The organism is Streptomyces sp. S.PNR 29, assembly GCF_030386795.1.
Classification (GTDB): Bacteria; Actinomycetota; Actinomycetes; order Streptomycetales; family Streptomycetaceae; genus Streptomyces.
On the sequence record NZ_JANUQM010000019.1, the window covers coordinates 57,672 to 114,644 of the forward strand.

Below are 56,973 nucleotides of genomic sequence, written 5' to 3' on the forward strand. Positions count from 1 at the left end.
TGTCGAACTCCCAGGACGACAGCGCGCAGGCCCGTAACAACCGGCGGGCGTCGAGCCGGATGCCGGGGCGCAGGACGGCCCCCTGACTGTCCGACACCCCCAGCCCGATGGCCCGGCCCTGACCGAAGGGCCCCCGCTCGTACGGGAAGAATCCGACCTGGGAGCCGTCCTCCTGCAACACCGCCACTCTGGCACCCGGCCTGACCTGCCCGACGGCCGTGGTGAACACGGGATCCAGAAAGGGATTCGCCGGCGCTCCGGACTCCGTCCGGATCTCCCTCCACATCTTGTGGTCGCCCGAGGTCAGTTCGTCGGGCCGCACAACGAGAACGCGCTTGTCGGGCATGATGCCTCCTGTGTCGTCGACCTTGCGGACACACGAAGGCCTGCTCATCACCGCGTATCGGCACCAGGCAGTACTCAGGCCGCACGGCGCAGGCCCTGGTCGGTACCGCCGTCACTCAGCAGCGCAACGTCTGCAGTCCGGCGGCGCCCCGCGCGGAACCACCCGCTCCCGGACCCGGCGCCGTTGCGGCCGGGCGGCCCGCCGTACCGCGCGGACCCACCGCGGACGCCCGCACTGCCGCGCCGCCCATCGCATGGCTCGTCCCGGCAGCCCCTGACGTCCTGGCCGACCGTGTCGGGAGACGGCGGAGCGAGGCGTCCTCCTCGCCGGGACAGGACGGCCCGGCGCTTTCGGACTCGACGCTCCGCGCCTCGCCGCGCACGCCCGTGTCCGCTGCCACGGCGGCCCTGACCGGTGTGCCGCCGTCCTGTGCGGACGCCGGGGCGAAGAGGTGCAGGAACAGCACCGAGGACAGCAGAACCAGCGCCGCTGCCCATCGACACCGCACCATCGGACTCCTGACCTGCGTCCCGGCGGGGGTTCGGCGTTCCCGTTCGCTGTGACCCGTTCGCCGGACGGGGCCGGCACCGGACGGTTCCCCCCTGACGCCCGGCTGTGCCTTCCAGTAGGCCGAGCGCCCATCGCCCCGTCAAGCCCTCGGGGCGCCAATCGGCGCACGCACACTCCGGTCACGCTTCGGTCCGTACCGAAACGAGCCGCCGCTAGCGTTCCTCCATGACCGACCCCACGCACGACAGTCCCGCCGACGCAGTGGCGGACCTGTCATGACCGCCTTCGCCGACCTCCACCACACCGGCGAGCCCCTGCTGCTGCCCAACGCCTGGGACCACGCCTCGGCGCTCGTCCTCGCCGCCCAGGGCTTCCGGGCGATCGGTACGACGAGCCTCGGCGTCGCGGCGGCCGCGGGGCTGCCCGACGGCGCGTCGGCGAGTCGCGAGCAGACGCTCCAGCTGGCGTTCGCCCTCGGCTCGCAGCCGTTCCTGCTGTCCGTCGACGCGGAGGGCGGCTTCAGCGACGACCCGGACGAGGTGGCCGAGTTCGCACGGGAGCTGGCGGCCGTGGGAGCCGTCGGCATCAACCTGGAGGACGGCCTGGGGCCCGCCGACCTGCACGCAGCGAAGATCGCCGCGGTCCGGTCGGCGGCCCCGGACCTCTTCGTCAACGCCCGTACCGATACCTACTGGCTCGGGGACGGCGACGGCACGATGAGCCGCCTGGACGCCTACCGACAGGCGGGCGCGCACGGCGTGTTCGTCCCCGGCCTCACCGATCCCGCCCGCATCGCCGAGCTCGTCGCCGCCCTCGACGTCCCCCTCAACATCCTCTACTCGCCCACCGGCCCCACCGTCGCCCAACTGGCCGACCTCGGCGTACACCGTGTCAGCCTCGGCTCACTGCTGTACCGCAGGGCGCTGGGCGCGGCGGCGGAGGCGGTGGCCGCCATCCGGGCGGGCCGGACACCGCCGGGGACGACGCCGACGTACGACGACGTGCAGGGGTTCAGCGGCGCCCGCTGAGGTCCAGCGCCGCGAGGAGCCGGTCGGCGAACGCCCGCGGGTGCTCGGCGGCGCCGAGGTGCCCGCCGGGGAACTCGGCGAACCCGGCGCCGGTGCGCTCGGCGAGGAACGTGGCGGTCCGGTACAGCAGTTGTCCGCGCGAGTCCGCGCCCGCCGCGAGCGTGAGGCGCGCCGCGGGGGCGTCGAGTTCCGGGACGTAGGAGGAGAAGGGGCGCAGGACGTGGGCGAGGAAGAGAGCCAGGGGAGAGGACGACTCCTCGGCGCGGGACACGGGTCGGGGTTCCTGGTCGGCCTCGGGCTCGCGTTCCTCCAGCACCGCGGCCAGCCGGGCCCCGGCGGCCCGCAGCCCCGCCGCGCGGTAGGTGTCGTACACCTCCCGGAACCTGGCCTGCTGCCGCGCCCCGTCGGGCAGCACCCCCACGACCGGCGGCTCGTGCGCGACGAGGTGCCGCACCCGCTCGGGGTGCCGGGCGAGCAGGTCGAGGGCCGCGATGCCGCCGGAGCTGAACCCGAGCACGTACGCGGACTCCTCCCCGCCGGGCACCGTGTCCAGCACCCGGCACGCCCCCTCGCTCCACTCCTGCACGCGCTGTTCCACGACGGGCAGGCCGAGCCGGCCGTGAGCGAGGCCGAGGGGGTCGTACGTCACCACGGTGAACCGCTCCGCGAGCACCTCCGTCATTCCGTCCAGCCCCATGGGGTGGCCGGCGCCGCCCGGGATCACCAGGAGGACGGGGCCGCCGCCGCGGACGTCGTAGTGCGGGTCAGTCATCGCTCTTCTCCTCGCGGGGCCAGTGTTCGAGCATCACGTGCAGGGCGTCGACCGCCTTGTCCCAGGACGCCTGTACGTCACGGGGGGCGCCGAAGCCGCCGGTGGCCTCCAGGGCGCAGTAGCCGTGGAAGGTGCTGCGCAGCAGGCGGACGGCGTCGGTGAGGTCGGGCTCGGTCAGGCCGTAGGCGCGGAGCATGCCGTAGGTGATCTCGGCGGTGCGGCGCAGGTTGGGGGAGTCGGCGATCAGGGACTGGTCGATGCGGATCTGCGTGGCCGCGTACCGGCCCGGGTGCGCTGTCGCGTACGCCCGGTAGGCGTTCGCGAAGGCGGCCAGCGCGTCCCGGCCCGCGCGGCCGGCGACCGCCGCGGCGATGTGGTCGATCATCTCGCCGCCCGCCAGCAGCGCGAGCTGCGTCCGCAGGTCCCGCAGATTCCGCACGTGCGAGTACAGGCTCGCGTCCTTCACTCCGAAGCGCCGCGCCAGCGCGGACAGGGTGACGTTGTCGAAGCCGACCTCGTCCGCGAGTTCGGCGGCGGCCTCCACGACCCGTTCCTTGGTGAGCCCGGCACGGGCCATGGCGACCACCTCTCTGCGTCTCCACCGAAACCTAGGGTATCTAGGTTAACGCCTAGGATGGCAAGGCGCAGGCGTGAGATCAGCCGATCGGCGCGTACAGCACGCCCAGCTTGTCGATCTCCTCGCCGGCCCGGCCCGTGAAGCCGACGATCTGCCAGCCCGAGGGCGCGGTGAAGGTCTTCGCGTCGGACGTCGCCGTACCGGAGGAGAGGGAACGGCCCTTGTCGGTCGTGAAGGCCGCCGAGAAGATCCTGGTGCGGCCGTCTTTCTGACCCTGCGTCAGCTGCACCGAGGTCAGATGCTCGCCCGAGGCGAGGGTCAGCGAGGTGGCCGTACCGCCGGTGCCGCCGTGGGACAGGACCGTGCCGCCCGCGTGGCTCAGCGACACCGCGTCCAGACGGGCGCCGCCGCGCAGGGTCAGGGTGCGGGGAGCGACGGTGGCCGGCAGGTCGTCCGCGTCGTTGAAGGCCGTGCCGTGCGGGCCGCCGAAGAAGTCACCGGCCCGCAGGGTGGGGTTGAGGGTGTAGGAGAAGCCGACGGTGTGCGGGAAGTGGTCGGACAGGTTGTTGCCGGCCGAGTCCAGGAAGGAGGCCCACTCGTTGTGGTAGCGGGTCGCGTTCAGGCTCAGCAGCTTGCTGCCGCGGTAGAGGATCTTGTCCACCACCTCGCAGTCGTTCGTCGGTGCCGTCGTCGGGCAGAGGAGTGGGGCACCGCCCTGGGCCGGTGGCGTTCCGCCCTTCACCTGCTGGACCCATGCGTCGGTCAGGCCGTTCTCGCTCACGAGCGTGCGGATGTTGTCGCCGGAGCGCGTGTACCGGGTGTTCGTGTCGCCCATGACGATCACCGCGTTGCCCGCGGAGTTCGCCTGGATGAAGTCGGAGAGCTGCTCGACGTTGGCCCGGCGGGCGGCGAGCGCGTCGTCCGTGTCGTCCGCGTTGGTGTGCACGTTGTAGAGGTCCACGAAGACGCCCTCGGCGAGCCGCACCCGCGCCAGCGAGAAGCCCTTCGGGGTGAGGCAGTTGGTGCCGGTGCAGTTCTTCCACTTCACCCGCTGGAAGTCCTCGAAGGGGAGGTCCGAGAGGGTGTTGAGGCCGTCCCCGAAGGGAACGCCGCCGCTGGTCGCGGTGCGGTACGGGTGGTCGTCGCCCGCGTACAGGGCCGCGTGGTAGTTGAAGTCCTCCTGCACGTTGACGATGTCGTACGCCCCGAGGCGCGGGGAGATCAGCGGGGTGTTCCGCTCCGGGTGTCCGGAACTCAGCCCCTCCGGGAGGCCGGCGACGTTGTAGGTGAGGACGTCGAAGGAGCCGGTGGTGGCGGCGGCCGCGGGTGTGGCGGTGGCGGCGGCGAGGCCGGTGACGGCCAGGGCGGTTGCCGTGAGCGTGCCGATCAGTCTTCTCATGGTGGGGGTGTCTCCGATGGGTGACCAGAAGATGAGCACTGCTCAGGTTCGATGCCAACAGGGTGGCGTGCAAGGGTTATTGGGGAAACAGTGAGCGCGGCGGTCGACCCCGCGGGCCGGTCCGGCACCGCATTGCGCGGGTCATTGAACGACGCATATGCCCATATGGCGGATATCTGAGATCGTTCGGCGTCCGGTGCGGAGCTGTGGGAACATGCGCTCCCTCGCGAGCCGCGCCAGGGGGGAGGGCGCCGTTGCGCCCCGCTCTGCGGCTTTCGTGTCGATTCAAGTGAGAACATCGGAGCGTTTGCATTGATAACCCTTGACAAGGACAGGCGTGTTCGCCGGGGGCCGGACGCACGAAGATCCCGTGCGCTGACGGTGCGCAGGGCCGCGGCCATCGCCGTGACCGCCGGCACCGTCCTCCTGGCCACGCCCGTCGCCTCGCCCGCGCAGGCAGCCACCGCGCCCACGGTCAGCGCCAAGGGCGCCTTCCTGCTGGACAACGCGACCGGCACCCGGCTGATGAGCAAGTACGCCGACACCAGACGGCCGATGGCCAGCACCACGAAGATCATGACGGCCCGCGTCGTTCTCAGCCAGACCAACCTCGACCTCGACCGCAAGGTCACCATCAGGCAGGCCTACCGCGACTACGTCGCCGCCAAGGGCGCCAGCACGGCCGACCTGAGGACGGGCGACCGTGTCACGGTCCGGCAGCTGCTGTACGCGATGATGCTGCCCTCGGGCTGCGACGCCGCGTACGCCCTCGCCGACACCTTCGGCACCGGCGACACCCGTTCGGCGCGGGTCAAGTCGTTCATCGGCAAGATGAACAAGAAGGCCGCCGATCTCGGCCTGACCAACACCCACTTCGACTCGTTCGACGGCATCTCGACGACCGGCGAGAACTACACCTCCCCGCGCGACCTGGCGAAGCTCGCACGCAGCGCGATGAAGTACTCGACGTTCCGCGGCGTGGTCAAGACGCAGAAGACGGTGCGGTACGCGACCACGAGCACCGGCGGCACCCGCACCTACACCTGGTACAACACCAACAAGCTGCTCGGCTCCTACACCGGTGCCACCGGCATCAAGACCGGCACCAGCACTCCCGCGGGACCGTGTCTCGTCTTCTCCGCCACCCGTGGTGACAAGACGGTCATCGGTGTCGTCCTGAACGCCACCGACCGCTACAACGACGCCGCGAAGATGCTGGACTACGGCTTCGGCACCAGCACCGCGTCGACCATGCAGCTGCGCTCGCTGCCCGCGGGCGCCCAGCAGGACTGACCGAGGGACAGGTCGGACCGGAACCGCGATGTGGTTCCGGCCGACCTTGCTCCCCCACGGACCACGCTACGCACCCCTGAGCCGTCCGAGTCCCCGATTCCCGCCCACGGTGTCCCCGATTCCTGCCACGGAACCGGCCGGTGCCTCGTTACCGTCGAGGGAGACGAGGTTCGGGCGCACGACGGGCGAGGGGGACGGTTCCGTGAGCGAGGGGGCTCTTCACGTACACCGGGTCGGCGTCGCCGAGTTACAGGCGGCGGCCTCCTCGATCCTCGCCCCGCTCTCCGTGACCGCTCCCGACGCGGACGCCTTCCGGGCCGACATCGACGCGGCGGAAGTGGGGCGTCTGGCCGTGGCCCGGGTCCGTGGCTCCGGGCATCTGGTGTCCCGCACCCCACGAGCGATCACCTCCTCCGACCCCGACCTGCTGAAGGTGACGCTGCACCGCTCGCAGCCCACCGTGGCCGACCAGGGCGGTCGCCGGATCCGGGCGGGCAGCGGCGACTTCGTGGTCTTCGACATGACCCGTCCGTACCGGCTCTCGGTCGCCGACGGGTGCGACGTCATGGCCGTCGGCATCCCGCGCGCGGAACTGGGCCGCCACGCCGACACCGTCGCCCGGCAGGCCGCCCGGCGGCTGCCCGCCGACACCGGGGCCCCGGCGGTGCTGTCCGCGTTCCTGCTCGGCCTCGGCCGCCACCTCGACGAACTGCCGGCGCCCGCGGACACCCATGTGGGCGACGCGCTGACCTCCCTGCTGATCGCGGCGTTCACCGAACGCGCGCCCGGCCGGATGGACACGGCCACCGAGCTGGTGGACCGCATCCGCGTCTACGCCCTGGCCAACATCTCCGACCCGTCGTTGTGCGTCAGGTCGGTCGCCGCCGCCCACGGCATCTCGGAACGTCAGCTGCACCGTCTGTTCCGCACCACCGGCATCTCGTTCTCGGCCTGGCTGCGCCACGAACGCTTCGCACGCATCCGCAGGGACCTGCTGGACCCCGCCCACGACGGCCGCACCATCGCGTCCGTGGCTGCCCGCTGGGGCATCCACGACCCGCGCCACCTGGGGCGCGGGTTCAAGGAGCAGTACGGGCAGACGGCCCGCGAGCTGCGTCAGGAGCGGAGCCCGAGCCTCTCCCGAGGCCGGCTCAGGCGTTCGGATTGAGGCCGTTGGACAGCCCGGTGTACGCCGGCTTCGCCCCGTAGCTCTCGTTGTACGGCAGCGCCGCCCCGTACCCGCTGAAGGTGCCCGGCACCCAGGAGTGCTTGTCGGTGAGGCCCCACACCGTGACGCCCGCACAGCGCGGTACGCCCAGGCAGTTCTCACTGGCCGTCTTGTAGTCGGTGGACTGCTGGGCGAGTTCCGCGGAGGAGGCCGGCAGCGGGATGCGGACGTCCAGCTCGGTGAGGGAGACCTCCAGGCCGAGGTCGGAGAAGCGCTTCAGGTTGGCCTTCATCGAGCTCGGCAGCTGACCCACGACGAAGTGGGACTGGAACCCGATGCCGTGCAACGGCACGCCCTGGGCGAGGAGTTGCTTCGCCAGGTTGTACAGGGCGTCGCTCTTCGCGTTGTCGGCCTCGATGTTGTAGTCGTTGATGTACAGCTTCGCGGACGGGTCCGCCGCGTGCGCCCAGCGCAGCGCGTCGGCGATGTGGCCGGTGCCCAGCTTGTCCTGCCACAGCGAGCCGCGCATCGAGCCGTCCTCGTTGAACGCCTCGTTGACCACGTCCCAGGCGTACACCTTGCCCTTGTAGCGGCCGACGGTGGTGTCGATGTGCTTCTTGAGGAGTGTGTTCAGCTCGGAGGCGGAGAAGGTGCCGTTCTTCAGCCAGGAGGGCAGCTGCGCGTACCAGACGAGAGTGTGCCCCCGTACGCCCTGGTTGTGCGCGGCGGCGTGGCTGACGAGACGGTCGGCCGCCGCCCAGTTGTAGCTGCCCCGGCTCGGCTCCAGCGCGTCCCACTTCATCGCGTTCTCCGCCGTGACCGAGTTGAACTCCCGGTCCAGCACGGCGGTGTACGCCGACTCGCTCTGCAACGGCCCGTCGGCGACCGCCGCGCCGATCTTCACGCCGCGCCCGTCGGCGTGGCCGCGCAGCGTGGTGGCGGCCGAGGCGTCCGGGGTGAGCTGGGGGAGTGCCACGGCCGCCGTGGCGACCAGGGCGCCTGCCGCGGCGAGCGTGAGGGGGCGGGAGACGCGGTGACGGCGATGACCGCGTGGGGTGGGGGGCACGGCTCCTCCAGTGGGGTAGCGATACGGGTGTGGTGCGACATCCTCCAGTTGCTGCCGGGCGGCGATAAGGTTGCCGCGGACCGGATCACGGGGAGGCGGCATGACGGGGCGGCGGACGGCACCGGCCGGATGACGTACGGGGCACAGCGCGAGGACGAGGCCGGCAGCGGCGCACGGGACGCCGGCGGCGGCTTACCCCGCACACGTCCGCTGTGGCGGCAACGGGACTTCGGGATCTTCTGGGCCGCGCAGACGCTCTCCGTCCTCGGTGACTCCTTCGCCCTGATCGCCCTGCCCCTGCTGGTCCTTGAGGCGACGGGCTCGGTCGCCCGCATGGGACTGCTGACCGCGGTGGGCGGGGCGGCGTCGGTCGTGGCCGCGGTGTTCGCCGGTGCCGTGGTCGACCGGGTCGACCGGCGGCGGCTCCTCATCGCCTGCGACCTCGTGCGCATGGTGCTGTACGGACTGATCCCGCTGGTGTGGCTGTTCGGCCCGCGGATCTGGCTGCTGTACGCGGTGCTGCCGCTGTGCGAGGCCGTCGGCATGTTCTTCGCCGTCGGTTACGTCACCGTCGTGCGCGGCCTGGTCCGCACCGAGCGGCTCACCGAGGCCAACGGGCGGCTGAACGCCACCGCCGCCGCGGCCGGCGTCCTCGGACCGCTGTGCGCGGGACTCGTCGCCGCCTGGTCCGGCCCGGCCGCCGCCGTCGGCGTGGACGCGGCCAGCTTCGGGGTGTCGGCCGCGTGCTTGCTCCTCATACGGTTCCGGCCCCGCGCCGGCGACGAGCGGGCAGGCCGGCGAACCGGACTCTGGCAGGACCTGCGCACCGGAGTGGCCTTCCTCCACGGGCACCCGGTGCTGCGCTCCCTGACCGCCCTGCTGTTCCTCTTCAGCTTCCTCACCCTCGGCCTGAACGACCTGGTCATCTACCACCTCAAGCACGACCTCGGCCACGACGACGGCACCGTCGGCACCGTCATGGCCGTCGGCGCGCTCGGCACGATCGCCGGCGCCCTCCTGGTGGCCCGGATCCGCCGCAGGCTCGGCTTCGGCCCGACCTGGACCGGCTCGGTCGCGGTGTGCGGGCTGGCCTTCGCCGGGCTCGGCTGGGCCCGCGACGTATCCGCTGTCGCCGCGCTGACCGCCGCCTTCCTCGCCTGTGTCGGCATGGCGGGCACCTGCTCCATGTCACTGCGGCAGGAGGTGACCCCGGAACCCCTCCTGGGCCGGGTCACCTCCGCCTTCTGGACCCTCCACTACGCGGCGGCCCCGATCGGCGCGGCGGTCCTCACCTGGGCCGCCGAGCACCGGGGCACGGCCCCGGTCGCCCTGGTCGCGGGAGCCTGTTGCGTCCTGATCGCGCTCACCGCACTGTTCACACCGATACGCCGGTCCGGCCGGGGCTGATCCCCGGTCCGGCTCCCGCCGTCCGACGCCGGATCAGCCGTTCACCCCGGCGTAGTGCCCCAGGCTCCACCGCCACAGCAGCCGCGCCGCCAGATACGCCAGCAGCCCGAGCAGCGGGGAGCCCGCCGCCAGCCAGTACGGCACGCCGGTGTCCTGGCCGTGCCCGGTCAGGACCGCCGCCGGGAAGTAGGCGACGAACGCGAGCGGAAGGCCGTACGTCAGGAAGCCGCCGACCGCCTTCGGCAGGACGTTCAGCGGGTAGCTGCCGAAGGTGCCGAGCAGCTCCTCCAGCCAGCTGCCCCAGTAGCCGGCGGCCGGGAAACGCAGGGACGCGGAGGCCACCACCGTGAACAGGGCCGCCTCCAGGAGCATGCCGCCGAGCACGGCGAGGACCAGATACGTGGCCCGGCCCGCCGTCCAGTCGAGGTGACTGCGGCTGAGCGCGCCCGCCATCAGTCCCACCGCGACCGTCAGGTCGCCGATCGCGTTGGTCGGGAAGAACGACAGCTGGATCTGGCGGTGCACCGGCATGGGACGCGTCAGATAGATGTCGATCCTGCCCTCCTGGATCTGCCGGCCCACGCCGTGCATCCGGCCCAGCAGCAGCACGAACAGCCCGTGCGCCAGCATCCGGGTCGCCGGGATCAGCAGCACGTCCGAGCTGTCCCAGCCGCCCATCCCGGTGAACCGGGCGAGCAGCACCGTCGCGAACACGAGCACCGACACCTGCCAGATCGCGCCGATCGCGATCATCAGCAGAAACTCGGCGCGGTACTCCATCTGCGCACGGAAGTTGAGCGCGGTGATGCGCCAGGCGATCCGCAGAGCCTTCAGCGACATCTCAGCCTCCCTGCGAGATCACGCGCCGGGCGGCCCGCCGCCACAGCAGCCGGGTGAACAGCGCCAGCACCACCACCCAGAAGGCCTGGACGGAGAGTTCGAAGACCGCGTCGGACAGGGGGATCCGGCCCACGTACAGCGACAGCGGCACGCTCAGCGTGGCCTGGAAGGGCAGCAAGGCGCTCATCGTGACGAACCAGTCCGGGAAGAACCACAGCGGCGCGTACACCCCGGACAGCAGGTTCTGCGCGAAGAGCAGGATCAGCATCGCGGCGGTGTTGCGGACCGTCCAGAAGCACAACTGGTCCAGGACGAGCAGGATGTAGTACAGGACCCACTGGCCCAGCAGCATGCTGAGCACGAACACCCCCGCCACGGATACCGACTTCGGCGGTTCCACCACCCCCGCGGCCAGACAGACCGCGTACCCGGCCAGCGCCCACGCCAGCCCGTACAGCTGCCCGCCGAGGGCGCGCAGGGCGTAGTAGCGCTGGGGCGGCATGGGGCGCAGGTACCAGTAGACGATGGTGCCGAAGTGCATGTGCTGCAGCACGGTGTCCCGGCCCGCGTACTGGTTGTCCAGGTCCCTCAGGCGGGACGCCAGCACGGCCAGCACGGCGTAGGTCACCGCCTGGTCGCGGTCGAGCCCGGCGGTCGTACCCGTGTCCGCGTACAGGCCGCGCCACAACGACCACACCAGCACCACCTGCACGGTCAGCCGGACCAGGACCGCGGTCATCCGGGGCGGGGTGTGCAGCTCGCCGAGAGGGGTGACACGGGCGGCGCGCCAGCCGTGGAGCACGGCCACGTCACACCCCTTCCCGCTCAGGCTCCCCATGGACGTACGCGGCCCGCATCACGTCCTCCAGGTCCGCCTCGTCGAGGGCGATGTCGGTCACCTCGTACCGCTCGACGACCGCCTTCAGCGCCTGGGAGACGGTCGGGGCCTCAGGCCCGTCCGGGCCGAACACCACCTGCGGGCCGTCGTGCCGCAGCAGCGCGATGCCCGGCGGGGGCAGGACCTCGGCGTGCGGGTCGGCGAGGGTGGCCCGCACCTGCCAGGTGGAGCCGAACGTGCGGCGGATCTCGTCGAGGGTGCCGTCGAGGACCAGCCGGCCGTGGTTGATGAGGACGACCCGCTCGGCGAGGCGCTCGACCTCGGTCATGTCGTGCGTGGTGAGCAGGACCGTACGGCCGCGCTCCTCGACCTGGTGGCGCAGGAACTCCCGCACCTGCTCCTTGACCACCACGTCCATGCCGATGGTCGGCTCGTCGAGGAAGACGACCGGCGGGTCGTGCAGCAGCGCGGCGGCGAGGTCGCTGCGCACCCGCTGGCCGAGGGAGAGGTGGCGGACCCGGGTGTCCCAGAAGGAGGACAGGTCGAGCAGGTCGTCGAACTCCTTCAGGCGGGCGGCGTGTTCGGCCTTCGGCACCTCGTAGATGTCTCTGAGGATCGCGAACGACTCCCGCACCGGCAGGTCCCACCACAGCTGGGTGCGCTGACCGAACACGGCCCCGATGTTGCGGGCGTTGCGTTCCCGGTCCTGGTACGGCACCACGCCCGCCACCCGGGCCTCGCCGGAGGTGGGGGTGAGGATGCCGGTGAGCACCTTGATGGTGGTGGACTTGCCGGCGCCGTTCGGGCCGAGCAGGGCGAGGAGTTCGCCCGCGGCGACGTCGAAGGTGATGTCGCGGACGGCCTGCTTGGCGACGCGCTCGGGGTTGACCAGGGATCTGACGGCGCCCAGGAAACCGGGGCGGCGGACGGTGGTGTGGAAGGTGCGGGACAGGCCGCGCACCTCGATGCTGCCGCTCACGTTGGGGACTCCCTTACCGGGCACGTGCAGCGCGGCCGGCCGGCTGAGGAGCCGACCGGCCGCCGAGAACGTCATGACGGTGTCAGAATGCCGATCAACCGGTCAACGGATTAATCGACCGCCGAGAAGACGAAGGAGAACTCCGCCGGCTCGGCCCGCAGGAAGTACTGCGGCAACGGGCCCGGACCGCACGACTGCGAGCCGATGCCGTGCTGCCCGTGGTCGAGGTTGACCCAGACCGTGTCGCCGGCCGCGAGGTCGGTCAGGTGCCGCGCCGCGTCCAGCTGCTCGGTCGTCCAGGGCCGGGCACTGAACCAGAACTCCGGGTCGCCCTCGATCCTCAGCCCGCCGAGCTCCACCCAGCGGACATCGGCACGGGCGCCGTTCTCCTGGGGGCGGACGTACGGCGTCTGCAGTTGCTCCACGGTCGACTCCCAGCGGCCGACCATGGACGCCGTCCTGCTGTCCGGGTACGCCTCACCGGGGCCACCGCCGAACCACGTCACCTCCTCGGCGGACGACAGCCCGAACCGGATGCCGAGCCTCGGCAGCGGCACCGTCCAGTCGCCCTCCGGCTTCACGGACACGGTCAGCCGCAGCCGTTCGCCGTCGGACGTCCAGCGGTAGACCGTGCTCAGGCCCACCTCCCGGGCCGCGGGCGCCACCCGGGTCCGAACCGTCAGCGCGTCGTCGCCCAGCTCCACGCCCTCCAGGCGGTGCCGCATGCGGTGCAGGCCCAGGGTGCGCCACAGCACCCCGTAGCGGGTGTCCGTCTGCCACTCCGCGCCGTCGTCGTTGTCGGTCGTGGCCCGCCACACGTCCAGGCGCAGCCCGGTCACGTCGACGCCGCCGATCGTCCTCAGCGCCCCGGTACGGGCGTCGAAGGCGGCCGGGCCGAGCGTGATGCCGCGCTCGCCGCGTACGGGCCGGTCGGTCGCGGGGACGATCGGCAGCGGCCGGGCGGCCACGGCGAACTGGCCCCAGGCCACCACATGGTCCTTCGGTGCCCAGGCGGTGTCGGCGGGGAGCAGCGCCCGCACCGTCCACTGGCGCTCGCCGCCGCGACCGTCCGCGGGCGGTTCCGGCAGCTTGACCTCGGCCGTCTCGCCCGGCGCCAGCGGCGGCACCGCCAGCGGGCCCGACTCGACGGTCTCGCCGTCCACCTGGCACGACCACTCGAAGGCCAGCGCGGACAGGTCGGCGAAGTCGTACTTGTTGGTGATCCGTACGGTCCCGTCGGTGCCGTCGCCCTCGATGCGGACCGGCTCGATCACCTTCTTGTACTCGACGAGCCCCGGCGACGGCTTCCGGTCCGGGAAGATCAGCCCGTCGCAGACGAAGTTCCCGTCGTGCAGTTCCTCGCCGAAGTCACCGCCGTAGGCGTAGCCCAGCTCCGGGTGCTTGATGCCGTGGTCGATCCACTCCCAGATGAAGCCGCCCTGGAGCCGGTCGTACTTCTCGAACAGCTCCTGGTAGTCGGCGAGTCCGCCGGGCCCGTTGCCCATGGCGTGCCCGTACTCGCACTGGATGAAGGGGAGTTCGCGGCGCTTGTGGGTGCCGCCGTCCAGCTCCTTGCCGATGCTCTCGACCTCGGCGTGGAAGGCGTACATCCGCGAGTAGACGTCCGTGTCGCGGCAGTCCCAGTCGCCCTCGTAGTGGACGAGGCGCGAGGAGTCCCGGTCGTGGATCCACTCGGCCATCGCCGTCAGCCCGCGTCCGGTGCCGCACTCGTTGCCGAGGGACCAGAACACGATCGACGGGTGGTTCTTGTCCCGCTCGACCATGCGGGCGGCGCGGTCGAGGAGGGCGGGGGTCCAGCGGTCGTCGTCGACGGGGTTGTCGCGCCAGGCCTGCTCGGTGAAGCCGTGGGTCTCCAGGTCGCACTCGTCGATGACCCACAGACCGTACTCGTCGCACAGGTCGAGGAAGGCGGGGTGCGGCGGGTAGTGCGAGGTGCGGACGGCGTTGATGTTGTGCCGCTTCATCAGCAGCACGTCCTCGCGCATGGTCTCCAGGTCGAGGGCACGGCCCTTCTCCGGGTGCCACTCGTGCCGGTTGACGCCCTTGAAGAGGACGGGCGTGCCGTTGACCTTGATGAGCCCGTCCTCCAGGACGACGGTCCGGAAGCCGATCCGCAGCGGCACCCGCTCGCCCTCGGTCGCCAGCACACCGTCGTACAGCCGCGGCGTCTCCGCCGACCACGGCTCGACGGCGACCGTCACCGGCTCACCGGTCGCGACGTCGATGTCCAGCTCCGGGACGGTCACCCGCCCGTCGACGTCGGAGTCGACGCGCAGGGTGCCCTCGCCGGTGGTGTGGTCGTAGGAGGCGTGCACGAAGAAGTCGCCCGCGCTGCCCGCCGGGCGGTGCAGCAGCGTCACGTCCCGGAAGATGCCGGGCAGCCACCACTGGTCCTGGTCCTCCAGGTACGACCCCGCCGACCACTGGTGGACGCGGACCGCGAGGACGTTGCCCGCCGGCTTCAGCAGGTGCCCGACCGCGAACTCGTGCGGCAGCCGGGAGCCCTTGAACTCACCGATGTCCGTGCCGTTCAGCCACACCCGGGCGCAGGACTCGACGCCGTCGAAGCGCAGCACCGCGCCGCCCTCGGCCGGCCAGTCCTCCGGCAGGTCGAAGACGCGCAGGTGGTCGCCGGTGGGGTTCTCGGTCGGGACGTGCGGGGGGTCGACCGGGAAGGGGTACAGGTGGTTGGTGTAGATCGGGGATCCGTGCCCCTGGAGGACCCAGTGGCCGGGGACCGTGACCTCGGCCCAGTCCCCGGAGTCGTACCCGGGCGCGGCGAACGCGTCGTCCTCGGCGTCGGCGGTCGCCGACACGCGAAGACGCCACCTACCGTTCAGGGACAGGGACTTCGCGTCCGAGGACGCGTACCAGGCGCGGGGCGGAAGGGCTCCGCTGCCCGGGGAGACGTCCTCGACGTAGTCGACGGATGGGGTCGTGCGGAAAGACATCGGTCTCCTAGCTAGCCCTTGATGCCGGTCTGTGCGATGCCCTGCACCAGCCAGCGCTGGAGGAAGAGGAACACGAACACCAGGGGCAGGATGGAAACGGCCGTGGCCATGAAGATCATATGGAAGACGACGGTCTGGTTGGTCATATAGCTGGAGAGCGCGACCTGGACGGTCCACGCACTCGGGTCCTGGCCGATGACCAGCGGCCACAGGAAGGCGTTCCAGCCCTGGATGAAGGTGATGGTCGCCATCGCCGCGAAGAAGTTCAGCGAGTTGGGCACCACGATGCGCCAGTACGCGCCCCAGTAGCCCAGTCCGTCCACGCGTGCCGCCTCCTCCAGCTCCTTGGGGAACCCCAGGAAGTACTGCCGGAACAGGAAGCAGGTGAAACCACTGAACAGCCCCGGGATGATGAGACCCCGGTAGGTGTCCACCCAGCCGAGCGACGACACGAGCACGAAGCTCGGGACGAAGGTGACGGCGGTGGGGACCATCAGGGTCCCGAGGACCGCGTAGAAGACCTTGTTGGCGTGCTTGTACGGGATGCGCGCGAGACCGTAGCCGGCCAGGGAGCACACCAGCAGGACGCCGACGGTGTGCAGGGTGGCCACGATCGCCGAGTTCCACAGGGACTGGGCGAAGGGGACCGTCTCGTCGGTGAACAGCTCCTTGATGTTCCCCCACTGGATGTCCGTGGGGAAAATCTTCCAGTTCTCGCCCGTGATCTCGGCGTCGGTGGAGAGGGCGTTGCGGAGGAGAACGTAGAACGGGACCAGGAAGAGGAAGGCAGCGACGCCGGTGGCGACGTAGAGGCCGGTATTGCCGATCACACCGCCACCGCGCTTGACGCGGCCGGGCTTGCCGGTCGGCGGCGCGGACTTCTGGATGTCGGGCATGGTGGTGGTCACTTGGACTCGTCCCCCCTTCCGAAGCCCATGATCTTGCCCTGGAGCAGGGTCACGGCACAGATCAGCACGGTCAGGATGAGCGCTCCCGCGCTGCCGGCGCCGTAGTCCTGGCTCTCGCCCAGGGCCTTGTAGTACAGCTCCATGAGGGGCGGGCGGCCCCAGGTGGTCTTCGACAGCAGGTTGAAGAACTCGTCGAAGGCCTGGTAGGCGGCGATGAGCAGGAGCAGGATCACCGCGGTGGACGTGGCACGCAGCTGGGGCAGGGTGATGTGCCGGAAGGTCTGCCAGCCCGGCTTGGCGCCGTCGAGGGCGGCCGCCTCGTACAGCTCGTCCGGGATGTTCTGCAGCGCCGCGATGAACAGGATCATGTAGAAGCCGGACTGGAGCCACAGCCGGGCGGTCACGATGACCAGCCAGTACCAGGGCGGGTTGGGGTCGATCAGCCAGGCGATGTTGTCGATCCCGAACCAGCCGAGGACCGTGTTCATCAGGCCGAAGCGGACGCCGCTGAAGATGGACATCTTCCAGATCAGCGCGGCGGCCACATAACTCACCGCGGTCGGCAGGAAGAAGACCGAGCGGAAGAACGCCCGCATGAACCGCAGCCGGTTCACCAGCAGGGCCAGGCCCAGCGAGAGCGCCCAGGTGGTGGGCACGATGAACGCGGCGAAGACGGTGAAGGTGCCGAGCGAGCCGACGAAGTCGTCGTTCGTCAGCATGTACGTGTAGTTGTCGAACCCGACGAACTTGTCGGGCGTGACGGTGAAGCGGGCCTCGAAGAAGCTGAGCCAGAGGCTCCAGAGGATCGGCGCGTAGACGAAGATCGCCAGACCGATCAGGAACGGCCCGGTGAAGAGCCAGAAGTTGAAGGTGGGGCTGCCCCGCAGACCCCGCCGCGGCTTGGCCGGTGAGGCCTTCGCCGAGGCGGGGCGCGCGAGGTCGCGCGTCGTGGTCGTCGACATGTCGTGGTCCGTTCCGCGGCTTATCCGAACAGCTTCTTGAGCTCGCGGTTGACGGCCACGTCGGCCTTGTCGAGAGCCTTCTCCGGGTCCATGCTCTTGCGGACGGAGTTGGCGAAGACGTCCTCCAGGGCGGTGATCATGGCCTGGGTCCAGCCGATGTTGTCGAAGTGACCGAACTCGTTGAAGAGCCGGACGCCCTCAGCCGCGTTGCCCGACTTGAGCTTGGTGGCGGACTGCGCGAGCGACTTGCGCGGCGGGATGTGGAAGCCGTAGGAGGTGGCCCAGTCCTCCTGGTACTTCTTCTGGTCGATCCACAGCCACTTCACGAACTCCTTGGCCGCGTCGACGTTCTTGCCCTTGGCGTTGACGAACATCGACCAGCCGCCGTTGTAGACCGACTGCTTGCCGGAGTCGACGGTCTTCGGGAAGGGGAAGACGCCCCAGTCGTCGCCGAGCGCCTGCTGGATCTGCGGCATCGCCCACATGCCGCAGAACTGGATGGCGCACAGGCCCTGGTTGAGCGAGGAGGGGTCCCAGGACTCGGTCGGGGCGCCGAGGAGGAGGTGGCCGCTGGTGAACAGCTTGCGCATCTTCTTGAGGCCCTCGACGACGCCGTCCGTGTGGTAGGCGATCTCGTTCTTCTCGTTGAGGGTGTCGGCGCCCGCCGACCAGATCATCGGGTTGATGACGTTGTGCAGGTCGTTGCCCAGGTACAGGCCCTTGACCTTGCCGGTGGTGAGCTTGGCGGCGGCCTCCATCAGCTCGTCGAGCGTGGTCGGCACCTCGACCTTGGCCTTCTCCAGCATCGACTTGCGGTAGAAGAAGAACTGCGGGTCGTCGATCATGCGGACGCCGTATATCTTCCCGTCGACCGTGTGCGACTTGATGTCGGCCGGGTTGAAGTCGTCCTTGACCGGGTCGATGATGTCGGTCAGGTCCGCCACCTGACCGCTCTTCACCATCTGGATCTGCGGGTGGAACTCGAACAGGTCCGGCGCGTTCTTGGTGAGCAGGGCCGAGAAGAGCTTGCTCTCGAAGTCCGCGCTGGTGATCCACTGCGTGGTGACGTTGGCGTCCTTGTAGGCCTTCGCGTAGCGCTTGATGGCTTGCTCGGTGCCCGCCTCGCCGTACGCGTGGAACATCTGCACCAGGTTCGTTCCGGAACCGCCGCCGCTGCCGCGGCCGTTGTTGCTGCCGCACGCGGAGAGCGTGCCGGCGGCGGTCAGGCCCAGGGCGGCCCGCAGTACGTTTCGGCGGTCCCAGTTGCTGTTGCTCAATGCCGACATGCTGACGTCCTTGTCTCGTTTGCGGCTGCGGCTCGGTGGCTCAGCGTCAAGTGGCTCAAAGAGGGTTGCGGTGCGGGACGTTAACCTTCGGCTAAGGCTTCGGCAAGGGGTTGAACGAAGTCTGTTCGAAGCGTTGCGAAACGTTCGGGATGCCGAACCTGACGGGGTATCGGCCCGCCGCACCAGCGGCCCGCCATCCTTGAAGAGGAGGAATTACTTCCGGAATTACTTCAGGAACCAGGCCTGCTTGGTCTTTCGGTCGGAGGTCGGTTCCTTCCGTCGTCATGAAGGCGGCGCGGTACGGCTCCTTGCGGGGACGGTGCGTTTGTTGCTCCTCTGCCCGACGGACTGCAGGGCACCTTCGAGCGCGAACGTCGCCGCGCCCAGGCACACCGGGTCGGTGGGGATCGGAGAGAGGACGATGTCGGTGGCGGCCAGCGGCCGCCGGAGCGCGTGCCGGGCGACGGCCTCGCGCACCTCGGCCAGGAGGGGCTCGCCGAGCGTGGCCGCCACCCAGCTGCTGAGCACGACCACCTCGGGGTTGAGCACGTTGACCAGGTCGGCGATCCCGGCGCCCAGGTAGCGGGCGGTGTCCCGGACCACCTTCACCGCCACGGGGTCGTTCGCGGCGACCCCGCGGGCCAGCGCGTCGATGGTGGCCGTCTGGTCCTCGGGGTGCAGCAGCGTGCTCTGCGGGCTCAGCTCCCTCAGGTTCAGCATGATCCCGGGCGCCCCGACGTACGTCTCCACGCAGCCGTGGTTGCCGCAGTGGCACAGCCGCCCGTCCAGCACGAGCGTGGTGTGGCCCCACTCGCCGGCGCTGTTGCTCCCGCCCCGGTGCAGCCCGCCGCCCAGCACGAGCCCGGCGCCCACCCCGGTCCCGAGGTTCACCACGACCGCGTCCCCGTACCCGCGCGCGGCCCCGAACCACAGCTCGGCCACCGCGCAGGCGCGCAACGGGTTGTCCAGGTACAGCGGGTAGGCGATGTGCTCGGTGAGCAGGTCGAGGAGCGGCACGTCGTGCCAGTCCCAGTTCGGCGCGTACTCGGCGATGCCGGTGTCCCGGTCCACCTGGCCCGGCACGCTCACCCCCACGCCGAGCACCCGGGCGCCCTCGACGCCGGCCTGCGCGACCACCGAGCCGACGGCCGTGGCGACGTGGCCGACCACCTGCTCGGGCCGGCTCTCGCCGGGGCGCATGTCCTCGTCGGCGCGGGCCAGCACGTTCAGGGCGAGGTCGAACAGCTCCACGCGGACATAGGTCTCCGCGATGTCCACCCCGATCAGCGCGCCCCCCGACGCGTTGACGGCGACCAGACCCCGGGGGCGGCCGCCGGCCGAGTCCTCGAACCCGACCTCGGTGATCATCCGCAGGTCGAGCAGCTCGCCGACGAGGGTGGCGACCGTGGCGAGGCTGAGGCCGGTGGCGGCCGCCAGCTCCTGCCGGGACGTGGGTGACTGGGCGATGATCTGGCGCAGCACCTCATAGCGGTTCGCCGTGCGGATGTCACGTGATGTGCGCTTCACCGAACAGCACCCATCCCTTCCAGGCCAGGCCGGGGCTACCTCGGCACCGGCGCGGCGCAAGGCTATGGGGTGCCGGGGACTTTCGACAAGGGGTTAGGAAAGGGGCTTTATAAAGTCGGCGCCCAGCGCGTCGCGCACAAAGGCGTTGGTGAACTTACCGGCCGGATCCAGCTCCCCGGCCAGCGCCCGGAAATCCCCGAGCCGCGGGTACCGCTCCCGCAGCACCGCCGCCGGCACGGTGAACACCTTCCCCCAGTGCGGCCGCGCCTGGAAGGCGTCCAGCGCCTCCTCCACCCGCCGCACCACCGGCAGCACCGCCGCCGTGTCCTCGACCCAGGTGAAGTGCACCGCCACGCTGTCCCGTCCGTACGCCGGGCTCAGCCACTGCTCGTCGGCGGCGATCGTGCGCACCTCACAGATCTGCAGCACCGGGGCGACCGTCGTCCGTATCGCGTCCAGCGCCCGCAGCGCGTCGAGGGCGTGCGGCCGTGGCATCAGGTACTCCGACTGCAGCTCGGCCCCGCTGCTCGGGGTGAACTCCGCCCGGAAGTGCGGCAGCCGCTCGTGCCACGGCCCGGGCACGCCGAACTGCTCGGTGCAGTGGACGGCGGACATGCCCGGTACCGGATGCATCTTCTCGGTGGCGGGCGTGGCCCACGGGAAGCCGGGCAGTGGCTGGTCGGTGCGCCGCTTCAGCCACACCTGCCTGAAACCCGGCGCACGCCAGTCGGTGAACAGGCTGACGCTGTACGCCGTCGCCGCCACGGTCTCGTGGTCCAGCCCGTCCAGCGGCAGCTCGGTGAAGACGTGCTGCTCGACGTCGAAGGAGGGCTCCAGGTCGAGGGTGAGGGCGGTGACGACTCCCAGGGCACCCAGGGAGGTGACGGCGCCGCCGAACCGCGGGTCACCCCGCCCGATCGTCACCGTCGAGCCGTCCGCCACGACCAGCTCGACCTCCCGCACGGCCGACGCCAGCGGTCCGTTGGCCACCCCGGACCCGTGCGTGCCGGTCGCCACCGACCCGGCCACGGAGATGTGCGGAAGCGAGGCCATGTTGGGCAGCGCCAGCCCGTGCCCGTGCACCCGGCGGGCCAGTTCCGCGTACCGGACACCGCCGCCGACCCGTACCGTACGGGCCGTGCTGTCGACCTCCACCTGCGGCGGCAGCGCGTCGAGCGAGAGGAGGACCCCGTCACCGCCGGGTTCGGCGATCTCGTTGAAGGAGTGCCCGCTGCCGAGCACCCGCACCCGCGCGCTGCCGGCGACCAGTGACCGCAGCGCGTCGAGCGAGTGCGGCCGCTGGAGCTCCTTGGCGGTGTAGGTGATGTTGCCGGCCCAGTTGGTCACGGTCTCGGTCATCCGGTCGCCCCTCCCCGGGGAATTCAGGAACCAGGAGTTCAACGCCGGAACCTACCCCGGTCGCCGGAGCTCGGCTCTACCGTGGAGATCGCTTTCTACCCGCCCCGTCACCCGAGCCGGAGGCCACCGTCTTGTCCGAGCGTCCCCAGGCGCTGTTCGCCATGTCCGCCGAGAACGTGCCGCATGTCTTCCCGCCGGAGGTGCTGGCACGGCTGACGGAGTCCGTCGACATCGATCCCGGCCTCGTGGCGGAGGACCTCACCGACCCGAGGATCCTGGAGGCGCTGGCCCGTACCGAGATCCTGATCACCGGCTGGGGCTGCCCCCGCCTCGACGCGCGGGCCCTCGACGCCGCGCCCCGGCTGCGTGCCGTGCTGCACTCGGCCGGCTCCGTCAAGGGCTTCGCCACGCCCGAGGTCTGGCGGCGCGGCATCGCCGTCTCCTCGGCGGCCGCCGCGAACGCGCTGCCGGTCGCCGAGTACACGCTCGCCATGATCCTGCTGGCCGGGAAGGACGTCCTCGCCGCCCGCGACCGACTGCGCGCCGACCGCGCCTTCCCCGGCTGGGGCATCGTGCCCGGCATCGGCAACCACGGCCGCCGCGTCGGCGTCGTCGGCGCCTCCCGCATCGGCCGCCGCGTGCTCGAACTGCTGCGCCCCTTCGACCTGCGCCCCGCGCTCACCGACCCCTACGTCGACGATCAGGAGGCCGTCGCCCTCGGCGTCCCCCTGCTGCCGCTGGACGACCTGCTGCGCAGCTGCGACATCGTCACCGTCCACGCCCCCGAGACCCCCGAGACCCGGCACCTGATCGGCCGCCGCGAGCTGGCCCTGATGCCCGACGGGGCGGTACTGATCAACACCGCGCGCGGCGGACTGGTCGACCACGACGCCCTCGTCGACGAACTGCGCACCGGCCGCCTGACCGCGATCCTCGACGTCACCGACCCCGAGCCGCTGCCCGCCGACTCACCCCTGTACGACCTGCCGGGTGCCTTCATCACGCCCCACCTCGCGGGTTCCCAGGGCAACGAACTCGCCCGCCTCGGCGCCACGGTCGCCGAGGAGGCCGAACGCCTGCGCACGGGAGCCCCACTGGCCCACGCGATCGACCGGGCGTCACTGGAACACACGGCATGACACCCCCCAGGGCCGCGGCGAGGGGGACCCCCGGTACGGCTCCCGCACCCGCGGGGGCATACCGTGAGGAGTCGTACGTGCGCACCGGGAGGAGACACGGGATGGGCAGCCGTACCGCGCTGGTCGAGGATCTGATGGAGCGTTTCCCGCACGTGCCGCGGGAAGCCGTCTTCAAGGAGGACCTGCTGCGGGGTGGTGTGGCGTTCGACCCCTCGGCCCTGAGCGACAACGAGGGCGGTGAGGTCAAGCCGAAGTCGTACTTCATCTTCTCCTTCGACCACGGCACCCTGCCCGAGCTGGGTGAGGCCGCGCTGCGCCGCCCGCCCGAGGAGATCATCCTCACCGGCGGCCCGTACGACCTCCGGCGGACGGTCGTCTCCGTCCGCGTGAACCCGTCGTCGCCGTACCGTGTGGCCGCCGACGAGCAGGGGATGCTCGGGCTGTACCTCGACGGCGGGCGCATCGCCGACGTCGGTGTGCCGCCGATGCCGGAGTACTACCGGCACACCCTCTCCAACGGGAAGTCCGTGATGGAGGTGGCCCCCACCATCCAGTGGGGCTACCTCATCTATCTGACCGTCTTCCGCGTCTGCCAGTACTTCGGCGCCAAGGAGGAGTGCCAGTACTGCGACATCAACCACAACTGGCGCCAGCACAAGGCGGCCGGGCGGCCTTACACGGGCGTGAAGGATGTCGAAGAGGTCCTGGAAGCCCTGGAGATCATCGACCGGTACGACACCCAGAAGGCGTCCACGGCCTACACCCTCACCGGCGGCGCCGTCACGTCGAAGGTCGCCGGGCGCGACGAGGCCGACTTCTACGGCCACTACGCCAAGGCCATCGAGGAGCGCTTCCCCGGCCGCTGGATCGGCAAGGTCGTCGCCCAGGCGTTGCCCAAGGCCGACGTCCAGCGGTTCAAGGACTACGGCGTGCAGATCTACCACCCCAACTACGAGGTGTGGGACCGCCGCCTGTTCGAGCTGTACTGCCCGGGCAAGGAGCGGTACGTCGGCCGCGACGAATGGCACCGCCGCATCCTCGACTCGGCGGACGTCTTCGGCCCGCGCAACGTCATCCCCAACTTCGTGGCCGGCGTCGAGATGGCCGAGCCCTTCGGCTTCACCAGCGTCGACGAGGCCATCGCCTCCACCACCGAGGGCCTGCGCTTCTTCATGTCGCACGGCATCACGCCCCGGTTCACCACCTGGTGCCCCGAGCCCACGACCCCGCTCGGCAAGGCCAACCCGCAGGGCGCGCCGCTGGAGTACCACATCCGGCTGCTGGACGCCTACCGCGCCACGATGGACGACTTCGGCCTCTCCTCCCCGCCCGGCTACGGCCCGCCCGGCGCCGGCCGCGCGGTCTTCTCGGTCAGCTCCTTCATGGACAGCCTTCCGGCGGACGAGCCGGTGGACGAGCCGGTGGAGGCGGAGGCCCGTTGAAACGTCCGGGCCCGTCTTCCGTATGACTACCGGAACCGTGTCCGTCGTGGCGGTCGGCCCGGGTATTTGAATACGGCGCTTGTCAGTTGTGTCCAAGCCGTGAAAGGCTCGTGCCCTGCCCCGAGGTTCCGCCAACTCCGTTGCCGTTATGTGGAGTTGACCTCGTTCGTGGATGCAGGAGACTCATGCCCGACCTGCCGACCCCTCAGGACGCCTCCGAGGCCGCGCTGTTCTCCGAGTGCTGGGACGCGGTCCTCTCCTACGCCGATCTGTGCACGGCCGGTTCCGTCGCGGCCACACAGCTGGCGACGGAGGCGTTCGCGCACGGTATGCGCGAGGCCCGTTCCGCCGAGGCCGGGACGATCAGGAGCGCCGGCCGCCGCCCCTCCCGGCTGCCCCGGATACCCCTGCTGCTGACCGCCGTGCGCACCACGGCGGAGGCCTGGGAGACCGGCGGCCAGGGACACAAGCTGGATCCCGAGCTGCGGCTCTGGCTGAACTCCGACAAGGCGGCACGGTACACCGGGCCGCCGCTGCAGCGCCCGCTCGCCCTGCGCGGACTGCGCGACATGCAGGGGCCGGACGCCGAACTGCTGTGGCTCGCCGAGGTGGAGGCGCTGCCGCTGCCCACCGTGGCCCGCCGCCTCGGCCTCGACCCGGCCGCCGTGGCCGAGGAACTCGACCAGGTGCGCGGCCTGTTCCGGGACCGCTGCCACCGCAACCACCTCGACACGCCGATGGACGCCCAGTGCCGCAGCTACGCCCGGCTGCTGGACGCGATCACCCGTTCGCCCGCCGCCGACACCCCGGGCGACCTCTCCCGCCACCTCGCCACCTGCGTCCAGTGCGCCGAGGCCGCGGCCTGCCTCCGGCTGCACGGCGGGGGACTGCCCGCGGCCCTGGCCGGGGGAGTCATCGGCTGGGGCGGCCTCGCCTACCTGGAGCGCCGCCGCCGGGCCACCGAGGTGCGCCTGGGCGCCGGGCGTCCGGAGCCGGCCGACCCGGAGCCCGGGGAGGCGCACGAGGCCGCGCACAAGGCGCGCGTCGCCCGCAACGGCCTGCTCGTCGCGGCCGTCCTGGTGTCCCTGCTGGCACTCGGCGTCTCGATGATGCCGTTCGGCGGCGACCACGACGACGCCGCGGCGCCCGCGGACTCCTCCGACAGCCAGCCGGTGGCCGACCCCGGCCCGTCCGTGCCCTCCGTCGCCCCGCTGCCGTCGTCCGGTTCCCCGAAGCCGTCCGGCAGCGCCGAGAAGGACCCGTCGCAGAAGCCGGGGAAGCCGGACAAGCCGGGGAAGACGCACCCCGAGCCGGAACCCCAGGGCACGTCCTCGTCCACCACCGCCCCGCCGGACCCGGACGAGAGCGAGTCGCCGACCTGCGTCGTCCAGTACGACCTCGTCAACCAGTGGCCCGACGGCTTCCAGGCCACCGTCACTGTCACCACCACCCGTCCCCTCGACACCTGGCGTGTCGCCTGGTCGTTCCGGGACGGCCAGAAGGTCGGCCAGATGTGGGACGCCAGCTTCTCCCAGAACGACTCCCGCGTCACCGCCACCGCCGCCGACTACAACAGGTCCGTCCCCGCCGACGGCAGCCTCTCCTTCGGCTTCCTGGCCTCTTGGCGGGGCAAGAACTCACCGGGGTACGACTTCACGCTGAACGGGCACGACTGCGCGATGTGACGTCGGTGGCCAGGGACGCGAGAGCGTCCCGCACCTGTTCGGCGCTGTCGGTCCGGTCGCGGGTCCACGGCGCGAGAACTCCGTGTCGCCGCCCCAGCGGCTCCAGGCACGGGCCAGTTCCGGGCCGCACAGCGAGACATACGGCAGTTGGTAGGGGTCAGAAAACCGGTGGCGCGCGGGAGAGCCCGCGTCTATGGTGGCTTCGAATCGTGCGGTGGCCGAGTGCCGCCGTGCCGTGCAGGTCCGAGTGAGTGAGGAGGTGCTGACCGATGGCTGTCATTGCGACGAGCGCTGCCCGCATTCAGTTCATCAAGTCCACCTCCGTGGCCTCCGGCTGATTCCACCCTTCTTTCTCCGCGTGCGTTCGCGGCTGCCGGGGCCACCCTTGTGAAGGGTCACCCCTTGAGTTCCACTTCTGCTTTCTCCGCGCTGGCTCCCTATGGCTGGGACGAGGCCTGGGCCGACGCGTTCGCCCCGTACGACACCGAGGGGCTGCTGCCCGGACGCGTGGTCCGGGTCGACCGCGGGCAGTGCGACGTGGTCACCGCCGACGGGCTGCTGCGGGCCGACACCGCGTTCGTCACCCCGCACGATCCCCTGCGGGTGGTGTGCACCGGCGACTGGGTCGCCGTCGAGCCGGCCGGCAGCCCGCGCTACGTACGGGCGTATCTGCCGCGCCGTACCGCCTTCGTGCGTTCCACCTCCTCCAAGCGGTCCGAGGGGCAGATCCTCGCGGCCAACGTCGACCACGCCATCGTCGCCGTGTCGCTGGCCGTCGACCTCGACCTCGCCCGCATCGAACGGTTCCTCGCGCTCGCCTGGGAGTCCGGGGCGCAGCCGGTGGTCGTGCTGACCAAGGCCGACCTCGTGCCGGACGCGGTGACGCTGTCGTACCTCGTCCAGGACGTGGAGACGGCCGCGCCGGGTGTTCCGGTGCTGACCGTCAGCGCGATGGACGGGGACGGGCTGGACGTCCTCGCCGCCGTCGTCTCCGGCGGTACGGCGGTGCTGCTCGGGCAGTCCGGCGCGGGCAAGTCCACCCTCGCCAACGCGCTGCTCGGCGCGGACGCCATGGACGTCCAGGCCACCCGGGACGTCGACGGCAAGGGCCGCCACACGACGACCACACGCAACCTGCTCCTGCTCCCCGGCGGGGGAGTACTGATCGACACGCCCGGGCTGCGGGGCGTGGGGCTCTGGGACGCCGGGAGCGGGGTCGGGCAGGTGTTCTCCGAGATCGAGGAACTGGCCGAGCGGTGCCGCTTCCACGACTGCGCCCACGCGTCGGAGCCGGGGTGCGCGGTGCGGGGCGCCATCGAGGCCGGGGAGCTGCCGGAGCGGCGGCTGGAGAGCTACCGGAAGCTGCTGCGGGAGAACCAGCGGATCGTCGCCAAGACGGACGCGCGGGTCCGGGCCGAGATCCGGAGGGACTGGAAGCGGAAGGGAGCCGAGGGACGGGCGGCGATGGAGGCGAAGCGGGGACGCCTGCGGTAGGAACGCCCGACGCCGGTGCGGACGGATGCCCCGCCCGCACCGGCGACGCAGGGGCCGTCCTGTCCGGTGTGTGTCCGGGTTCAGGGCGTTGGGTGGGGCGGGGTGCCGGTGGTGGGCGCATGGTGCGGTGCCAGGTCATGGCGGGGGTTCGCCGTCGCCCGTATCGGCACGGGGACGCCTGCTCCAGCGTCATGTCCGATTTCCGCCAGCCGTGGCGTCGCGGGCGGCGGAGACTGGACAGCGTGATGGACGAGGACACCAGGTACGAAGCCGTGCGGAGCCGGGACGCCCGGTTCGACGGTGTGTTCTTCTTCGCGGTCGAAACGACCGGCATCTACTGCCGCCCCAGCTGCCCGGCGGTGACGCCGAAGCGGCACAACGTGCGGTTCTACACCACGGCCGCCGCCGCCCAGGGCTCGGGTTTCCGGGCCTGCCGGCGGTGCCGTCCGGACGCCGTGCCGGGATCCGCGGAGTGGAACGTACGGGCGGACGTCGTGGGCCGGGCCATGCGGCTGATCGGCGACGGCGTGGTCGACCGGGAGGGCGTCGCCGGGCTCGCCGCACGGCTCGGCTACAGCGCACGGCAGGTTCAGCGGCAGCTCACCGCGGAGCTCGGCGCCGGACCGGTGGCCCTCGCCCGGGCCCAGCGGGCGCACACCGCGAGGGTCCTGCTGCAGACCACCGACCTGCCCGTCACCCAGATCGCCTTCGCGTCCGGCTTCGCCAGCGTGCGGCAGTTCAACGACACCATCCGGGCCGTGTACGCGGCGACGCCGAGCGAGCTGCGCGCCGCCGCCCCGAAGGGCGGCCGTACCCCCGGACACCCGTCGGCCGGGATCCCGCTGCGGCTCGCCCACCGGGGCCCCTACCAGGCCGGACCCGTTTTCGACCTGCTGCAGCGCGAGGCCGTCGCGGGCGTCGAGGAGGTGAGCGGTCCCCCGGGCCGCCGCACCTACCGGCGCACCCTGCGCCTGCCCTACGGCACCGGGATCGTCGCCGTCGACGAGCGGCCGGGCACGCCGAGACCGCGTGGCGGCGGCTGGCTCCAGGCCCGCCTCCACCTCACCGACCCCCGCGACCTCACCACCGCCGCCGGGAGGCTGCGCCGGCTGTTCGACCTCGACGCCGACCCGTACGCCGTCGACGAGCGGCTCGCCGCCGACCCGCGGCTCGCCCCGCTGGTCGCCGCCCGGCCGGGGCTGCGCTCGCCCGGCGCCGCCGACCCGGAGGAACTGGCGGTACGGGCACTGGTGGGCCGCACCGAGGCCGAGCGGCTCGTCCAGCGGTACGGCAAGGCGCTCGACGCCTCCTGCGGCAGCCTCACGCACCTCTTCCCCGAGCCGGCCGTCCTCGCCGAGGCCGAGCCGGACGGCACCCTGGGCGCCCTCGCCGCCGCCCTCGCCGACGGCGCCGTACGCCTGGATCCGGGCGCCGACCGGGACGACGCGCAGCAGGCCCTGCTCGCCCTGCCCGGCCTTCACGCCCGTACGGCCGCCGTCGTCCGCATCCGGGCCCTCGGCGACCCGGACGTGGCCCTGCCCGGCACCGCCCTACCCGACACCTGGCGACCCTGGCGCTCGTACGCCCTGCACCACCTGCGCGCAGCAGGGGACTTGGAGTTCTGATGACCGGCGAGACCGCCACCTACGAGACCGCCGCCTACTGGACCACCGTCGCCAGCCCCCTCGGCCCGCTCCTCCTCACCGCCGACCCGACCGGCGCCCTGACCTCCCTCTCCGTGCCGGGCCAGAAGGGCGGCCGCACCGTGCGGGAGGGCCGGCAGCACGACCCCGGACCCTTCCGCGAGGCCGAGGAACAGCTCGCCGCCTACTTCGCCGGGGAGCTCAAGGAGTTCCGGCTGCGGCTGCGCAGTGACGGCAGCGCGTTCCGGGAGAAGGTGTGGACCGCGCTCGACACCGTGCCCTACGGGACGACCACGACGTACGGCGAGATCACCGCGCGGATCGGCGCCTCCCGGGCCGCCGTACGGGCCGTCGGCGGGGCGATCGGCGCCAACCCGCTGCTGGTCGTCCGCCCCTGCCACCGGGTGATCGGCGCCGACGGTTCCCTGACGGGGTACGCGGGCGGGCTGGAACGCAAGACGCGGCTGCTGGAGCTGGAGGGCGTGCTCCAGGGGATGGCGGAGGGTTTCAGGCGTCCTCTGCCAGCCCCCAGCTGTGGATCCACTTCGGGTGGATCCGGATCAGCTCCTCGCTGAAGTGCGGGCCCAGGTCGTGCGGGCCGGTGAGGAGTTCGGCCTCACCGCGGATCTCGACGCCGCGCACCCTCCAGGGGCGCACGCTGACGACATCGTCCACGACCAGCGCGACCTTCGGGTTCCGCTGGAGGTTGCGCCACTTCTTGGTACGGCCCATCGCGTGGCCGCCGACCAGGATCGTCCCGTCGTCCTGCGGGAAGAAGCCGACGGGGTTCGCCTGCGGCTGTCCCCCCGGGTCGACGGTGGCCAGCCGCCCCAGCCGCTGCGACATCAGATACCCGCGCTCCGCCTCGCTGAACTCGGTCATGACGGCAGCCAATCACGCCCGCCCGCCGGGCGCATCGGATCCTTGTCCCAGGGCTTCGGGACTACACCGCCGGTGTGGCAGGTCCCAGCGGGGTGCCTCCGCGCCCGCCTCGCCGACCAGCCGCACCCGGCGGGTGGCGCCGCCCGCGCGGACCGCCGGGAGTTGCCGAAGTTCCGGCGCGGTCCTGCGGCTGATCAGCCGCCGAACACCGCCCCGAGCCACGCACCTGTGATCAGCAGGCAGGTGAACAGTTCCGCGAGCACGCTGGAGCCGCCCGAGCGCATGGCGGTCCGCGTCGCCGCCATCGCCTCGCGGTGGCGGCCGAGCCGGAGGCGTTCGGCGAGGTAGACGCCGCCCATGAAGCCGGGGATCGCGCCGAGCACGGGGATCAGGACGAAGCCGAGGGAGGCCCCCGCGCCCGCGTACGCCATCATGCGGCGGGTGGCGCCGCTCGCCCGCAGCCGCCGGGGCGGGAGCGCCCAGCGCACCACCTGGGAGAGGAGCAGCGCGACCGTCGCCCCCACGAGCACGGACCACGCCACCGGCTCCGGGTCCTTCACCGCCCACCACGCGACCCCGGCCCACACCAGCCACGACCCCGGCACTCTGGGCAGCAGCACTCCGCACAGCCCGAGCAGGATGACCAGGCCGGACAGCAGGAGGTCCCACGCTCCCATTTGTCCAGAGTGCCGGAGGAGCCGAGAACGCGCAGGTCAGCGGTTGCCGCCTGGCTCGTATCGCCGTTCGACGCCTCCCCCGGTACGTCGTCGGAAGTGCGTTGATTTTCCGGATGCCCCGTTTTCATACGGCCCCTGCGGTGGACAATTGGGGGCATGAGCCAGCAGGGGGGAAGGCGCACCGGTCATGAGGACGACTGGTGGGGCCAGTTGTACGACGACTCCACCGGCGACACGGGGCCCGCGGCCGCGGGTGATTCCCTGGACGACCGGTTCGCCTCCGCGGCGGGGGCGGTGAACGACGGTGCGGCGGGCGGCGACGGGCTCGCTTCCGGGGCGGGCGCGGCGGGGGAGCGGGCGGGGTTCGAGACCGGGGGTGGGGGCGAGCGGCCCGCTTCCGGAAGCGTCGATCAGTGGGTGCGGTCGGCAGGAGCCGGCGTACCCCCACCGCGAGCCGGCGACGCGGCTGACGTCCCGCCCCGCACCGGCCCGCCCGCGCAGCGCGCACCCTGGGAGCCGCCCCCGGCCACTCCCATGGGTCCCGTGACCTTCCCACCCGGCCCCCAGCCGCCGGAACCGCCCGCGGCTCCCCCCGCCCGGAACGACCCGGAGAGGGTCTCGGAGGGACCTGACTCCTCCGGGGGAGGCGTCGCAGACGCTCCGCCCGCGCGGCAGACCGACGGAGTGGCCGCCCGGGGGAGCACCGCCGGCACCCCCGCACCCGCCCCCCTCCGCGACGACCCCCGCACCACGGTCCTCGGCCACGTCACCACCTCCCGCCCCACCTCTCCGCCCCCGTCCCGCGACCACGTCGGCTCCGGTCCGCCCACCTACGACGCCGAGCCCACGGCGTTGCCGCCCGCGGACCCCGACGACCTGGACGCTCTGGTCGCGGACACCGTGCTCGACGGGGCCCGCTACGGATCCTGCACGTTGCGGGCCGTGTCCGTGCGGGGCGACTCGGCCCGCTATCGGGGAGAACCGCGGCGGGACTCGTTGCTCACCGCGCGCTTCGGGGCGGGGGAGCAGGCGCTGCTGCTGATCGCCATGGCGACCGGTGTGCGCGCCACGCCGAGGGCGCACCGGGCGGCCGCCGAGGCCTGTCACTGGATCGGCCGGGCCGTGGGCCGCAGCCACGCACGGCTGGTCGAGGACCTCCGGGCCGCGCGGCGCGGCGACCTGAAGTCCGGCCTGCACCGCCTCACCGACCGCAGCCTCGGCAGACTCCGCGCCAGCGCCGCCGAACAGGGCATCGAACCGGAGGAGTACTCCGCCGCCCTGCGCTGCCTGCTGCTGCCCGCCGACCCCGACTGCCGTACCCGCGTGTTCTTCGGCGTCGGCGGAGGCGGACTGTTCCGGCTGCGGGACGGCGAATGGCAGGACATCGAACCGCGGGTCGCCGACGTCACCGGCGAACCCGTCGTCGGCTTCGGCTCGGTGCCCACCGAGACGCCCGAGGGCGACCGGCTCACCATGGACCTCGGCATCACGACGCCCCCGAGCCCGTACGAGGAACCCGAACCGCCCCGTGAACCCTTCCGCTTCCGCGCCTCCGTCGCCCGGCCGGGAGACGTTCTCCTGATGTGCACCGCCGGTCTGGCCGATCCGCTGCGCGGGGAACCGGAGTTGTGCGAGTACCTGGCGGCGCGCTGGTCCGGCCGGACCCCGCCCGGGCTCGCCGCCTTCCTCGCCGACAGCCAGGTCAGGGTCAAGGGGTACGCGGACGACCGTACGGCCGCCGGTGTCTGGGACGCCTGACGGCACTTCGGAACCAGTGGTTTCCGGCCAGTTTCGACGGCTGCGGGAACTTGGCCGTGCGGCCGGTGGCGCCCGGCAGCCCGATCTCCCCCGTCTCCACGATCCGTTCCGCCCCGGACGGCTTTCCTGGTGAGTCGTCAGATACGTGGCCGGCACACCTTGGCGCGGGGTGTGCCGTGGCCCCTCCGCCTGGAGGCGTGCCCTCGCCCGCGCACCCGTGGCCGAAGACCCGGTCGCCCGGCGATTCGACATGACTGCCTCGTGTCCGATCGGGCATGGATCCCCGTGAACGTGTTCGAGCAGGAGGGGAACCGACATCGGCACGCGGGCGGGGGACATGAAGAGTCAGGCACGAGGGGGCGGTCCCATGGCGGTCGGGGCCTCCTCGGCGAACCACACGGTGGAGGAGAAGGCCGACGGCGTCATGGAAGCGGCGCCCCAGCTCAGGCGCAGACTCGGGCGAGCGGACCTGCGGGCCGTGTCCGAGGCACGCAGGGCGCTGCGCGAACTGCTCCGGCACTGGGGCAGGCCCGGACGGTCCGAGATCGCGGAACTGCTCACCAGCGAGCTGGTCACCAACGCACTCGTCCACACCGACGACGACGCGGTCCTGACGGCCACCGTCGGACCCCGCGCACTGCGGGTGGAGGTGCGGGACTTCGTGGCCCGCCGGCCCAGACTGCGCGTACCGAACGCCGACGACGGTACGCATGGCAGGGGCCTGGTGCTGGTGCAGTCCCTCGCGGACGCGTGGGGGGTGCGGGCGCACGGGGTGGGGAAATCCGTGTGGTTCGAGCTCGATGCGGAAGCGGTGTGAGAGCGGAAGCGGTGTGAACGCGAAGGGGGCGCGACCTGCCGGGTCGCGCCCCCTTTCCGACGAGGTCGGGGTCAGCCGAACTGCTGCTCCAGGTCCTTGAGCTTGCGCTCCAGGGAGTCGAGGCGCGGCAGGGCCATGGTGTCGTCCTCCGCGGTGAGGTCGACGGTGATCGGGTCAGACCCGCTGCGCACGGGCTGAAGGGAGGGACGCGACCGGACGGGCAGTTGTTCCGGCCCGGATATGGCAGGCTCCGCGGAAACCTGCGCGGAGCCCCGTTCGACGGCCTGTACTTCCACCTGCCGTCCGCCGCCGCGGCCGACGAAGCCGCGGTGACCCCGGCTGATCGCCTTGAGCTGCGCGCGCTCCACACGCTCCTGCTCGCGGCGCCGCCGACGGGTCTCCTCCTTCTGGCGCTTGTCCTCGCGCACCTCCTCGACCGCTTCGTCGAGGCTGCGTACACCCTCCAGGAGCATCAGCGACCAGGCCCGGTAGGTCTCGCGGGGCGCCCGCAGCCAGCGGACGATGCGGATCTGCGGCAACGGGCGCGGCACCAGGCCCTGTTCCCGCAGGGCGGCCCGGCGGGTCTGCTTCAGCGCGCGGTCGAAGAGCACGGCGGCCGAGAGGGACATGCCCGCGAAGAAGTGGGGGGCGCCCGCGTGTCCGGTGCCCCTGGGCGCGTGCACCCAGTTGAACCAGGCCGCGGCGAAGGCGAACGTCCATACGAGTATCCGGGAGCCGAGCGCCGCGTCACCGTGGCTGGCCTCGCGCACCGCCAGGACGGAGCAGAACATCGCCGCCCCGTCCAGGCCGAACGGCACCAGGTACTGCCAGCCGCCGGTCAGGCCGAGGTTCTGCTCACCGAAGCCGACCAGGCCGTGGAAGGAGAGTGCGGCGGCCACTGCCGCACAGCAGAACAACAGGACGTAGGAGACGGTGCCGTAAACGGCCTCCTTGCGCCTGCGGCGCTCCTCGCTGCGCTCCCACGAGTCGTCGGCGCTCGTGTCCTTCCCCGCGGAGCGCTTGCCGCGCGCGAGCACCGCCACCGCCGTCAGCATGCCCAGGAGCAGTACGGCGCCCGGAAGCAGCCAGTTCAGCGATATGTCGGTCAGTCTCATCTGGGGTCCCTTGCATTGGGATAGGGCATAACGCCCGCCATGGTGGCCCAAACCCGCCGGTCCTCAGGGGGTTTCGGGGCAAGAGGCCGCCAAGGAAGTGCAAGGGGATGCCCAAGGTGGCGTTCTGCTCGAACTGCCGCTTGAGGCGCGGGAGTTGAGTTCGAATAAGACTACCTGCACCGGTGGTGCCCCGGGAAGTTTCCGGGGCCGGTGAGGACATTGTGAACTGGCTGTAATCCTGTGGGTGTGCCGTTCGCCGGATGATCCTATGGGGGGCTGACGGTTTTCAACCAGCCGTCGTCAGCAGCTTGGTGACCCGGTCCGCGTCGCAGGTGCGGGGGCAGGTGGCGCAGGTGTCCTCGGGGCGCAGTGTGTAGAACATGCAGCAGCTCGCCCGGTCCCGGGTGTGCAGCGGCTCGCCGTTCGGGCCGGTCAGCTCACGGAACGACGCCGCGCCGATGTACGGCCGGGTCGCCCCCGGCAGCAGCAGCTCCAGCTCGCGCATCGCGCGGTCCTCCTCGCCGAGGAGGTGGGCGACGTACCAGAGCCCCTCCACGACCTCGTCGGTCGCCATGCCCCACAGGGCACGGCCGCGGCGCCGCATGCGCGGTCCGAAGCCGGCGAGGACGGGTTCGATGTGCTCGGCGACGGCGGCCCGCACCTCGGCCCGCAGCGCCTCCTCGTCCGCGACGACGCGGGCGCCGGGGAGGGTGGCTGCCGGGTCGCCGGGGAGGCAGGCGAAGCTGTCCGGCCGGACGGCCAGGCGGCCTACGGAGAGGCCTGGGTGCGTGCGGTCGTACGAGACGTTCGTCACGGGGTAGCGGGGGACCCGGCGGTGCAGGAACCAGGGCACGGTGATCAGGAGACAGGCGGGCCAGGCGTAGCGGTGCAGGCCGAAGCTCGCTATGACGTCCGGGCGGGCCTTCTGGGCGTAGTCGCGCAGTACCTGGGCGTCGTCCCAGGCCAGGAAGGCCTCCAGGCCGGGGCCGCCCTCCGCCAGTGCGGCGGCGGCGATCCATCCGCCGTCGGTCGGGGGCGTGTCCTGTGGGGGCAGCTCCGTGATGACCAGGCCCGGGAAGACCTCGGTCAGGCGTGTGTACGCGGCCGTGACGGCTGAGCGGGGTGCGGGCATGCGGGGTCACCGATCTGCGTCTGACCGACGGACTGTCAAAGGTAAGCCTAACCTTAGTCGAGGGTTGGGGGTGGGAATTGGGATTTGAACTGGCGGCCGGTGCGCTTATGGTGCTTGACGGACGAGTAACAACTCGCCGTAATGACCCCAAGTACCGATACGTCCGGAGGAGGACCCTTGAAGCAGGGCGCGCAGGGCTCCGCCGGGACGGGGGACAGGGCGGGGGGCCCGGAGGTGCGTGCGGGGTCGGTTCGGGTGCCGTCGCAGGTCAGGGCCGTGGACGTGCAGCGGGTGCGGGAGGTGGCGGCCGGGGCGGCGCGGGGCGAGCACACGCGTGGTGAGCACACGCACGGTGAGCAGCCGCTGCCCCGGCCTGTCGTCCAGCGGTCGTCCGTGCGGGGGCAGATCCTGGACGCGCTGCGTACCGCGCTCGTGGCGGGGGATTTGCGGCCCGGTGAGGTGTACTCGGCACCCGCGCTCGGGGAGCGGTTCGGGGTGTCGGCGACGCCGGTGCGCGAGGCCATGCAGCAGCTGGCGTTGGAGGGTGCCGTCGAGGTGGTGCCCAACCGGGGGTTCCGGGTGGTCGAGCGCGGGGCGCGGGAGCTGGCGGAGCTGGCGGAGGTGCGGGCGCTGATCGAGGTGCCGGTGATGTTGCGGCTGGCGCGTACGGTGTGCGCCGAGCGGTGGGTGGAGCTGCGGCCCCTCGCCGAGGCGTCCGTCCGGGCGGCGTCCTCGGGGTGCCGGGCCACGTACGCGGAGTCCGACCGGGCGTTCCACCGTGCGGTTCTGTCGTTGTCCGGCAACGAACAGCTCGCGCAGATCGCCGACGATCTGCATCGCCGTGCTCAGTGGCCGTTGGTCGGGGGGCCGGTCACTCGGGGGCGGGCCGATCTGGTGGCGGATGCGGCGGAGCACATGGCGCTGCTGGAGGCGCTGATCGCGCGGGATCTGGATGTGGTGCAGGCTCTGGTGCGGGAGCATTTCGCGGGCGCGTCCTGAGGGGCATGCCTGCGGCGGCCTGTGCGGGTTTGGTGGGGGTGCGCGTTGCGCCTACGGGTGGTTGGTGGGTCGGGGCCGCGCCGGGGGGTGTCCGTCCTCGGTCCGGCGGGGCTGTCTCCTATGGAGGCGGAGGGTGATGGACGCCGGCCGCTGCGGGCGGACACCCCCCGACACGGCCCCTTCTCGCCGTGGGCGGGTGCGGGTGCGTCCAGCCGGGAACAAGCGTGCGGGCGACGGGGTGCCTCCCCCATGCCCTTCGAGCCGGGAGCACCAGTGTCATCCCGCCCGGGCGTCACGCCGTTGCCGCCCCCGCGGCCGGTGGGGCCGCCGCCAGTTGGCGGGCCAGCCACGTCGGTACGCCGCCCAGCAGGCGGAACAGGCGTCGCGCCTCCTCCCGCAGGCGGGATGCCTCCGGGTCCGTCTCCGTGTCGGCGAGGGACACCAGGGCCGGTGCCGTGCCGACGAGATAGCCCAGTTCCTCGCGGATGCGGAGGGACTCCGCGAAACCGTGGCGGGCCTCGGCCAGCTCGCCGTCCCTGAGGGCGAGCCCGGCCAGGTGGCGCCAGGTGAAGGAGAGCAGCAGCGGGTCGGAGTGCGCGGTGGCGCCTGCGTGGGCGCGGCGGTACGCGGCGCGGGCGGCCTGCGGGGAGCGGGTGAGGTTCTCCGCGAGGAGGCCGCGGCGGAAGTCGAGGAGGGCCCTGCCCGGCGCCCCCGGCGCGATCAGCGCCGCCGCGCGGCCGAGCGCGGCGCGTGCCTCGTCGGAGCGGTCGCGCACGCCGAGGAGCGTGGCGGCGTACGCCAAGTACCCGCGTTCACAAGCGGCCGCCCCGCGCTCGTCGTCGGTGTGAGCCATCGCCTCGGCCGTGCGCAGCGCGTCCTCGGCCTCCTCCCAGCCCTGCTCCGTGTACAGGCATCGTTCGATGAGCAGTGCGGCGCGTTGCAGCGCGGCCGGTGCGGTGACCGGTTGGAGCAGGGCGGCCGCGTCGGCCCAGCATGCGCGCGAGCGCAGCCGCCATACCGCGGTCTGGAGTGGATCGTCACCTGCGGTCGTTCCCGTACCAGACATGGCGGTATGCGCCACGTTGCCCTCCCCTAGCACGCCATCGAGCTGTTGAGTGGTGGCGGCATCTCAGCACGAATCGCACGGCCCGGCCAAGAGGGTGGGTGAAGGATTTCACAAAGTCGTGGGACTCCCCGGGGTCCGAGGTTTCAGCTCATCCGCAGGGCGAGGAAGAAATCCAGCTTGTCCTCGAGGCGTGAGAGGTCACGTCCCGTCAACTGCTCGATGCGGCCCACCCGGTAGCGCAGCGTGTTGACGTGCAGGTGAAGCCGGGTCGCGCAGCGGGTCCACGAGCCGTCGCTGTCCAGGAAGGCCTCCAGGGTGGGGATCAGTTCGGCCCGGTGGCGGCGGTCGTAGTCGCGCAGGGGGTCCAGGAGGCGGGCGGTGAAGGCTCTGCGGACGTCGTCCGGGACGAAGGGGAGGAGAAGGACGTGGGAGGCCAGCTCCTGGTGGCCGGCCGCGGTGACCCGGCCGGGGCGGGCCGCCGCCACCCGGCGGGCGTGGCGGGCCTCCTCCAGCGCGCCCCGCAGGCCCTCCGCCGAGTGCACCGTCGCGCTGACGCCGAGCGTGACCCGTCCGTCGTCGTTGAGGCCGGCCGCGAGCGGCTCCCGGACCGAGTCCAGCAGTACGTCGGCGAGGATGCCGGCCTCCGAGCCGTCGTGCTCCGTCGAGACCGCGGGCAGGGGGACGAGAGCGACGGCCTCGTCACCGGCCTGCGCCACGGCGATGCGGTCGGAGGGCTCGGGCCCGGTGGTGAGCGGGTCGACGAGGATCTCCTCCAGCAGTGCCTGGGCCACCGGACCTCCCTCCATGGCGCTGTCCTCCCACTCCACGCACGCCACGACGACCTGCCAGTGCGGGGCCGCGCCGAGGCCGGGGAGCAGGACCGGGGCCGCCACCCGCAGGCGCGCAGCGATCTCGGCGGGGGCCGCCCCCGCCTGGACCAGTTCGAGGACCTCCTGTGCGAGGCGGCGGCGGACCGTGCGTGACGCGTCCCGGCGGTCCCGCTCGACCGCGATCAGCTGTGTGACGCCGTGCAACAGGTCGAGCCGTTCCTCGGCCCAGTCCCCGGCGTCCGCCTCGACGGCCAGCAGCCAGTCGGACAGCACCGTCTCGCGCACGTCCCGGGCGGGCTGCGGGGAGCGGCTGCCGCTGCGGATCGGGAAGAGGCTGTACGTCGTTCCGCCCACCGGCGCACGGTGCGGGGCGCGGCGGTCCGTGCGGGTGGCCGCCAGATGTTCGGCCGCGAGCGCGGCGCACACCTCGGCGGGCAGCGTCGGGGCCGCGAGCTTCGGGCCCGCGATGAGCCGGCCGGTGGGGGAGAGGACCCAGGCACGCAGGTCCAGGTCGGAGCCGAGGAGGTCGAGGACCACGTCCGGGCCGCCGCCCGCCGGGCCCGAGGTCATCATCCGGCGGTGGCGGTCCACCACGGCCGCCAGGTCTCCCGCGCGCTCGCCCGAGACCTGCCGCACGACATGCTCGGTGATCGTCGCGAACGCCACCGACTCGTGCACCGCGAAGAGCGGGAGGCGGTGGCGGGCACAGGCCAGCACCAGATCCTCCGGGACGTCGCCCAGTTCCGCCTCGCCCGCGGCGAGCGCCGCCACGCCCGCCTGCACCAGGATCCGTACGAAAGGCTCGGAGTCCGCCGCGTCCCGACGCCAGGCCAGGCCCGTGAGCACCAGCTCCCCGCCCGAGAGATAGCGGCTGGGGTCGCGCAGGTCGGTGGTCATGACGCCCCGCACGGCGCGGTCCAGCTCGTCCTCGCCACCGAGCAGCTTGAGGCCCAGCGCGTCGGTGTCCAGCAGTGCGCGCAGCCGCATTCTCGTCGCCCGCCGTCCTTTGTCTCGAATTCTGCGATGGATCTTGAGGGGTGGTTGGGTCACGCGGCTGTGGGGCGCGTTTCACCAGGAGAAGGCGGAGGTTGCCGATGACCTCCGTTCATACGAATCTACAAGATGACCGTGCTGGCCAGTTAACTCCTTCATGGTTTCCGTGACTGACCCGGTCGCGGCACCGCGCTGTGTACTTGAGTCCCGTCCGCGTCACGAGCCCACGAGACGAAGAAGAGAGCCGGTCATGGACTTCCTTCGCCCCGCCAGCTGGGAGGAGGCGCTCGCCGCGAAGGCCGAGCACCCCACCGCTGTGCCGATCGCGGGCGGCACCGACGTGATGGTCGAGATCAACTTCGACCATCGCCGGCCCGAGTACCTCATGGACCTCAACCGCATCGGTGACCTGTCCGAGTGGGAGGTGGGCGAGGACAGTGTGCGGCTGGGAGCCTCCGTGCCGTACACGAAGATCATGGAGAACCTGCGCGCCGAGCTGCCGGGTCTCGCCCTCGCCTCGCACACGGTCGCCTCCCCGCAGATCCGCAACCGCGGCGGGGTCGGCGGCAACCTCGGCACCGCCTCCCCCGCGGGTGACGCCCACCCGGCCCTGCTCGCCGCCGGCGCCGAGGTCGAGGCCGAGTCGGTGCGCGGGGTGCGGCGCATTCCGATCGACGAGTTCTACCAGGGCGTGAAGCGCAATGCGCTGGAGCCGGACGAGCTGATCCGCGCCGTGCACATCAGGAGGGCCGACGGGCCCCAGCAGTTCTCCAAGGTCGGTACGCGCAACGCCATGGTCATCGCCGTGTGCGCCTTCGGGCTCGCGTTGCATCCTCGGAGCCGTACGGTCCGTACGGGCATCGGTTCGGCGGCGCCCACGCCGGTCCGCGCCAAGGCGGCCGAGGAGTTTCTGAACGCGGCGCTCGACGAGGGCGGCTTCTGGGACAACGGGAAGATCATCGCCCCGTCGGTCGCCAAGCAGTTCGCGGACCTGTGCTCCGCCGCCTGCAACCCGATCGACGACGTCCGGGGCACGGCCGGTTACCGGCGTCACGCGGTCGGCGTCATGGCCCGCCGCACGCTGACCTGGACCTGGGAGTCGTACCGCGGCGCCCGCCGCGTCTCAAAGGGAGCTGCCTGATGCGCGTCACCTTCACGGTCAACGGACGGCCGCAGGAGGCCGACGACGTCTGGGAGGGCGAGTCCCTGCTGTACGTGCTGCGGGAGCGGCTCGGCCTGCCGGGGTCGAAGAACGCCTGCGAGCAGGGGGAGTGCGGGTCGTGCACGGTCCGGCTCGACGGAGTGCCCGTGTGTTCCTGCCTGGTGGCGGCGGGCCAGGTGGAGGGCCGGGACGTCGTCACGGTCGAGGGGCTGGCCGACCACGCCGAGCGGCGTGCCCACGGTACGTCGGGGGCCCACGGCACCGACGCCCGGACCGGTGAGCGGACCGACCTCGCCCCGATCCAGCAGGCCTTCGTCGACGCCGGCGCCGTCCAGTGCGGCTTCTGCACGCCCGGCCTGCTCGTCGCCGCCGACGAGATGCTGGAGCGCAACCCCAACCCGACCGACGCGGACATCCGCGAGGCCCTGTCGGGCAACCTGTGCCGCTGCACCGGATACGAGAAGATCATGGACGCGGTTCGCCTCGCGGCCGCCCGCCAGCAGTCCGAGGGGGTCTGAGCATGCCATCGGCCATCGGCGCACCCAAGAAGGTCACCCAGGGGTCCCCGACCAGGGGCGGCATCGGCGAGTCCACGCTCCGTCCGGACGGCACCCTCAAGGTCACCGGTGAGTTCGCGTACTCGTCCGACATGTGGCACGAGGACATGCTGTGGGGGCAGACCCTGCGGTCGACCGTCGCGCACGCCGAGATCGTGTCGATCGACACGAGCGAGGCGCTGGCGACGCCGGGTGTGTACGCCGTCATGACGTACGACGACCTGCCGACCGAGGTGAGGAACTACGGTCTGGAGATCCAGGACACCCCGGTCCTCGCCCACGGCAAGGTCCGCCACCACGGCGAGCCCGTCGCGATCGTCGCCGCCGACCACCCGGAGACCGCGCGCCGCGCCGCCGCCAGGATCAAGGTCGAGTACCGGGAGCTGCCCGTCATCACGGACGAGGCCTCAGCCCTGGCGCCCGACGCCCTCCTGGTGCATGAGGACCGCACCGACCACCACAGCGCCCACGTCCCGCACCCGAACATCGTCCACCGACAGCCGATCGTCCGCGGTGACGTGGCCCAGGCCGCCAAGAAGGCCGATGTCATCGTCAAGGGCGAGTACACCTTCGGCATGCAGGACCAGGCCTTCCTCGGCCCCGAGTCCGGGCTCGCCGTGCCGGACGAGGACGGCGGCGTCCACCTCTACGTCGCCACCCAGTGGCTGCACGCCGACCTCCGTCAGATCGCACCCGTCCTGGGCCTGCCCGAGGACAAGGTCCGGATGACCCTGGCGGGCGTGGGCGGAGCCTTCGGCGGCCGCGAGGACCTGTCGATGCAGATCCACGCCTGCCTGCTGGCGCTGCGGACGGGGAAACCCGTGAAGATCGTCTACAACCGGTTCGAGTCCTTCTTCGGGCACGTCCACCGCCACCCGGCCAAGCTGTCCTACGAGCACGGGGCCACGAAGGACGGCAGGCTGACCCACGTCAAGTGCCGGATCGTCCTCGACGGCGGCGCGTACGCGTCCTCCTCCCCGGCGGTCGTCGGCAACGCCGCCTCGCTCGGTGTCGGGCCGTACCAGGTCGACGACGTCGAGATCGAGGCCGTCGCGCTCTACACCAACAACCCGCCCTGCGGCGCCATGCGCGGCTTCGGCGCGGTCCAGGCGTGCTTCGCGTACGAGGCGCAGATGGACAAGGTGGCGCGGCGGCTGGGCATGGATCCGGTGGAGTTCCGGCAGCTCAACGCCATGGAGCAGGGGACCCTGATGCCGACCGGGCAGCCGGTCGACTCCCCGGCGCCGGTCGCCGAACTCCTGCGCCGTGTCAAGGCGATGCCGATGCCGCCGGAGCGGCAGTGGGAGAGCTCCGAGGGCGCGGACCTACGGCAGCTGCCCGGCGGCCTGTCCAACACCACGCACGGCGAAGGCGTCGTACGGGGTGTCGGCTACGCGGTCGGCATCAAGAACGTCGGCTTCTCCGAGGGCTTCGACGACTACTCGACCGCGCGCGTGCGCCTGGAGGTCGTCGGTGGTGAGCCGGTCGCCACCGTGCACACGGCGATGGCGGAGGTCGGCCAGGGCGGCGTCACCGTCCACGCGCAGATCGCCCGCACCGAGCTGGGCGTCGCGCAGGTGACGATCCACCCGGCGGACACGCGGGTGGGGTCGGCGGGGTCGACCTCCGCGTCCCGGCAGACGTATGTCACCGGTGGTGCCGTGAAGAACGCCTGCGAGCTCGTCCGCGAGAAGGTGCTGGAGATCGGGCGACGCAGGTTCGGCCCGAACCACCCCGCCTGGGCCACCGACGGGTTGCTGCTGGAGGGCGGCAAGGTGGTGACCGACGGCGGTGAGGTGCTCGCCGATCTGGTGGACGTCCTCGGCGACGAGGCCGTGGAGGCCGAGGAGGAGTGGCGGCACCGGCCGACCGAGCCCTTCGACCTGCGCACCGGCCAGGGCAACGGTCATGTGCAGTACAGCTTCGCCGCGCACCGGGCCGTCGTCGAGGTCGACACCGAGCTGGGGCTGGTCAAGGTGATCGAGCTGGCCTGCGCGCAGGACGTCGGCAAGGCGCTCAACCCGCTGTCCGTCGTCGGCCAGATCCAGGGCGGTACCACCCAGGGGCTGGGTATGGCGGTCATGGAGGAGATCGTCGTCGACCCCCGGACGGCGAAGGTGCGCAACCCCTCCTTCACGGACTACCTGATCCCCACCATCCTCGACACGCCGAGCATCCCGGTCGACGTCCTCGAACTCGCCGACGACCACGCTCCGTACGGGCTGCGGGGCGTGGGCGAGGCGCCGACCCTGTCGTCGACCCCGGCCGTGCTCGCGGCGATCCGCGACGCGACGGGACGGGAGCTGAACAGGACACCGGTGCGGCCGGAGCACCTCACGGGTACGTGAGCCTCCGGAAGCCAGGGGCAGTGGCTGTTTTCGAGCCCCTCCGTACAACCGCTGGTAAGGAGACCGACAGATGCTGGACATCGCCGCAGAGCTGCACCGGTGGGTCGAGCAGGGACGCGACTTCGCCCTGGCCACCGTGGTCGCGGTCGGCGGCAGCGCCCCCCGTCAGCCCGGGGCCGCGCTCGCGGTGGACGCCGACGGCACGGCGATCGGCTCGGTCTCCGGCGGGTGTGTGGAGGGTGCCGTGTACGAGCTGTGCCGGCAGGCGCTGGCCGACGGGGAGACGGTGCTGGAGCGCTTCGGGTACAGCGACGAGGACGCCTTCGCCGTCGGCCTGACCTGCGGCGGCGTCATCGACATCCTCGTCACGCCGGTACGGCACGCCGACCCGGCCCGCCCGGTGCTCTCGGCCGCGCTGGCCGCCGCGGTGCGGGGGGAGGCCACGGCCGTGGCGCGTGTCGTGTCCGGGCCGCCGGAGCTGACGGGCCGGGCGCTGCTGGTCCGATCCGACGGCTCGTACGACGGAGGTTTCGGCGCCCATCGCGAGCTGGACCGCACGGTGGCCGCCGAGGCCGGCGCCTTCCTGGACGCCGGCCGCACCGGCACCCTGGAGATCGGAGAGCAGGGCTCGCGCTGCGGAGCGCCGCTCACTGTCCTGGTCGAGTCGTCCGTGCCCCCGCCCCGGATGATCGTCTTCGGTGCGATCGACTTCGCGTCGGCACTGGTCCGTATCGGCAGGTTCCTCGGCTACCACGTGACGGTGTGCGACGCGCGCCCGGTGTTCGCGACGCGGACACGCTTCCCGGAGGCCGACGAGATCGTCGTCGAGTGGCCGCACCGGTACCTGGAGCGCACCGAGGTCGACGCCCGCACGGTGCTGTGCGTTCTCACCCACGACGCCAAGTTCGACGTACCGCTGCTGAAGCTCGCGCTTCGGTTGCCGGTGGCGTACGTCGGGGCCATGGGTTCCCGCCGGACCCATCTGGACCGCAACGAGAGGCTGCGCGAAGCCGGCGTCACCGATCTGGAGCTGGCGCGGCTCAGGTCACCCATCGGCCTCGACCTGGGCGCCCGTACGCCGGAGGAGACGGCCCTGTCGATCGCCGCGGAGATCGTCGCGAACCGGCGTGGCGGGAGCGGGGTTTCCCTGACCGGTGCGCACACGCCGATCCACCACGACGTGACGGGCCCGCCGGCGCGGCGGATCGGTTCGGTGGCCTGAGCCGAGGGGCGTGCGCGGGATCAGGGGGTTCTCAGCAGCCGGTTCACCGCCCGCCCGAACACGTACCGCGCCGTCCGCTCCAGGGGGCCGTCGAACAGGGCCGGCAGCAGCCGGACCCGCAGTTCCTCGCGCCAGAGCACCCGGGAACGGCCGCCCGGCCCCGGCCGCACCTCCACCTCGGCCCAGCCCCGGACCACCCGGCCCCGCTTCTCCAGGCGGCACAGGCCGGGCGTCCCGTCGTCCGACGGCGGCTGCCAGACCGTCACCTCCATCCTGTCGTCGAAGGCGAACGCACCGACGCCGGAGCGGGCCACGAAGACCGTGCCCCGGCCGGTCGGCGGGGGTGTGACCACGGTGACCCGGGTCAGCGGGACCGCGCCGCCGTGCCGCGGCCACTCCGTGAGCCGGCGCCATGCCTCGTCGAGGGGGAGCGGTGCCGTGCGTTCGAGATGGAAGACGACCACGGAGCGATCTTAGGGAATCCGTCCTGCTCAGCGGAGGGCTCGTCCACGGGTCACCCGTTCGGCCCAGGGATGGCGCGTCAGGGCCGGTACACCTTCCCCGGCTCCGCCCTCCCGGGCGCCAGCAGCTGCGGCACCGTCACGAACACGTACCCCCGCTCCTTGAGCGCGTCGATGATCCCGGGCACGGCGGGCACGGTCCCGTCGTAGATGTCGTGCAGCAGGATGATGCCGTCCCGGGAGGCCTGGTCGAGGACGCGGCGGGTGATCAGCGCCGAGTCGGTGGTCGTGTAGTCCTTCGCTGTCACGCTCCACAGGATCTCGGCGAGACCGAGCTCGCGGCAGATCTCGTGCACCGTGTCGTTCGTACGGCCCTGGGGCGGGCGCATGAGGGTCGGGCGCCGGCCGGTCAGGCGCTCTATCTCCCGGTTCGGGCGCTCCAGCTCCTCGCGTATCTCCTCGGGCTCGATCCGCGTCAGGATCCTGTGGTCCCAGGTGTGGCTGGCGACCTCGTGACCCTCGTCCGCCATGCGCCTGACAAGCTCGGGGTATTTCTCGATGTGCCGCTTCCCGAGCAGGAAGAAGGTCGCCGGGACCTGCTTGTCCCGGAGGATGTCGAGCAGCCGGGCGGAGTTCTCGCTGGGTCCCGCGTCGAAGGTGAGCGCGATGCACTTGGCCCGGCGGCAGTCGACGGTGCCGAAGCGGGCCCGTGCGCCGGCCGCGGCGCGGGCGGCACTGGGGGCGGTCGTGTCGTGCTTCGAACAGCCGGTCAGCGCCAGCGTGAGGGAGACGGCCGCCGTGAGGAGGGCGGCGGCACGCAACCCGGTCCCCGTTCTTTTCATCTTCCTGGTCAGAGAAGGCATGCGAGGACTATACATAGCGTGTATATACGCAGTGTATAGTTGATCGTCGAACGCAGATTCGAGGTACGTCGGGCCGTCACCGGGTTACTCGCGCGGACACGCAAGTGAAGGCAAGAGTGAGGAGAGCCCCGTGAGCGGACACCCCTGGCGCCGGGCCCTGGTGACCGGCGGAGCCGGATTCGTGGGATCCCACCTGTGCGGGCGGCTGCTCGACGCCGGCACCGACGTCGTGTGCCTCGACAACCTGGCCACGGGCTCCCGGACCAACGTGACCGACCTGGAACAGCGGCGCGGTTTCCGCTTCGAGCGGGCCGACGCCACCGATCCGGCCGCCCTGCGTGGCCTGCCCGGCCGGTTCGACCTGGTCCTGCACTTCGCCTGCCCGGCCTCCCCCGCCGACTACCTCCGGCTGCCGCTGGAGACCCTCGACGTCGGCAGCAGCGGCACCCGCAACGCCCTGGAGCGCGCCCGCGCCGACGGCGCCCGCTTCGTCCTCGCCTCCACCTCCGAGGTGTACGGCGACCCGCTGGAGCATCCGCAGCGCGAGACCTACTGGGGCAACGTCAACCCGGTCGGCCCGCGCAGCGTCTACGACGAGTCCAAGCGGTTCGCCGAGGCCCTGGTCACCGCCCACCGCCAGGTGCACGGCACCGACACCGCCATCGTCCGCATCTTCAACACCTACGGCCCCCGTATGCGCACCGGCGACGGCCGTGCCGTCCCCACCTTCATCGCACAGGCCCTGGACGGCATGCCCCTCACGGTCGCCGGCGACGGCAGCCAGACCCGGTCCTTGTGCTACGTCGACGACACGGTCGACGGCATCCTCGCGCTGGCCGCGTCCGCCGAGACAGGGCCGATGAACATCGGCGGCGGCGAGGAGATCACCATGCTGGAGCTGGCCCGGCGCATCGTCGAGCTCACCGGCTCCGCCTCCCGCATCCGGTTCGTCGACCGCCCCGCCGACGACCCCGCCCGGCGCCGGCCCGACACCACCCTGGCCCGGGAGCGGCTCGGCTGGCAGCCGCGCGTCGGCTGGAACGAGGGCCTTGAGCGGACCGTGGGCTGGTTCGCGCACGCCGTGGCGGCCTGACGGCGACCCTCGCGCCGCGTCATGCGGCCTCGCCCGTGGGCCGCTCGGTGACGGCCCTGTCCCACGACACAACTGGGGCTATCAGTAACAGAGGGTGAGAAGTCAGTGTTTTTCCGGCATTGAGCTGTCTCCAAGTGTTTGAGACAGCTGCGCCGCGGCACCCGGCCAGCCGAGACGACCCCATAGGCCCAGGCAGCCCCACCAGCCCGGAGAGACCCACCAGCCGCTCGGGACGGAGCACCACCCATGCGCATCCTTGGTATCAACGCCCTGTTCCACGACCCGGCCGCCGCCCTCGTCGTCGACGGCAGGACCGTTGCGGCCGCCGAGGAGGAGCGTTTCAGCCGCCGCAAGCACGGCAAGCGTCCGGTGCCCTTCTCCGCGTGGGAGCTGCCCGAACAATCCGCCCGCTGGTGCTTGGAGCACGCAGGGCTACGGCCTCAGGAGCTCGATGCCGTCACCTACTCCTTCGACCCGACGCTCGCCCGGCCCGCCCAGGAGATGGGCCTGAACGACCCCTGGGACCCGCTGCGCCTGGACTACGCCCGCCGCGCCCCGGAGTTCCTGGCCGAGGCGCTGCCCGGGCTCGATCCCGACCAGGTCGTCTTCGTCCCCCACCACGTGGCGCACGCCGCCTCCGCGGGACCCGCCTCGCCGCACCCCGACAGCGCCGTGCTGGTCCTCGACGGCCGCGGCGAGGCCGCCTCGCACCTGGCCGGACGCTTCCGCGACGGCAAGCTCGACACCCTCGCCGCGCAGGCCCTGCCCGACTCGCTCGGCCTGGTCTACGAGGAGCTCACCGAGCACCTCGGCTTCCTGCGCAGCAGCGACGAGTACAAGGTGATGGCCCTCGCCTCCTACGGCAAGCCCCGCTTCCTGCCCCAGCTGCGCCAGTACGTCCACTCCACCGGCGACGGCGGCTTCCGTGCCCACGGCGTCGACTGGGCCGCCCTCGCCCCGCCCCGAGCCAAGGGCGAACCGTGGACGCAGGAGCACGCCGACCTGGCCGCCAGCACGCAGACCGTGCTGGAGGAGGTCCTGCTCGACCTCGTGCACTGGCTGCACGGCGAGGCCGGCGGCGAGGCGCTCACCATGGCGGGCGGCGTCGCCCTCAACTGCGTCGCCAACTCCAGGATCGCCGCGAGCGGCCCCTACCGGCACGTCTGGGTGCAGCCCGCCGCCGGAGACGCCGGAACCGCCCTCGGCGGGGCCCTGTACCTGGCCGGGCAGGAGGAGAGCCCGCAGCCCATGCCCGGTGCCGACCTCGGCCGCGGCTGGAGCGACGAGGAACTGCGGGACTGGCTCGACACCGCCGCGATCCCGTACGAGAAGCCCGACGACATCGCGGAGACCGTCGCCGAGGAACTCGCCCGGGACGGGGTCGTCGCCTGGTTCCAGGGCCGCAGCGAGTACGGGCCGCGCGCCCTCGGGCACCGCTCCCTGCTCGCCCACCCGGGCCGGGCGGAGAACCTGGAACGGCTCAACCACGTCAAGGGACGCGAGGAGTTCCGGCCGGTCGCGCCGATGGTCCTTGCCGACCGCGCCGCCGAGCTGTTCTCCGGCGGCCCGCTGCCCAGCCCGTACATGCTCTTCGTGCACGACGTGGCCGAGGAGTGGCGCGAGCGCATCCCGGCCGTCGTGCACGTCGACGGCACCGCCCGCATCCAGACCGTCGAGGAGCGCCGGGAACCGCTCGTCGCCCGCATGCTGCACGCCTTCGAACGGCGCACCGGGCTGCCGGTCGTGGTCAACACCAGCCTCAACACCGCCGGGCGGCCCATGGTCGACGACCCGCGCGACGCGCTGGAGTGCTTCGGCTCCGCACCGGTGGACCTGCTGGCGATCGGGCCGTACGCGGTCCGCCGGGGGAGGGCGTTCGGATGACCGCGTACGCCGTCGTGATCCCCACCCTGGCCCGCGACACGCTGGCCGACTGCCTCGCCGCGCTGGCCGCCGCGACCGGGCCGCGCCCCGAGGAGATCGTCCTCGTCGACGACCGGCCCGACCCCGACGCCGACCCGGGGCAGCTGGACCATCCGTTGAGCGTCCTGGGCGACCTGCGGGAGAGCACCCTCGTGCTGCGCAGCGGCGGCCGGGGGCCCGCGGCCGCCCGCAACACCGGGATGCGCGCGGTCGGCTCGCCGTGGATCGCGTTCCTCGACGACGACGTCCAGGTCGGGCCCCACTGGTGCGACCAGCTGGCCCAGGACCTCGCCGAGGCGGCCCCCGACACCGCCGGTGTGCAGGGGGTGATCGCCGTCCCGCTGCCGGGCGAGCGCCGCCCCACCGACTGGGAACGCGGTACGGCCGGCCTCGCCAAGGCGCGCTGGATCACCGCCGACATGGCCTACCGCACCGACGCGGTCAAGCAGGTCGGCGGCTTCGACGAACGCTTCAAGCGGGCCTTCCGCGAGGACGCCGACATCGCGCTGCGCCTCCTCGACGCCGGCTGGCGCATCCAGCGGGGCCGCCGCACGACCCGGCATCCCGTGCGGCCCGCCTCCCGCTGGGTGTCCCTCAAGCAGCAGCGCGGCAACGCCGACGACGCCCTCATGCGGCGCCTGCACGGCCCCGACTGGTGGCACAAGGCGGTCGCGCCGCGTGGCCGCATCCGCAGCCACGTCGCCATCACGGCCGCCGGAGCCGCCGCGGCCACCCTCGCGGCCACCGGTCACCCCAGGGCGGCCGCGGCCGCCGGGCTCGGCTGGGCGGCCGGCACCGGCGAGTTCGCCTGGGCCCGCATCGCCCCCGGGCCGCGCACCCGGTACGAGGTCACGACCATGCTGGTGACCAGCGTGCTCATACCGCCCGCCGCGACCTGGCACCGGCTGATCGGACTGTGGCGGCACCGGGGCGCCGGCGCATGGCGGGAGGTGGCCGCATGAGCCCGGTCAAGGCCGTCCTGTTCGACCGTGACGGGACCCTCGTCGAGGACGTCCCCTACAACGGCGACCCCGAGCGCGTGCGGCCCGTCGAGGGCGCCCGCGAGGCGCTCGGCCTGCTGCGCGCGCACGGCATCCGCACCGGAGTCGTCACCAACCAGTCGGGCGTCGCGCGCGGACTGATCACCGACGCCGACGTCCGCGCGGTCAACCGGCGCATCGACGATCTGCTCGGCCCGTTCGACGTGTGGGGTGTCTGCCCGCACGGCCCCGACGACGGCTGCCACTGCCGCAAGCCCCAGCCCGGGCTGGTGCTGTGGGCGGCGGGCCGGATCTGCACGCCGCCCGAGGACTGCGTGGTGATCGGCGACATCGGCGCCGACGTCGAGGCCGCCCGCCGGGCCGGAGCCCACGGCATCCTCGTCCCCACCCCCGTGACCCGGCCCGAGGAGACGGCGAACGCCGACCATGTGGCGCCGGACCTCCTGACCGCCGTACGCGCGGTGCTCAACGGGCCACCACAAGGACGGGTCCTGGCGGACGAACGCCCGATCGAGTCCGCCTTCGAACCGCCCTCCGACACGGGCCCGAACCCGTCCACCGCGCATTCTGGCGGGCGTGAGTCTGCCGTCGAGCCCGGTGGGCGGGCGTCTGCCGCGGATCCTGGTGGGCGTGAGTCCGCCGTCGAGCCCGGCGGGCGGGAGTCCGCTGCCGGCCCTGGTGGGCGTGAGTCCGGTGCCGTGCCGTGGGGGCGTGAGTCTGCCGTCGAGCCCGGTGGGCCTGAGGCCGCCGGAGGCCCCGGTGGACGTGAGGCCGCCGGAGGCCCCGGTGGGCGTGAGGCCGGGGCCGGGGCGTGGGGGCGTGAGGCTGCCGGCGACACCGTTGAGCGGGCGTCCGCCGGTGATCCGAGCCGGCGTGCCTCTGCCGTCGACACCCGTGGGAGGACGCGGTGAAAGCACTGGTCACCCGTCTCGACAGCTTCGGCGACGTGTTGCTCGCCGGGCCCGCCGTGCGTGCCGTCGCGGCGCGGGCCGACCACGTCACCCTGCTGTGCGGGCCACGCGGGGCGCCCGCCGCGCGGCTGTTGCCCGGCGTGGACGACATCCTCGTCTGGGACGCCCCATGGGTCGGCTTCGAGCCGCCCGACGTGGACCGTGAGGAGACCGACCGGCTCGTCGACGCCATCGACGCCGACACCGCGCTGATCCTGACCTCCTTCCACCAGTCCCCGCTGCCCACCGCCCTGCTGCTGCGCCTGGCCGGCGTCGGCCGCATCGCCGCGGACAGCGAGGACTACCCGGGTTCCCTGCTCGACCTGCGGCACCACCGCGCCCCGCACGCGCACGAGGCGGAGGCCGCGCTCGACCTCGCCGAGGCCGCCGGGTTCCCCCGGCCGGACGACGGCCGGCTGCGCGTGCTGCCGCCGCCCGCCACCAGCGACCTCACCGGCCCCGAGCCGTACGTCGTGCTGCACCCCGGCGCCAGCGTCCCGGCCCGCGCCTGGAGCCCCGAACACAGCGCGGAGGCGGTACGCGAACTGACCGGAGCCGGGCACCGGGTCGTGGTCACCGGCGGCCCGGACGAGCGCGACCTGACCGCGTACGCCGCCGGCGCGCACGGCCTCGACCTCGGCGGCCGCACCGGCGCCCGGGAACTGGCCGGCGTCCTCGCCGGCGCCGCCGCCGTCGTCACCGGCAACACCGCCCCCGCCCACCTCGCCGCGGCCGTCGGCACACCGGTCGTCTCGCTCTTCGCGCCGGTCGTGCCCGCCGAGCGCTGGCGGCCGTACGGCGTCCCGTACGTCCTGCTCGGCGACCAGGACGCGCCGTGCGCCGGCAGCAGGGCGCGGACCTGTCCCGTCCCCGGCCATCCGTGCCTGAACACCGTGACCGCCACCGATGTGGTCACCGCCGTCGAGAAGCTCCTGGGGGAGGCATGAGGATCCTGATCTGGCACGTGCACGGGTCGTGGACCACGGCCTTCGTGCAGGGCCCGCACACCTACATCGTCCCGGTCACCCCCGACCGCGGCCCCGACGGCCTCGGCCGCGCCCGCACGTGGGACTGGCCCGACTCCGTCGTCGAGGTGCCGCCGGAGCGGCTGCGGGACGAGGACATCGACGTCGTCGTCCTCCAGCGCCCGCACGAACTGCCCCTGGTCGACGAGTGGCTGGGCCGCCGCCCGCCGCTGGTGTACCTGGAGCACAACGCCCCGCACGGCAACGTGCCCGACACCCGCCACCCGGCCGCCGACATCCCCGGCGCGACCCTCGTCCACGTCACCCACTTCAACCGTCTGATGTGGGACGCCGGTTCCACCCCGGCCACCGTCATCGAGCACGGCATCGTCGACCCCGGGCACCGGTGGACCGGCGAGCTGGACCGGGCCGCGGTGGTCGTCAACGAGCCGGTGCGGCGCGGCCGTACCACCGGCACCGACCTGCTGCCCGAGTTCGCCCGGACCGCCCCGCTCGACGTCTTCGGCATGGGCACCAAGGGCCTCGCCGACCACATCGGCGTGCCCGGCGACCGCCTGCGCTCCCACGACCTCGCGCAGAGCGAACTGCACGCGGAGATGGCCCGACGGCGTGTGTACGTCCACCCCGTCCGCTGGACCTCCCTCGGCCTGTCCCTGCTGGAGGCCATGCACCTGGGCATGCCGGTGGTCGCCCTGGCCACCACCGAGGTCACCGAGGCGGTGCCGGCCGGCGCCGGCGTCGTCTCCAACCGGATCGACGTACTGACCGACGCCGTACGGGACTTCCTGGCCGATCCGCTGCGCGCGCGCATGATCGGCGACGGGGCACGTGCGGCGGCCCTCGCCCGCTACGGGCTGCCCCGCTTCCTGGACGACTGGGAGCGGCTGCTGAAGGAGGTGACCCGATGAGGATCGCCATGGTGTCCGAGCACGCGAGCCCCCTCGCAGCGCTCGGCGGCGTCGACGCCGGCGGCCAGAACGTGTACGTGGCCCGCCTCACCGAGGAGTTGGCGAAACGCGGCCACGACGTCACGGTCTACACCCGCCGTGACGACGCCGGCCTGCCCGACCGGGTCCCGCTGCCGGGCGGCGCCGTCGTCGAGCACGTGCCGGCCGGACCGGCGGAAGCGGTCCCCAAGGACGAGCTGTTCCCGTACATGCCCGGCTTCGGCGCCCACCTGGCGCGCGCCTGGAGCCGGGAGCGGCCCGACGTGGTGCACGCCCACTTCTGGATGTCCGGCATGGCCTCCCAGATCGGCGCCGGCCGGTACGGCATACCGGTCGTGCAGACGTTCCACGCCCTCGGCACCGTCAAGCGGCGCCACCAGGGCCGGCGGGACACCAGCCCGTACGAACGCATCGGCATCGAGCGGCAGATCGGCCGCACCTGTGAACGCGTACTGGCGACCTGCACCGACGAGGTGCACGAACTGGCCGACATGGGCGTTCCCGCACGGCAGGTGTCCGTGGTGCCGTGCGGCGTCGACGCCGCGCACTTCCACCCCGGGGTGGACACCGATGGGACGCCCGCACGACGGCAGCGGCACCGGCTGCTCGCCTGCGGCAGGCTGGTCCGCCGCAAGGGCTACGACCAGGCCATCCAGGCGCTGGCCCACATCCCCCACACCGAACTCGTCATCGCGGGCGGTCCGTCGGCCGACCAGGTGGCCGCCGACCCCGAGGCACAGCGCCTGACGCGGCTCGCGGAGCGCACCGGCGTCGCCGACCGGGTGCGGCTGCTCGGCGCGGTCGATCCGGGCGACATGCCCGCGCTCATCCGCAGCTCGGACCTCGTGCTGTGCACCCCGGTCTACGAGCCGTTCGGCATCGTGCCGCTGGAGGCGATGGCGTGCGGCGTGCCCGTCGTCGCCACCGACGTCGGCGGCCACCGCGACACCGTCGCCGAGGGCACCACCGGCCGGCTCGTGACGCCGCAGGACCCCGCGGCGATCGCGGACGCCGCGCACGAACTCCTCACCCACGACCGGATGCGCAGCCGCTACGGCAGGGCCGGCCGCGAGCGCGTCCTGAACCTCTACACCTGGCGGCGCGTCGCGGACGGCGCGGAAGAGGTGTACCGCCTGGTCCTCGCCCGGCACGAACAGCGCAAGGAGGTGGCGTGATGACCGTGCACCCGCCCGTCGTCGGACACTGCGACGAACTCCAGGACGCCCTCGGCGCGTTCCGCGCCTCGGCCCACGTCACCGAACGCTGGGGCGAGCAGCTCGCGGCCGTGCTCTGCGGCGGCGGCCGGCTGCTGGCCGCGGGCAACGGCGGCAGCGCGGCCCAGGCCCAGCACCTGACCGCCGAACTCGTCGGCCGGTACCGCACCGACCGGCCGCCGTTCTCCGCGATCGCCCTGCACGCCGACACCTCCAGCACCACCGCCATCGCCAACGACTACGGCGTGGACGAGCTGTTCGCCCGACAGGTCCGTGCCCACGGCCGCCCCGGTGACGTGCTGATGCTGCTGTCCACCAGCGGCGCCAGCGCCAACCTGCTGTCCGCCGCCGACGCCGCCCGCGCGGCCGGCGTACGCGTGTGGGCGCTGACCGGACCGGCCCCCAACCCGCTCATGGCGGGCAGCGACGAGTCCCTCTGCGTGGAGGCGCCCACCGCGGCGACCGTCCAGGAACTGCACCTGGTGGCGGTGCACATGGTGTGCGCGGCCTTCGACGCGGCACTGGAGCGGCGGGTGGACGGGTACGGAGGTGACCGCTCGCATGGCTGAGAAGACGCCGCTGCTCGTGATCGGCGACGCGCTGCTGGACCGCGACCTGACCGGCAGCGCCGACCGGCTCGCGCCCGACGCGCCCGTGCCGGTCGTCTCCGAGTGCGCCGAACGCGTCCGGCCCGGCGGCGCGGCGCTCACCGCGTACCTCGCGGCCCGCGACGGCCGCGACGTGACGCTGGTCGCCGGGGTGGGCGACGACCCCGCGAGCCGCGAGCTGCGCCGCCTGCTCGAACCCTGGCTGACGTTGATCCCGCTTCCGCTGACCGGCGCGCTGCCGGAGAAGACCCGTGTCCTGGCGCAGGACAGCCCCGTCGTCCGCCTGGACCGCGGCGGCGGCCGCGCCCGGGAGGCCACCGCCGAGGCCCGCGCGGCGATCCGCGACGCGCCCGCCGTGCTGGTCTCCGACTACGGCCGCGGCGCCGCGGCCGTCCTCCGGGACGTCCTCGCCGAACGCCCGCCCCTGGTCTGGGATCCGCATCCGCGCGGAGGCCCGCCCGTGCCGGGCACCCGGCTGGTCACGCCCGCCGAGAAGGAGGCCCACGGCTTCGCCGCGAGGGAGGACGGGCCGTCGCAGGGCCTGCGCGCCGCCGCGCACGACGCCGCCGCCCTCGTACGGCAGTGGCGGGCGGCGGCGGTCGCCGTGACCCTCGGCGCCCGCGGCGCCCTCCTCTCCTATGGGGAGCACCCGCTGCTCGTCCCCGCGCCCGCCTCCCACCGCGGCGACTCCTGCGGAGCCGGGGACCGGTTCGCCGCGACGGCGGCCGGGCTGCTCGCGGACGGCACGCTGGTCGGGGAGGCCGTCGAAGGGGCCGTGGGCGCCGCGACCGCGTTCGTCGCCGCCGGCGGAGCCGGAGCCCTGCCCCGCGCCGACTCCCGGCCCACGGCACCGCCGCCCGACACGGACGACCCGTACGCCCTGGCCGCCCGCGTCCGCGCCGCGCACGGCACCGTCGTCGCCGCGGGCGGCTGCTTCGACCTGCTGCACGCCGGTCACGTCGGCCTCCTCCAGGCCGCCCGCCGCCTCGGCGACTGCCTCGTCGTCTGCGTCAACTCCGACGCGTCGGTACGGCGCCGCAAGGGCGACGGCCGCCCGGTCAACCCGCTCGCCGACCGCGTCCGCGTCCTGCGCGCCCTCGCCTGCGTCGACGCCGTCGCCGTCTTCGACGAGGACACCCCCGAACGCCTCCTCGCCGACCTGCGCCCCGACGTCTGGGTCAAGGGCGGCGACTACGCGGGCGCCGACCTCCCGGAGGCGGAACTCCTCCAGGAGTGGGGCGGCCAGGCGGTCCTGCTGCCGTACCTGGACGGCCGCTCGTCGACGGCACTGATGGCACGGGCGGCCGAGGGGGTGCGATGACAGGCGTGCCCGGCACGGGCGGCGGACAGGTCCCCTCGGCGGCCCTCACCGCGACGGGTGCCCCGGCGAGCGGCGCGCCGCAGGCCGCTGCCGACGCCGGGTCCCGTCCGGCGTTCCTGCCCCGCACGCGGGCCCCGCAGGCCCCGGAGAGCCCCCGCCCCCGCCTGCTCGTCCTGCGGGCCCTCGGCCTCGGCGACCTGCTCGCCGGAATCCCCGCGCTCCGCGCCCTGCGCCGGGCGTTCCCCGACCACGAACTCGTGCTGGCCGCACCCGCCGAGCTGGCCCCCGTCGCCGCGGCGAGCGGGGCCGTGGACCGGCTGCTGCCGGCCTGTGCCCCCGGCAGGGCCGTACCCCGCACCCTCGACTGGAGTGGTCCGCCCCCCGACCTCGCGGTCGACCTGCACGGCAACGGTCCGCCCAGCCACCGACTGCTGATGGAGCTGCGGCCGCTGCGGCTGTTCGCCTTCGCGCACCCTCAGACGCCCGAGGTGGACGGCCCGCCCTGGTACGCGGAGGAGCACGAGAGGGACCGCTGGTGCCGGCTGCTCCAGGCGTACGGCGTCGACGCCGACCCCACCGACCTGCACCTGCCTCGTCCGCCCGTACCCTCACCCGCCCCCGGGGCGGTGGTCCTGCACCCCGGCGCCGGTGCGCCCTCCCGCTGCTGGCCCGTCGAGCGGTACGCGGCCGTCGCCCGGGCCCTGCACGAGAGCGGCCACCGGGTCGTGGTCACCGGGGGAGCGGACGAGGGTGACCTGGTGGCTCGGCTCGCCAAGGAGGCCGACCTGCCGGACACGGACGTCTTCGGCGGCGGCCTGCCCTACGACCGCTTCTCCGCCCTGGTCGCCGACGCCCGCGCCGTGATCAGCGGCGACACCGGCATCGCCCACCTGGCGGTCGCCCACGCCACCTGCTCCGTCACCCTCTTCGGCCCGGTGCCGCCGAGTCGTTGGGGCCCGCCCGCGCACCCCCGGCACCGCGCCCTGTGGTACCCGGGCCCGGACGGCGACCCGCACGCCCGCCGCCCCGACCCCGCGCTGCTCCGCATCACCCCGGACGACGTACTGGACGCCCTGAAGGAGCTGCCCGAGATCGACCGCCTGCCGAGGAAACCATGAGCGAGGGCCTGTCGGCCGTCCCGGACCACCCACCCGCCGCCCCCATGCACCACCCACCCGTCGGCGTCGTCATCGCCACCCGCAACCGCTCCGCCCGTCTCGCCGTCACCCTCCGGCACCTGCTAGCCCTCCCGGAACGGCCCGAGATCCTCGTCGTCGACAACGCCTCCACCGACGACACCCGCGCCCTGCTCGCCCGTGCGTTTCCGCAGGTACGCGTGGTCTCGCTGCCCTGCAACCGCGGCGCCCTCGCCCGCACCCACGGCGTCCGCGCCCTCCGCACGCCGTAC

Annotated in this window: 50 protein-coding genes and 1 pseudogene (2 of these 51 running past the window's edge); 28 read left to right on the forward strand and 23 right to left on the reverse strand. The window is 72.6% G+C overall.

What is annotated here, in order from left to right:
* A protein-coding gene (locus tag NW895_RS37275) for a GNAT family N-acetyltransferase (protein WP_289941372.1) crosses the window boundary here: on the reverse strand, nt 1-346 show its beginning. 740 nt of this gene lie to the left of the window's left edge; only the first 346 of its 1,086 coding nucleotides appear in the window; it begins with the start codon at nt 344-346; its stop codon lies beyond the left edge, outside the window.
* Between the two features lie 115 nt (nt 347-461).
* Nucleotides 462-857: a hypothetical protein gene (locus NW895_RS37280; RefSeq protein ID WP_289941373.1), complete on the reverse strand. Its 396-nt coding sequence runs from the start codon at nt 855-857 to the stop codon at nt 462-464.
* Nucleotides 858-1,131: 274 nt separating this feature from the next.
* Between NW895_RS37280 and NW895_RS37285 the strand changes: the two genes are divergently transcribed.
* Complete coding sequence (locus NW895_RS37285; RefSeq protein ID WP_289941374.1) at nt 1,132-1,884, forward strand: isocitrate lyase/phosphoenolpyruvate mutase family protein; 753 nt, start codon at nt 1,132-1,134, stop codon at nt 1,882-1,884.
* Here NW895_RS37285 and NW895_RS37290 read toward each other — a convergent pair.
* From NW895_RS37290 to NW895_RS37300, 3 genes are all read right to left on the reverse strand, one after another.
* Nucleotides 1,868-2,656, reverse strand: coding sequence for an alpha/beta hydrolase (locus NW895_RS37290; RefSeq protein ID WP_289941375.1), 789 nt, complete (start codon nt 2,654-2,656; stop codon nt 1,868-1,870). The genes NW895_RS37285 and NW895_RS37290 overlap by 17 nt on opposite strands.
* Nucleotides 2,649-3,233 (reverse strand): TetR/AcrR family transcriptional regulator, encoded by a 585-nt coding sequence (locus NW895_RS37295; protein WP_289941377.1) that lies wholly within the window; start codon nt 3,231-3,233, stop codon nt 2,649-2,651. The genes NW895_RS37290 and NW895_RS37295 overlap by 8 nt, the downstream gene beginning before the upstream one ends.
* 79 nt (nt 3,234-3,312) lie before the next feature.
* On the reverse strand, nt 3,313-4,632 hold the full coding sequence (locus NW895_RS37300; RefSeq protein WP_289941378.1) for a jacalin-like lectin: 1,320 nt from the start codon (nt 4,630-4,632) through the stop codon (nt 3,313-3,315).
* Nucleotides 4,633-5,013: 381 nt separating this feature from the next.
* On the opposite strand from NW895_RS37300, the gene NW895_RS37305 reads away from it, so the two are divergent.
* Both NW895_RS37305 and NW895_RS37310 read left to right on the forward strand, forming a co-directional pair.
* A complete protein-coding gene (locus NW895_RS37305) occupies nt 5,014-5,925 on the forward strand; it encodes a serine hydrolase (RefSeq protein WP_289941380.1) in 912 nt (303 codons plus the stop codon).
* 202 nt (nt 5,926-6,127) lie between these two features.
* The gene (locus NW895_RS37310) at nt 6,128-7,093 is read left to right on the forward strand and encodes a helix-turn-helix domain-containing protein (protein ID WP_289941383.1); all 966 of its coding nucleotides are present in this window, start codon (nt 6,128-6,130) and stop codon (nt 7,091-7,093) included.
* Here NW895_RS37310 and NW895_RS37315 read toward each other — a convergent pair.
* The gene (locus NW895_RS37315; RefSeq protein ID WP_289941384.1) at nt 7,077-8,159 is read right to left on the reverse strand and encodes an endo-1,4-beta-xylanase; all 1,083 of its coding nucleotides are present in this window, start codon (nt 8,157-8,159) and stop codon (nt 7,077-7,079) included. The genes NW895_RS37310 and NW895_RS37315 overlap by 17 nt on opposite strands.
* Nucleotides 8,160-8,288: 129 nt before the next feature.
* Between NW895_RS37315 and NW895_RS37320 the strand changes: the two genes are divergently transcribed.
* Nucleotides 8,289-9,566, forward strand: coding sequence for an MFS transporter (locus NW895_RS37320; RefSeq protein WP_289941385.1), 1,278 nt, complete (start codon nt 8,289-8,291; stop codon nt 9,564-9,566).
* Nucleotides 9,567-9,599: 33 nt separating this feature from the next.
* Here NW895_RS37320 and NW895_RS37325 read toward each other — a convergent pair whose 3' ends face one another.
* The 9 genes from NW895_RS37325 to NW895_RS37365 all read right to left on the reverse strand — a co-directional run bounded on the left by NW895_RS37325 (nt 9,600) and on the right by NW895_RS37365 (nt 21,237).
* Nucleotides 9,600-10,406 (reverse strand): ABC-2 family transporter protein, encoded by an 807-nt coding sequence (locus tag NW895_RS37325; protein ID WP_289941386.1) that lies wholly within the window; start codon nt 10,404-10,406, stop codon nt 9,600-9,602.
* A 1-nt stretch (nt 10,407) separates the two neighbouring features.
* Complete coding sequence (locus tag NW895_RS37330; RefSeq protein WP_289941387.1) at nt 10,408-11,214, reverse strand: ABC-2 family transporter protein; 807 nt, start codon at nt 11,212-11,214, stop codon at nt 10,408-10,410.
* A gap of 1 nt (nt 11,215) precedes the next feature.
* Complete coding sequence (locus NW895_RS37335) at nt 11,216-12,223, reverse strand: ATP-binding cassette domain-containing protein (RefSeq protein ID WP_289941388.1); 1,008 nt, start codon at nt 12,221-12,223, stop codon at nt 11,216-11,218.
* Nucleotides 12,224-12,333: 110 nt separating this feature from the next.
* Nucleotides 12,334-15,195 carry a glycoside hydrolase family 2 TIM barrel-domain containing protein gene (locus NW895_RS37340; protein WP_289941389.1) on the reverse strand — a complete coding sequence of 954 codons (2,862 nt, stop codon included), beginning with the start codon at nt 15,193-15,195 and terminating at the stop codon, nt 12,334-12,336.
* A gap of 11 nt (nt 15,196-15,206) precedes the next feature.
* The gene (locus NW895_RS37345) at nt 15,207-16,091 is read right to left on the reverse strand and encodes a carbohydrate ABC transporter permease (protein ID WP_289941511.1); all 885 of its coding nucleotides are present in this window, start codon (nt 16,089-16,091) and stop codon (nt 15,207-15,209) included.
* Between the two features lie 8 nt (nt 16,092-16,099).
* Nucleotides 16,100-17,065 (reverse strand): sugar ABC transporter permease, encoded by a 966-nt coding sequence (locus tag NW895_RS37350; RefSeq protein WP_289941390.1) that lies wholly within the window; start codon nt 17,063-17,065, stop codon nt 16,100-16,102.
* A 20-nt stretch (nt 17,066-17,085) separates the two neighbouring features.
* The gene (locus NW895_RS37355; RefSeq protein WP_289941391.1) at nt 17,086-18,351 is read right to left on the reverse strand and encodes a sugar ABC transporter substrate-binding protein; all 1,266 of its coding nucleotides are present in this window, start codon (nt 18,349-18,351) and stop codon (nt 17,086-17,088) included.
* 282 nt (nt 18,352-18,633) lie between these two features.
* Nucleotides 18,634-19,878 (reverse strand): ROK family transcriptional regulator, encoded by a 1,245-nt coding sequence (locus NW895_RS37360; RefSeq protein ID WP_289941392.1) that lies wholly within the window; start codon nt 19,876-19,878, stop codon nt 18,634-18,636.
* Nucleotides 19,879-19,971: 93 nt separating this feature from the next.
* Nucleotides 19,972-21,237, reverse strand: a complete 1,266-nt coding sequence (locus NW895_RS37365; protein ID WP_289941395.1) for a D-arabinono-1,4-lactone oxidase — start codon at nt 21,235-21,237, stop codon at nt 19,972-19,974.
* A gap of 131 nt (nt 21,238-21,368) precedes the next feature.
* Between NW895_RS37365 and NW895_RS37370 the strand changes: the two genes are divergently transcribed.
* The 6 genes from NW895_RS37370 (at nt 21,369) to NW895_RS37395 (ending at nt 29,215) form a co-directional block, all read left to right on the forward strand.
* Complete coding sequence (locus NW895_RS37370; RefSeq protein WP_289941397.1) at nt 21,369-22,376, forward strand: hydroxyacid dehydrogenase; 1,008 nt, start codon at nt 21,369-21,371, stop codon at nt 22,374-22,376.
* A 101-nt stretch (nt 22,377-22,477) separates the two neighbouring features.
* Entirely contained in the window at nt 22,478-23,818 is a 1,341-nt protein-coding gene (locus NW895_RS37375; RefSeq protein WP_289941399.1) for a radical SAM protein, read from the forward strand.
* Between the two features lie 185 nt (nt 23,819-24,003).
* Entirely contained in the window at nt 24,004-25,503 is a 1,500-nt protein-coding gene (locus tag NW895_RS37380) for a cellulose-binding domain-containing protein (RefSeq protein WP_289941401.1), read from the forward strand.
* Between the two features lie 402 nt (nt 25,504-25,905).
* Entirely contained in the window at nt 25,906-26,997 is a 1,092-nt protein-coding gene (rsgA, locus tag NW895_RS37385) for a ribosome small subunit-dependent GTPase A (RefSeq protein ID WP_289941403.1), read from the forward strand.
* Between the two features lie 245 nt (nt 26,998-27,242).
* Nucleotides 27,243-28,622, forward strand: a complete 1,380-nt coding sequence (locus NW895_RS37390) for a DNA-3-methyladenine glycosylase 2 family protein (protein WP_289941513.1) — start codon at nt 27,243-27,245, stop codon at nt 28,620-28,622.
* Nucleotides 28,622-29,215 carry a methylated-DNA--[protein]-cysteine S-methyltransferase gene (locus NW895_RS37395; protein WP_289941404.1) on the forward strand — a complete coding sequence of 198 codons (594 nt, stop codon included), beginning with the start codon at nt 28,622-28,624 and terminating at the stop codon, nt 29,213-29,215. The genes NW895_RS37390 and NW895_RS37395 overlap by 1 nt, the downstream gene beginning before the upstream one ends.
* On the opposite strand, the gene NW895_RS37400 is transcribed toward NW895_RS37395, so the two are convergent.
* Nucleotides 29,148-29,522 carry a PPOX class F420-dependent oxidoreductase gene (locus tag NW895_RS37400; protein WP_289941405.1) on the reverse strand — a complete coding sequence of 125 codons (375 nt, stop codon included), beginning with the start codon at nt 29,520-29,522 and terminating at the stop codon, nt 29,148-29,150. The two genes, NW895_RS37395 and NW895_RS37400, sit on opposite strands and share 68 nt — an antisense overlap.
* Nucleotides 29,523-29,716: 194 nt before the next feature.
* Nucleotides 29,717-30,199, reverse strand: a complete 483-nt coding sequence (locus tag NW895_RS37405; RefSeq protein WP_289941407.1) for a DUF456 domain-containing protein — start codon at nt 30,197-30,199, stop codon at nt 29,717-29,719.
* Nucleotides 30,200-30,355: 156 nt separating this feature from the next.
* On the opposite strand from NW895_RS37405, the gene NW895_RS37410 reads away from it, so the two are divergent.
* Both NW895_RS37410 and NW895_RS37415 read left to right on the forward strand, forming a co-directional pair.
* The gene (locus tag NW895_RS37410; RefSeq protein ID WP_289941409.1) at nt 30,356-31,957 is read left to right on the forward strand and encodes a protein phosphatase 2C domain-containing protein; all 1,602 of its coding nucleotides are present in this window, start codon (nt 30,356-30,358) and stop codon (nt 31,955-31,957) included.
* A gap of 367 nt (nt 31,958-32,324) precedes the next feature.
* Nucleotides 32,325-32,774, forward strand: a complete 450-nt coding sequence (locus NW895_RS37415) for an ATP-binding protein (RefSeq protein WP_289941410.1) — start codon at nt 32,325-32,327, stop codon at nt 32,772-32,774.
* 71 nt (nt 32,775-32,845) lie between these two features.
* Here NW895_RS37415 and NW895_RS37420 read toward each other — a convergent pair whose 3' ends face one another.
* The gene (locus tag NW895_RS37420) at nt 32,846-33,889 is read right to left on the reverse strand and encodes a DUF2637 domain-containing protein (protein ID WP_289941412.1); all 1,044 of its coding nucleotides are present in this window, start codon (nt 33,887-33,889) and stop codon (nt 32,846-32,848) included.
* A gap of 286 nt (nt 33,890-34,175) precedes the next feature.
* Nucleotides 34,176-35,021: a (2Fe-2S)-binding protein gene (locus NW895_RS37425; RefSeq protein ID WP_289941415.1), complete on the reverse strand. Its 846-nt coding sequence runs from the start codon at nt 35,019-35,021 to the stop codon at nt 34,176-34,178.
* Nucleotides 35,022-35,198: 177 nt separating this feature from the next.
* On the opposite strand from NW895_RS37425, the gene NW895_RS37430 reads away from it, so the two are divergent.
* Nucleotides 35,199-36,020: a GntR family transcriptional regulator gene (locus NW895_RS37430; RefSeq protein ID WP_289941417.1), complete on the forward strand. Its 822-nt coding sequence runs from the start codon at nt 35,199-35,201 to the stop codon at nt 36,018-36,020.
* 292 nt (nt 36,021-36,312) lie between these two features.
* Here NW895_RS37430 and NW895_RS37435 read toward each other — a convergent pair whose 3' ends face one another.
* Entirely contained in the window at nt 36,313-37,101 is a 789-nt protein-coding gene (locus NW895_RS37435; RefSeq protein ID WP_289941418.1) for a hypothetical protein, read from the reverse strand.
* Between the two features lie 128 nt (nt 37,102-37,229).
* A complete protein-coding gene (locus tag NW895_RS37440; RefSeq protein ID WP_289941419.1) occupies nt 37,230-38,903 on the reverse strand; it encodes a PucR family transcriptional regulator in 1,674 nt (557 codons plus the stop codon).
* Between the two features lie 256 nt (nt 38,904-39,159).
* Here NW895_RS37440 and NW895_RS37445 point away from each other — a divergent pair, with 256 nt between their 5' ends.
* The 4 genes from NW895_RS37445 (at nt 39,160) to NW895_RS37460 (ending at nt 44,198) form a co-directional block, all read left to right on the forward strand.
* A complete protein-coding gene (locus NW895_RS37445; protein WP_289941420.1) occupies nt 39,160-40,050 on the forward strand; it encodes a xanthine dehydrogenase family protein subunit M in 891 nt (296 codons plus the stop codon).
* Nucleotides 40,050-40,589 (forward strand): (2Fe-2S)-binding protein, encoded by a 540-nt coding sequence (locus NW895_RS37450; protein ID WP_289941421.1) that lies wholly within the window; start codon nt 40,050-40,052, stop codon nt 40,587-40,589. The genes NW895_RS37445 and NW895_RS37450 overlap by 1 nt, the downstream gene beginning before the upstream one ends.
* Before the next feature lie 2 nt (nt 40,590-40,591).
* Nucleotides 40,592-42,976, forward strand: coding sequence for a molybdopterin cofactor-binding domain-containing protein (locus tag NW895_RS37455; protein WP_289941422.1), 2,385 nt, complete (start codon nt 40,592-40,594; stop codon nt 42,974-42,976).
* A 70-nt stretch (nt 42,977-43,046) separates the two neighbouring features.
* A complete protein-coding gene (locus tag NW895_RS37460) occupies nt 43,047-44,198 on the forward strand; it encodes an XdhC/CoxI family protein (RefSeq protein ID WP_289941423.1) in 1,152 nt (383 codons plus the stop codon).
* A gap of 20 nt (nt 44,199-44,218) precedes the next feature.
* Here NW895_RS37460 and NW895_RS37465 read toward each other — a convergent pair whose 3' ends face one another.
* Together NW895_RS37465 and NW895_RS37470 are read right to left on the reverse strand one after the other, a co-directional pair.
* Nucleotides 44,219-44,662 (reverse strand): SRPBCC family protein, encoded by a 444-nt coding sequence (locus NW895_RS37465; protein ID WP_289941424.1) that lies wholly within the window; start codon nt 44,660-44,662, stop codon nt 44,219-44,221.
* 77 nt (nt 44,663-44,739) lie between these two features.
* The gene (locus tag NW895_RS37470; RefSeq protein WP_289941516.1) at nt 44,740-45,501 is read right to left on the reverse strand and encodes a polysaccharide deacetylase family protein; all 762 of its coding nucleotides are present in this window, start codon (nt 45,499-45,501) and stop codon (nt 44,740-44,742) included.
* Between the two features lie 151 nt (nt 45,502-45,652).
* On the opposite strand from NW895_RS37470, the gene NW895_RS37475 reads away from it, so the two are divergent.
* The 11 genes and pseudogenes from NW895_RS37475 to NW895_RS37525 all read left to right on the forward strand — a co-directional run.
* Nucleotides 45,653-46,615: an NAD-dependent epimerase/dehydratase family protein gene (locus NW895_RS37475; RefSeq protein WP_289941425.1), complete on the forward strand. Its 963-nt coding sequence runs from the start codon at nt 45,653-45,655 to the stop codon at nt 46,613-46,615.
* A gap of 246 nt (nt 46,616-46,861) precedes the next feature.
* On the forward strand, nt 46,862-48,499 hold the full coding sequence (locus NW895_RS37480) for a carbamoyltransferase C-terminal domain-containing protein (RefSeq protein ID WP_289941427.1): 1,638 nt from the start codon (nt 46,862-46,864) through the stop codon (nt 48,497-48,499).
* Nucleotides 48,496-49,500: a glycosyltransferase gene (locus tag NW895_RS37485; protein ID WP_289941428.1), complete on the forward strand. Its 1,005-nt coding sequence runs from the start codon at nt 48,496-48,498 to the stop codon at nt 49,498-49,500. The genes NW895_RS37480 and NW895_RS37485 overlap by 4 nt, the downstream gene beginning before the upstream one ends.
* Nucleotides 49,497-50,063: pseudogene (locus NW895_RS37490) on the forward strand (HAD family hydrolase); the annotation flags it as partial. The gene NW895_RS37485 and the pseudogene NW895_RS37490, both read left to right, overlap by 4 nt.
* Before the next feature lie 383 nt (nt 50,064-50,446).
* Nucleotides 50,447-51,436: a glycosyltransferase family 9 protein gene (locus NW895_RS37495; RefSeq protein ID WP_289941430.1), complete on the forward strand. Its 990-nt coding sequence runs from the start codon at nt 50,447-50,449 to the stop codon at nt 51,434-51,436.
* Nucleotides 51,433-52,383 (forward strand): glycosyltransferase, encoded by a 951-nt coding sequence (locus tag NW895_RS37500; RefSeq protein WP_289941433.1) that lies wholly within the window; start codon nt 51,433-51,435, stop codon nt 52,381-52,383. Before NW895_RS37495 ends, NW895_RS37500 begins: the two co-directional genes overlap by 4 nt.
* On the forward strand, nt 52,380-53,597 hold the full coding sequence (locus tag NW895_RS37505) for a glycosyltransferase (RefSeq protein WP_289941435.1): 1,218 nt from the start codon (nt 52,380-52,382) through the stop codon (nt 53,595-53,597). Before NW895_RS37500 ends, NW895_RS37505 begins: the two co-directional genes overlap by 4 nt.
* Nucleotides 53,597-54,205: an SIS domain-containing protein gene (locus tag NW895_RS37510; protein ID WP_289941436.1), complete on the forward strand. Its 609-nt coding sequence runs from the start codon at nt 53,597-53,599 to the stop codon at nt 54,203-54,205. Before NW895_RS37505 ends, NW895_RS37510 begins: the two co-directional genes overlap by 1 nt.
* A complete protein-coding gene (gene rfaE2 / locus NW895_RS37515) occupies nt 54,198-55,565 on the forward strand; it encodes a D-glycero-beta-D-manno-heptose 1-phosphate adenylyltransferase (protein WP_289941437.1) in 1,368 nt (455 codons plus the stop codon). The genes NW895_RS37510 and rfaE2 overlap by 8 nt, the downstream gene beginning before the upstream one ends.
* Nucleotides 55,562-56,683: a glycosyltransferase family 9 protein gene (locus NW895_RS37520; protein ID WP_289941439.1), complete on the forward strand. Its 1,122-nt coding sequence runs from the start codon at nt 55,562-55,564 to the stop codon at nt 56,681-56,683. Before rfaE2 ends, NW895_RS37520 begins: the two co-directional genes overlap by 4 nt.
* A gap of 44 nt (nt 56,684-56,727) precedes the next feature.
* Nucleotides 56,728-56,973, forward strand: partial view of a glycosyltransferase gene (locus NW895_RS37525; protein WP_289941517.1) — the 5' end (the start) only. 618 nt of this gene lie beyond the right edge of the window; the window shows 246 of its 864 coding nt (coding positions 1-246); it begins with the start codon at nt 56,728-56,730; the stop codon falls past the right edge of the window.

Excerpts from the sequence above, each read along its gene's own strand:
- NW895_RS37300 (WP_289941378.1), bottom strand. The coding sequence starts at position 4,632 with ATGAGAAGACTGATCGGCACGCTCACGGCAACCGCCCTGGCCGTCACC.
- NW895_RS37460 (WP_289941423.1), top strand. The coding sequence starts at position 43,047 with ATGCTGGACATCGCCGCAGAGCTGCACCGGTGGGTCGAGCAGGGACGC.
- NW895_RS37425 (WP_289941415.1), bottom strand. The coding sequence starts at position 35,021 with ATGCCCGCACCCCGCTCAGCCGTCACGGCCGCGTACACACGCCTGACC.
- NW895_RS37340 (WP_289941389.1), bottom strand. The coding sequence starts at position 15,195 with ATGTCTTTCCGCACGACCCCATCCGTCGACTACGTCGAGGACGTCTCC.
- NW895_RS37505 (WP_289941435.1), top strand. The coding sequence starts at position 52,380 with ATGAGGATCGCCATGGTGTCCGAGCACGCGAGCCCCCTCGCAGCGCTC.
- NW895_RS37325 (WP_289941386.1), bottom strand. The coding sequence starts at position 10,406 with ATGTCGCTGAAGGCTCTGCGGATCGCCTGGCGCATCACCGCGCTCAAC.
- NW895_RS37375 (WP_289941399.1), top strand. The coding sequence starts at position 22,478 with ATGGGCAGCCGTACCGCGCTGGTCGAGGATCTGATGGAGCGTTTCCCG.
- NW895_RS37480 (WP_289941427.1), top strand. The coding sequence starts at position 46,862 with ATGCGCATCCTTGGTATCAACGCCCTGTTCCACGACCCGGCCGCCGCC.
- NW895_RS37390 (WP_289941513.1), top strand. The coding sequence starts at position 27,243 with ATGGACGAGGACACCAGGTACGAAGCCGTGCGGAGCCGGGACGCCCGG.
- NW895_RS37415 (WP_289941410.1), top strand. The coding sequence starts at position 32,325 with ATGGCGGTCGGGGCCTCCTCGGCGAACCACACGGTGGAGGAGAAGGCC.
- NW895_RS37470 (WP_289941516.1), bottom strand. The coding sequence starts at position 45,501 with ATGAAAAGAACGGGGACCGGGTTGCGTGCCGCCGCCCTCCTCACGGCG.
- NW895_RS37420 (WP_289941412.1), bottom strand. The coding sequence starts at position 33,889 with ATGAGACTGACCGACATATCGCTGAACTGGCTGCTTCCGGGCGCCGTA.
- NW895_RS37380 (WP_289941401.1), top strand. The coding sequence starts at position 24,004 with ATGCCCGACCTGCCGACCCCTCAGGACGCCTCCGAGGCCGCGCTGTTC.
- NW895_RS37410 (WP_289941409.1), top strand. The coding sequence starts at position 30,356 with ATGAGCCAGCAGGGGGGAAGGCGCACCGGTCATGAGGACGACTGGTGG.
- NW895_RS37405 (WP_289941407.1), bottom strand. The coding sequence starts at position 30,199 with ATGGGAGCGTGGGACCTCCTGCTGTCCGGCCTGGTCATCCTGCTCGGG.
- NW895_RS37365 (WP_289941395.1), bottom strand. The coding sequence starts at position 21,237 with ATGACCGAGACCGTGACCAACTGGGCCGGCAACATCACCTACACCGCC.
- NW895_RS37440 (WP_289941419.1), bottom strand. The coding sequence starts at position 38,903 with ATGCGGCTGCGCGCACTGCTGGACACCGACGCGCTGGGCCTCAAGCTG.
- NW895_RS37520 (WP_289941439.1), top strand. The coding sequence starts at position 55,562 with ATGACAGGCGTGCCCGGCACGGGCGGCGGACAGGTCCCCTCGGCGGCC.
- NW895_RS37445 (WP_289941420.1), top strand. The coding sequence starts at position 39,160 with ATGGACTTCCTTCGCCCCGCCAGCTGGGAGGAGGCGCTCGCCGCGAAG.
- NW895_RS37485 (WP_289941428.1), top strand. The coding sequence starts at position 48,496 with ATGACCGCGTACGCCGTCGTGATCCCCACCCTGGCCCGCGACACGCTG.
- NW895_RS37395 (WP_289941404.1), top strand. The coding sequence starts at position 28,622 with ATGACCGGCGAGACCGCCACCTACGAGACCGCCGCCTACTGGACCACC.
- NW895_RS37500 (WP_289941433.1), top strand. The coding sequence starts at position 51,433 with ATGAGGATCCTGATCTGGCACGTGCACGGGTCGTGGACCACGGCCTTC.
- NW895_RS37400 (WP_289941405.1), bottom strand. The coding sequence starts at position 29,522 with ATGACCGAGTTCAGCGAGGCGGAGCGCGGGTATCTGATGTCGCAGCGG.
- NW895_RS37450 (WP_289941421.1), top strand. The coding sequence starts at position 40,050 with ATGCGCGTCACCTTCACGGTCAACGGACGGCCGCAGGAGGCCGACGAC.
- NW895_RS37455 (WP_289941422.1), top strand. The coding sequence starts at position 40,592 with ATGCCATCGGCCATCGGCGCACCCAAGAAGGTCACCCAGGGGTCCCCG.
- NW895_RS37510 (WP_289941436.1), top strand. The coding sequence starts at position 53,597 with ATGACCGTGCACCCGCCCGTCGTCGGACACTGCGACGAACTCCAGGAC.
- NW895_RS37285 (WP_289941374.1), top strand. The coding sequence starts at position 1,132 with ATGACCGCCTTCGCCGACCTCCACCACACCGGCGAGCCCCTGCTGCTG.
- rfaE2 (WP_289941437.1), top strand. The coding sequence starts at position 54,198 with ATGGCTGAGAAGACGCCGCTGCTCGTGATCGGCGACGCGCTGCTGGAC.
- NW895_RS37295 (WP_289941377.1), bottom strand. The coding sequence starts at position 3,233 with ATGGCCCGTGCCGGGCTCACCAAGGAACGGGTCGTGGAGGCCGCCGCC.
- NW895_RS37350 (WP_289941390.1), bottom strand. The coding sequence starts at position 17,065 with ATGTCGACGACCACGACGCGCGACCTCGCGCGCCCCGCCTCGGCGAAG.
- NW895_RS37320 (WP_289941385.1), top strand. The coding sequence starts at position 8,289 with ATGACGTACGGGGCACAGCGCGAGGACGAGGCCGGCAGCGGCGCACGG.
- NW895_RS37345 (WP_289941511.1), bottom strand. The coding sequence starts at position 16,091 with ATGCCCGACATCCAGAAGTCCGCGCCGCCGACCGGCAAGCCCGGCCGC.
- NW895_RS37280 (WP_289941373.1), bottom strand. The coding sequence starts at position 857 with ATGGTGCGGTGTCGATGGGCAGCGGCGCTGGTTCTGCTGTCCTCGGTG.
- NW895_RS37290 (WP_289941375.1), bottom strand. The coding sequence starts at position 2,656 with ATGACTGACCCGCACTACGACGTCCGCGGCGGCGGCCCCGTCCTCCTG.
- NW895_RS37355 (WP_289941391.1), bottom strand. The coding sequence starts at position 18,351 with ATGTCGGCATTGAGCAACAGCAACTGGGACCGCCGAAACGTACTGCGG.